Origin of the sequence: Nevskia sp., from assembly GCF_021732705.1 — a bacterium.
Taxonomy (GTDB): domain Bacteria; phylum Pseudomonadota; class Gammaproteobacteria; order Nevskiales; family Nevskiaceae; genus Nevskia.
In genome coordinates this window covers 57,672-112,125 of the sequence record NZ_JAKFUM010000001.1, presented here as the reverse complement: position 1 = coordinate 112,125, position 54,454 = coordinate 57,672, and the positions used below count along the sequence as shown (strand labels likewise).

Annotated in this window: 45 protein-coding genes, 1 tRNA gene and 1 pseudogene (1 of these 47 running past the window's edge); 10 read left to right on the top strand and 37 right to left on the bottom strand. The window is 66.1% G+C overall.

Annotated elements, in window-relative coordinates; genetic code table 11:
* Positions 1-90: 90 nt before the first annotated feature.
* Complete coding sequence (locus QZ951_RS00480) at positions 91-1,575, bottom strand: NAD(P)H-hydrate dehydratase (RefSeq protein ID WP_292997396.1); 1,485 nt, start codon at positions 1,573-1,575, stop codon at positions 91-93.
* Positions 1,576-1,636: 61 nt separating this feature from the next.
* Here QZ951_RS00480 and queG point away from each other — a divergent pair, with 61 nt between their 5' ends.
* Positions 1,637-2,740: a tRNA epoxyqueuosine(34) reductase QueG gene (gene queG / locus QZ951_RS00475; protein ID WP_366943758.1), complete on the top strand. Its 1,104-nt coding sequence runs from the start codon at positions 1,637-1,639 to the stop codon at positions 2,738-2,740.
* Positions 2,741-2,801: 61 nt separating this feature from the next.
* On the opposite strand, the pseudogene QZ951_RS00470 reads toward queG, so the two are convergent.
* From QZ951_RS00470 to panB, 7 genes and pseudogenes are all read right to left on the bottom strand, one after another.
* Positions 2,802-3,644, bottom strand: a pseudogene (locus tag QZ951_RS00470) (PA2778 family cysteine peptidase); the annotation flags it as partial.
* Positions 3,634-5,265 (bottom strand): glucose-6-phosphate isomerase, encoded by a 1,632-nt coding sequence (gene pgi, locus QZ951_RS00465; RefSeq protein ID WP_292997392.1) that lies wholly within the window; start codon positions 5,263-5,265, stop codon positions 3,634-3,636. The pseudogene QZ951_RS00470 and the gene pgi, both read right to left, overlap by 11 nt.
* A 114-nt stretch (positions 5,266-5,379) precedes the next feature.
* Entirely contained in the window at positions 5,380-5,760 is a 381-nt protein-coding gene (gene panD, locus QZ951_RS00460; RefSeq protein ID WP_292997391.1) for an aspartate 1-decarboxylase, read from the bottom strand.
* Between the two features lie 268 nt (positions 5,761-6,028).
* Positions 6,029-6,877 (bottom strand): pantoate--beta-alanine ligase, encoded by an 849-nt coding sequence (gene panC / locus QZ951_RS00455; RefSeq protein WP_292997390.1) that lies wholly within the window; start codon positions 6,875-6,877, stop codon positions 6,029-6,031.
* A gap of 72 nt (positions 6,878-6,949) precedes the next feature.
* Entirely contained in the window at positions 6,950-7,498 is a 549-nt protein-coding gene (locus tag QZ951_RS00450) for a hypothetical protein (RefSeq protein ID WP_292997389.1), read from the bottom strand.
* Positions 7,499-7,606: 108 nt separating this feature from the next.
* Positions 7,607-8,494, bottom strand: a complete 888-nt coding sequence (locus QZ951_RS00445; RefSeq protein WP_292997387.1) for a hypothetical protein — start codon at positions 8,492-8,494, stop codon at positions 7,607-7,609.
* A gap of 1 nt (position 8,495) precedes the next feature.
* The gene (gene panB, locus QZ951_RS00440; protein ID WP_292997385.1) at positions 8,496-9,326 is read right to left on the bottom strand and encodes a 3-methyl-2-oxobutanoate hydroxymethyltransferase; all 831 of its coding nucleotides are present in this window, start codon (positions 9,324-9,326) and stop codon (positions 8,496-8,498) included.
* A 252-nt stretch (positions 9,327-9,578) separates the two neighbouring features.
* Between panB and QZ951_RS00435 the strand changes: the two genes are divergently transcribed.
* Positions 9,579-10,793 carry a transglutaminase domain-containing protein gene (locus tag QZ951_RS00435; RefSeq protein WP_292997383.1) on the top strand — a complete coding sequence of 405 codons (1,215 nt, stop codon included), beginning with the start codon at positions 9,579-9,581 and terminating at the stop codon, positions 10,791-10,793.
* 15 nt (positions 10,794-10,808) lie between these two features.
* Here QZ951_RS00435 and folK read toward each other — a convergent pair whose 3' ends face one another.
* Together folK and pcnB are read right to left on the bottom strand one after the other, a co-directional pair.
* On the bottom strand, positions 10,809-11,288 hold the full coding sequence (folK, locus tag QZ951_RS00430; RefSeq protein WP_292997381.1) for a 2-amino-4-hydroxy-6-hydroxymethyldihydropteridine diphosphokinase: 480 nt from the start codon (positions 11,286-11,288) through the stop codon (positions 10,809-10,811).
* A gap of 64 nt (positions 11,289-11,352) precedes the next feature.
* Positions 11,353-12,579: a polynucleotide adenylyltransferase PcnB gene (gene pcnB / locus QZ951_RS00425; RefSeq protein WP_366943753.1), complete on the bottom strand. Its 1,227-nt coding sequence runs from the start codon at positions 12,577-12,579 to the stop codon at positions 11,353-11,355.
* Between the two features lie 286 nt (positions 12,580-12,865).
* Here pcnB and QZ951_RS00420 point away from each other — a divergent pair.
* The 3 genes from QZ951_RS00420 to QZ951_RS00410 all read left to right on the top strand — a co-directional run bounded on the left by QZ951_RS00420 (position 12,866) and on the right by QZ951_RS00410 (position 15,407).
* Positions 12,866-12,941: transfer RNA gene (locus tag QZ951_RS00420), tRNA-Glu, on the top strand.
* Positions 12,942-13,196: 255 nt separating this feature from the next.
* Positions 13,197-14,597, top strand: coding sequence for a cytochrome P450 (locus QZ951_RS00415; RefSeq protein ID WP_292997379.1), 1,401 nt, complete (start codon positions 13,197-13,199; stop codon positions 14,595-14,597).
* Positions 14,598-14,630: 33 nt separating this feature from the next.
* The gene (locus QZ951_RS00410; protein ID WP_292997377.1) at positions 14,631-15,407 is read left to right on the top strand and encodes a ferredoxin--NADP reductase; all 777 of its coding nucleotides are present in this window, start codon (positions 14,631-14,633) and stop codon (positions 15,405-15,407) included.
* Positions 15,408-15,450: 43 nt separating this feature from the next.
* Here the strand turns inward: QZ951_RS00410 and QZ951_RS00405 are convergent, their stop codons facing one another.
* The 7 genes from QZ951_RS00405 to QZ951_RS00375 all read right to left on the bottom strand — a co-directional run bounded on the left by QZ951_RS00405 (position 15,451) and on the right by QZ951_RS00375 (position 25,904).
* Entirely contained in the window at positions 15,451-16,653 is a 1,203-nt protein-coding gene (locus QZ951_RS00405) for a patatin-like phospholipase family protein (protein ID WP_292997375.1), read from the bottom strand.
* A 44-nt stretch (positions 16,654-16,697) separates the two neighbouring features.
* Complete coding sequence (locus tag QZ951_RS00400; RefSeq protein WP_292997373.1) at positions 16,698-18,014, bottom strand: hypothetical protein; 1,317 nt, start codon at positions 18,012-18,014, stop codon at positions 16,698-16,700.
* A gap of 536 nt (positions 18,015-18,550) precedes the next feature.
* Positions 18,551-18,814 (bottom strand): hypothetical protein, encoded by a 264-nt coding sequence (locus QZ951_RS00395; protein WP_292997372.1) that lies wholly within the window; start codon positions 18,812-18,814, stop codon positions 18,551-18,553.
* A gap of 177 nt (positions 18,815-18,991) precedes the next feature.
* Positions 18,992-19,987, bottom strand: a complete 996-nt coding sequence (locus tag QZ951_RS00390; RefSeq protein ID WP_292997370.1) for a zinc-dependent alcohol dehydrogenase family protein — start codon at positions 19,985-19,987, stop codon at positions 18,992-18,994.
* 105 nt (positions 19,988-20,092) lie between these two features.
* The gene (locus QZ951_RS00385; protein WP_292997368.1) at positions 20,093-21,514 is read right to left on the bottom strand and encodes an efflux transporter outer membrane subunit; all 1,422 of its coding nucleotides are present in this window, start codon (positions 21,512-21,514) and stop codon (positions 20,093-20,095) included.
* Positions 21,511-24,672 carry an efflux RND transporter permease subunit gene (locus QZ951_RS00380; protein ID WP_292997366.1) on the bottom strand — a complete coding sequence of 1,054 codons (3,162 nt, stop codon included), beginning with the start codon at positions 24,670-24,672 and terminating at the stop codon, positions 21,511-21,513. The genes QZ951_RS00385 and QZ951_RS00380 overlap by 4 nt, the downstream gene beginning before the upstream one ends.
* On the bottom strand, positions 24,669-25,904 hold the full coding sequence (locus QZ951_RS00375) for an efflux RND transporter periplasmic adaptor subunit (protein ID WP_292997364.1): 1,236 nt from the start codon (positions 25,902-25,904) through the stop codon (positions 24,669-24,671). Before QZ951_RS00375 ends, QZ951_RS00380 begins: the two co-directional genes overlap by 4 nt.
* Before the next feature lie 117 nt (positions 25,905-26,021).
* On the opposite strand from QZ951_RS00375, the gene QZ951_RS00370 reads away from it, so the two are divergent.
* The 3 genes from QZ951_RS00370 (at position 26,022) to QZ951_RS00360 (ending at position 28,641) form a co-directional block, all read left to right on the top strand.
* Complete coding sequence (locus QZ951_RS00370; protein WP_292997362.1) at positions 26,022-26,519, top strand: MarR family transcriptional regulator; 498 nt, start codon at positions 26,022-26,024, stop codon at positions 26,517-26,519.
* A 96-nt stretch (positions 26,520-26,615) separates the two neighbouring features.
* Complete coding sequence (locus QZ951_RS00365; RefSeq protein WP_366943757.1) at positions 26,616-28,145, top strand: fumarate hydratase; 1,530 nt, start codon at positions 26,616-26,618, stop codon at positions 28,143-28,145.
* Between the two features lie 109 nt (positions 28,146-28,254).
* On the top strand, positions 28,255-28,641 hold the full coding sequence (locus QZ951_RS00360; protein WP_292997358.1) for a hypothetical protein: 387 nt from the start codon (positions 28,255-28,257) through the stop codon (positions 28,639-28,641).
* 102 nt (positions 28,642-28,743) lie between these two features.
* Here the strand turns inward: QZ951_RS00360 and QZ951_RS00355 are convergent, their stop codons facing one another.
* From QZ951_RS00355 to QZ951_RS00260, 20 genes are all read right to left on the bottom strand, one after another.
* The gene (locus QZ951_RS00355) at positions 28,744-30,531 is read right to left on the bottom strand and encodes an acyl-CoA dehydrogenase C-terminal domain-containing protein (RefSeq protein WP_292997356.1); all 1,788 of its coding nucleotides are present in this window, start codon (positions 30,529-30,531) and stop codon (positions 28,744-28,746) included.
* Positions 30,532-30,806: 275 nt separating this feature from the next.
* A complete protein-coding gene (gene tsaB / locus QZ951_RS00350; RefSeq protein ID WP_292997354.1) occupies positions 30,807-31,523 on the bottom strand; it encodes a tRNA (adenosine(37)-N6)-threonylcarbamoyltransferase complex dimerization subunit type 1 TsaB in 717 nt (238 codons plus the stop codon).
* Between the two features lie 52 nt (positions 31,524-31,575).
* Complete coding sequence (locus QZ951_RS00345) at positions 31,576-33,480, bottom strand: ATP-dependent DNA helicase (RefSeq protein WP_292997352.1); 1,905 nt, start codon at positions 33,478-33,480, stop codon at positions 31,576-31,578.
* Complete coding sequence (locus QZ951_RS00340) at positions 33,477-34,142, bottom strand: hypothetical protein (protein ID WP_292997350.1); 666 nt, start codon at positions 34,140-34,142, stop codon at positions 33,477-33,479. The genes QZ951_RS00345 and QZ951_RS00340 overlap by 4 nt, the downstream gene beginning before the upstream one ends.
* Positions 34,139-36,436 (bottom strand): penicillin-binding protein 1B, encoded by a 2,298-nt coding sequence (mrcB, locus tag QZ951_RS00335; RefSeq protein WP_292997348.1) that lies wholly within the window; start codon positions 36,434-36,436, stop codon positions 34,139-34,141. Before mrcB ends, QZ951_RS00340 begins: the two co-directional genes overlap by 4 nt.
* A gap of 132 nt (positions 36,437-36,568) precedes the next feature.
* Entirely contained in the window at positions 36,569-37,285 is a 717-nt protein-coding gene (phoU, locus tag QZ951_RS00330; protein ID WP_292997346.1) for a phosphate signaling complex protein PhoU, read from the bottom strand.
* Positions 37,286-37,445: 160 nt separating this feature from the next.
* Positions 37,446-38,717, bottom strand: coding sequence for a porin (locus QZ951_RS00325; RefSeq protein ID WP_292997344.1), 1,272 nt, complete (start codon positions 38,715-38,717; stop codon positions 37,446-37,448).
* A gap of 198 nt (positions 38,718-38,915) precedes the next feature.
* Entirely contained in the window at positions 38,916-40,265 is a 1,350-nt protein-coding gene (phoR, locus tag QZ951_RS00320; RefSeq protein WP_292997342.1) for a phosphate regulon sensor histidine kinase PhoR, read from the bottom strand.
* Between the two features lie 3 nt (positions 40,266-40,268).
* On the bottom strand, positions 40,269-40,961 hold the full coding sequence (gene phoB, locus QZ951_RS00315) for a phosphate regulon transcriptional regulator PhoB (RefSeq protein WP_292997340.1): 693 nt from the start codon (positions 40,959-40,961) through the stop codon (positions 40,269-40,271).
* Positions 40,962-41,054: 93 nt separating this feature from the next.
* On the bottom strand, positions 41,055-42,176 hold the full coding sequence (locus QZ951_RS00310; protein WP_292997338.1) for a beta-ketoacyl-ACP synthase III: 1,122 nt from the start codon (positions 42,174-42,176) through the stop codon (positions 41,055-41,057).
* 143 nt (positions 42,177-42,319) lie between these two features.
* Positions 42,320-43,747, bottom strand: coding sequence for a prolyl oligopeptidase family serine peptidase (locus QZ951_RS00305; protein WP_292997336.1), 1,428 nt, complete (start codon positions 43,745-43,747; stop codon positions 42,320-42,322).
* Positions 43,744-44,328 (bottom strand): NAD(P)H-dependent oxidoreductase, encoded by a 585-nt coding sequence (locus QZ951_RS00300; protein ID WP_292997334.1) that lies wholly within the window; start codon positions 44,326-44,328, stop codon positions 43,744-43,746. The genes QZ951_RS00305 and QZ951_RS00300 overlap by 4 nt, the downstream gene beginning before the upstream one ends.
* 87 nt (positions 44,329-44,415) lie before the next feature.
* Positions 44,416-44,712, bottom strand: coding sequence for a hypothetical protein (locus QZ951_RS00295; protein ID WP_292997332.1), 297 nt, complete (start codon positions 44,710-44,712; stop codon positions 44,416-44,418).
* Entirely contained in the window at positions 44,709-45,542 is an 834-nt protein-coding gene (locus QZ951_RS00290) for an alpha/beta hydrolase (RefSeq protein WP_292997330.1), read from the bottom strand. Before QZ951_RS00290 ends, QZ951_RS00295 begins: the two co-directional genes overlap by 4 nt.
* Positions 45,539-46,420, bottom strand: coding sequence for a hypothetical protein (locus QZ951_RS00285; protein WP_292997328.1), 882 nt, complete (start codon positions 46,418-46,420; stop codon positions 45,539-45,541). The genes QZ951_RS00290 and QZ951_RS00285 overlap by 4 nt, the downstream gene beginning before the upstream one ends.
* A 50-nt stretch (positions 46,421-46,470) precedes the next feature.
* Positions 46,471-48,651, bottom strand: a complete 2,181-nt coding sequence (locus tag QZ951_RS00280) for a M3 family metallopeptidase (RefSeq protein WP_292997326.1) — start codon at positions 48,649-48,651, stop codon at positions 46,471-46,473.
* Positions 48,652-48,814: 163 nt separating this feature from the next.
* The gene (gene dinB, locus QZ951_RS00275) at positions 48,815-49,894 is read right to left on the bottom strand and encodes a DNA polymerase IV (RefSeq protein ID WP_366943756.1); all 1,080 of its coding nucleotides are present in this window, start codon (positions 49,892-49,894) and stop codon (positions 48,815-48,817) included.
* A gap of 30 nt (positions 49,895-49,924) precedes the next feature.
* On the bottom strand, positions 49,925-50,659 hold the full coding sequence (locus QZ951_RS00270) for a helix-turn-helix domain-containing protein (protein ID WP_292997322.1): 735 nt from the start codon (positions 50,657-50,659) through the stop codon (positions 49,925-49,927).
* Positions 50,587-50,931, bottom strand: coding sequence for a hypothetical protein (locus QZ951_RS00265; RefSeq protein ID WP_292997320.1), 345 nt, complete (start codon positions 50,929-50,931; stop codon positions 50,587-50,589). The genes QZ951_RS00270 and QZ951_RS00265 overlap by 73 nt, the downstream gene beginning before the upstream one ends.
* 342 nt (positions 50,932-51,273) lie before the next feature.
* Entirely contained in the window at positions 51,274-52,788 is a 1,515-nt protein-coding gene (locus QZ951_RS00260) for a leucyl aminopeptidase (RefSeq protein ID WP_292997318.1), read from the bottom strand.
* A gap of 423 nt (positions 52,789-53,211) precedes the next feature.
* Between QZ951_RS00260 and lptF the strand changes: the two genes are divergently transcribed.
* Entirely contained in the window at positions 53,212-54,285 is a 1,074-nt protein-coding gene (gene lptF, locus QZ951_RS00255; RefSeq protein ID WP_292997316.1) for an LPS export ABC transporter permease LptF, read from the top strand.
* Positions 54,282-54,454: the 5' end (the start) of an LPS export ABC transporter permease LptG gene (gene lptG / locus QZ951_RS00250; protein ID WP_292997314.1), read on the top strand. It continues 886 nt past the right edge of the window; only the first 173 of its 1,059 coding nucleotides appear in the window; it begins with the start codon at positions 54,282-54,284; the stop codon falls past the right edge of the window. The genes lptF and lptG overlap by 4 nt, the downstream gene beginning before the upstream one ends.

Genomic DNA, 54,454 nt, shown 5'->3' with positions numbered 1-54,454 from the left:
CACCCGCCCGCCCCTGCAAGGCCAGCGCCAGCGCGGCCCCGAGCGCTTCGGTCGCGGCATCGTCGGCGAGTCGCAGCGTGCGTCGGTCGCTCATGGGTTGACCACCGCGCGCAGGGCCTCGACGACATCCGAAGCGATCAAGCCGCGCTCGCCGTCGCGCGCCACGCGGTCGCCCGCGAGGGCATGGGCCATGACGGCCGCCGCGGCAGCCGCTTCGAGACCGAGGCCAGCAAGCCGACCCTGCGCGATGATTGCCGCCGTGACGCCGGTCAGCACATCGCCCATGCCGCCGACCCCCATGCCGGGATTGCCGAACGGGCACAGCCGCAGCGCGGTGCCTCGAATGAGGCTGCCGGCACCTTTCAGCACCACCGCACCGCCGTAGCGCGCCTGCAGCGCGGTGATCGCGGCGACGCGGTCGCCCTGCACCGCTCGCGTGTCGATGCCCAGCAGGCGGCCGGCTTCGCCCGGATGCGGCGTCAGCACCCAGTCATCGCGACGCTGCGGCGATGTCGCCAGCAGATTCAGGGCGTCAGCATCGACGACCTTCGGCCGTTCGCTGGCCAGCACCGCATCGAACAGCCTGCGGCTCCAGTCGCCGAGCCCGAGCCCGGGGCCGACGGCGATGACATCGGCCTGTTGCAGCAGCGGCTGCAGTTCCGCGATCGATTCGACACTGCGAAACATCACGTCCGGCTGCGCCGCCGTGAGCGCCACGGCATGGGCGGCGCGCGTGGCCACCGTCACCAGCCCGGCGCCGCTGCGGAGCGCTGCGCGCGCCGCCAGCAGGATCGCGCCGGCCATGCCGTGATCGCCGCCCACCAGCAGCACGTGGCCGTGCGTGCCCTTGTGGCCGCTGCGATTGCGTGTCGGCAGTGCGCGCTGGAGATCGGCGTGGTCGGTCAACGTCGCGATCGGCGTCAGGCCGTCGTGTACCGATGCCGGCACCGCCAGATCATCGAGCAGCACCTCGCCGCAGACCGCCGGGCCGCAGGCGGTGTGCAGGCCGAGCTTGGCGGCGATGAAGCTCACGGTCAGATCGGCTTCGACCACCGGGCCGGGAATCGCGCCGGTGTCGGCGACGAGGCCGGATGGGATGTCGAGCGCCAGCACGCCGCTGCCGGCCCGATGCGCGGCGTTGACTGCCGCGATCGCATCGGCCGCATCGCCAACCGGTGCACGGGTCAGGCCGGTGCCGTAGAGCGCGTCGACCAGCAGATCGACCGCGGGCAGCGTCGTCGTGCCGGCCGACCAGCGGGTCACGGCGCCGACCGTCAACCAGTCCTGCCGCGCCAGCCGCGCATCGCCGCGGCGGTCGGCGTCATCGCATTCGAAGACCTGCACGGCAAAACCATCCGCCCGTGCCAGGCCGGCGACGACATAGCCATCGCCGCCGTTGTTGCCGGGCCCGCAAAACACGGCGACCGATCGGGCATTCGGCCAGCGGTAGCGCGCGGCGGTCCACGCCGCGCGCGCGGCGCGCTGCATCAGGGTGTAGCCGGGAATGCCGTGGTCTTCGATCGCGCGCCGGTCGAGTTCGCGCACTTGAGCCGCGGAATACAATCGCGCCGCCATGTTTTCCATCGCGCCAGTATAAGTGCCCGACCCCGCCGATCCGTCACCGAACGACGCTGCGCTGCTCGCCGACTGGGCCGCGCAGATCCGTGCCTGGGCGCGTGAACTCGGCTTCGCCGATGCCGGCATCGCCACGCAATCGCTCGATGACGACAGCGCCCATCTGCAGCGCTGGCTCGACGACGGGCTGCATGGCGGGATGGCGTGGATGGCACAGCATGCGAGCTTGCGCGAAGCGCCGGCCCGGCTGCTGCCGGGCACGGTGACGGTGATCAGCGCGCGGCTCGACTATCGACCGTCCGCCGAGGACGCCGAGGCCGTGCTGGCCGACCCGGAAGCCGCCTACATCTCGCGCTACGCGCTGGGCCGCGACTATCACAAGCTGATGCGGAGCCGGTTGAAGAAGCTGGCCGAGCGGATGGCGGAAGCCATCGCGCCGCATGGCTATCGCGTGTTCGCCGACAGTGCGCCGGTGCTCGAAAAGGCGCTGGCCCGCAACGCCGGGCTCGGCTGGATCGGCAAGCACACCCTGCTGCTGAATCGCGAGGCCGGCTCGTGGTTTTTCCTCGGCGAGATCTACACCGACCTGCCGCTGGCACCGTCGGCCGAGGCCCCGGTCAGCGCCCATTGCGGCTCGTGCAGCGCCTGCATCGACATCTGCCCGACACAGGCAATCATTGCGCCGTACCGGCTCGATGCCCGACGCTGCATCTCGTATCTGACGATCGAGCATCACGGCGACATTCCGGAAGACCTGCGGCCGCTGATCGGCAACCGGATTTTCGGCTGCGACGACTGCCAGCTGGTCTGCCCGTGGAACCGCTACGCGAAGCTCGATGCCACCCCGGACTTTGCGCCACGCCACGGGCTGGACGCTGTCCGCCTCATCGACCTGTTCGCGTGGACGGAGGCCGAGTATCTGCAGCGCACCGAAGGCATGGCGCTGCGCCGCGCCGGGTATCACCGCTGGCTGCGCAACCTCGCCGTGGCGATGGGCAATGCGCTGGCCGATCCGGCGCTCAGTTCTTCGGCTTCGCAGGCGCTTTCGGACGCACTCGCGATGCGCGCGGCTTTTCCGGATTCAACGGTGCAATCTCATATTCGATGGGCGCTTCAGCGTCGTCCGGCGGCGGACAGTAGATCGACGGCCCCTCGTACTGGCTGATCTTCACCCGCGTCGTCTCGTAGATCGCCTTCAGGCCCGCGTCGGTCTCGCTGGCGATGGCTTTCGCCACCTGCTGCTCGGCCAGATCCACGCAGTGACGCTCCAGCAGCACCAGCGCCAGGTTGTTGCGCACCACCGGGTTCTCGGCCTTGAGCTTCAGCGATTCGAGGTAGGCCTCTTGGGCGCCGAGGAAGTTCTTCGCGGCGTAGCGGGCATTGCCCAGCGCCACCCACGGCACGACGGTACCCGGCCAGCGCTTCAGTGCGCCTTCGGCATTGCGTTCGGCCAGATCGGGCCGTTCGGCCTTGGTCATGGCTTCGCCGGCGGCGATCCAGCGCTCCTGCGTGGCGCTCGCGGCAACCCGAACACCGTCGCTGACGACCAGCGCCCAGTTGTCGCTGGCCTTCCAGCCGCGCAGGAATTCCTCGAGCGGCTGATAGACGCGGCCATCCTTGCCCGAGCGCAGGATCACGCGATTGGTGACCGGCTCGACGCCGATGACGACCGAGTAGCGCCAGTTCGCCAGCTTCTGCAGCACCAGCACCGGGGTCCCTGCCTTGACTTCGGCGAACACGGCATCCGGGGTCGGCGCCAGCACATACGGCAGGCGGTCGAAGTGGCGCGCTGCATTCAGCAGTGCCGGGCGCTGGTCGACGGCGGCGAACTTGCGATTGATGAATGGCGCGACCTGCTCCGGGCCGACCATCGACAGGCCGTCGGTGTACAGCAGCGTGGCCAGCGCCGATGCGGCGAAGCTCTGGTCGTCGTTCGGGAAGAACGCGGTCTGCTTCAGCTCGATGCGGTCGTTGCCGGCCCCGAAATCCTGCACCCGCTGCGGTGGCTGGCTGGCGCAGGCGGTCAGCAGCAGCGCTCCGGCCCACAACAGCCAGCGTTCAGCGCGCATGGACCCGCTCCAGCAACTGCTGCGTCGATGCGTCGAGCGCGGCGACACCGCTGCCGTCGCCCATCGCCATCGTCACCTGCTGCGCCAGCTGCTTGCCAAGCTCCACGCCCCACTGGTCGAAAGCATTGATGTTCCACAGCAGGCTCAGCACGAAGGTGCGGTGCTCGTACAGCGCACACAGCGCACCGACATGGAACGCGTCGAGCTGCGGCAGCAGCAGCGTGCTGCTCGGGCGGTTGCCGCTGAACACGCGGTGCGGAATCGCGGCCTCCAGCGTCGCGCCCGACAGGCCCTGCCGGCTCAGTTCGGCGCGCACCTGTTCGGCATCCTTGCCGCGCATCAGCGCCGCACTCTGCGCCAGCCCGTTCGCGACGAGAAGCGGATGCTGTTCCGGCAGGCCGCGCACCGGCTTGACCGGAATGATGAAATCGACCGGATGGAGTGCGGCGCTCTGATGCAGCATCTGGAAGAACGCATGCTGGGCATTGGTGCCGACATCGCCCCACAGCGCCGGCGTCGTCGGGTAATCGAGCGTCTGGCCGTCGCGATTGACGCTCTTGCCGTTCGACTCCATTTCCAGTTGCTGCAGCCACCCGACGAAGCGGCGCAGGCGCTGCGCATACGGGGCGATCACCTGGCTGGAAGCGCCGAGAAAGTTGTAGTTCCAGAACGCGATCAGCGCCATCAGCACGGGCAGGTTCTGCGCCAGCGGCGTGCGCCGGAAATGCTCGTCCATCGCGTGAGCGCCGGCGAGCAGTTCGCGAAAGCGGCCCGGCCCGAGCGCGATCATGTTGGCCAGCCCGACGGCCGACCACAGCGAGTAGCGGCCGCCGACCCAGTCCCAGAACTCGAAGACATTGGCCGGGGCGATGCCGAACGCTTCCACCGTCTGCCGCGCCGTCGAAACACCCGCGAAATGCCGGGCCACGGCCGCTTCGCCGAGCGCTGCCGTCAGCCAGTGCCGCGCCGCGCCCGCGTTGGCCATCGTTTCCTGCGTCGTGAAGGTCTTCGAGGTGACGACGAACAAGGTGCGCGCCGGATCCAGCGCGCCGAGCACCGCGGACAACTGCGCGCCATCGACATTGGCGACGAAATGCGCACGCGGCCGGTTGGTCGGGTCCGACAGCGCATCCCAGACCATGCGCGGACCAAAGTCGGAGCCGCCGATGCCGATGTTGACGATGTCGGTCAGCATCTCGCCGGTCGCGCCGCGCCAGGCACCGCTGCGGATCGCGTCGGCGAACGTCGCCATGCGATCAAGCACGTCATGCACGGCCGGCATCACCGGCGCCCCTGCCATCGTCAGGCCCGCGTCGCGCGGCGCGCGCAGCGCCACGTGACCCACTGCGCGGCCCTCGGTGGCGTTGATCACGTCGCCGGCAAACATCCGGGCGATGCCGGCCGACACCTGTTGCTGATCGGCGTAGGCCAGCAGGGCCGACAGGATCGAATCGTCGACGCGCTGCTTGGAATAGTCCAGATACAGACCGCAGGCTTCGGCGGCGAGGCGCCGGGCACGGTCAGGATCGCTTGCGAAACGCTGGTTCAGGGAGACCGCGGCATCGGCCAGGGCAAGCTGCGTCAGCGCGCGCCAGGCGGCGCTTTCCGTCAATGCGGACATCGGAGCGTAGGGGGACCCAACGAAAAGAGGCCCAAGCTTACTCAGCTTGAGCCTCGTTCTGCCATGATTTCTATCGCCTGTTCGCAGCGTGCGCTGCATCGGGCGATCGAAAGGTCAGGCCGCCTGCACCGGGATCGTGTTCGCGGTACGGGTCACGCGGTTGGCCTCGTCGCAGTACACAAGCTTCGGCTTGTGCATCTTGGCGACATTGGCTTCGACTTCCGCGTACGCGCAGATGATCACGCGATCACCGACGCGCGCCTTGTGCGCAGCCGCCCCGTTCACCGAGATGATGCCGCTGCCATTTTCGGCCCGGATGGCGTACGTCGTGAAGCGTTCGCCGTTGCCGACGTTGTAGATCTGGATCTGCTCGTACTCGTGAATGCCGGCGAGGTCCAGCAAACGACCGTCGATGGCGCAGGAGCCTTCGTAGTCGAGTTCCGCGTGGGTCACACGCGCACGGTGAAGCTTGCACTTGAGCATGGTCAGTTGCATGGCGGATACCTTTTGTATGGCCTGGATGGTTGGCTGATCCGGGTGGCCCAAAAAGACATGCACCGGGGGATCAAGAAGTTCAACGACCGAGGGCGGCCCAAAAAGACATGCGCCCGTTGCGGCACGAACTGAATCGACTGCCACAAGTCGCAAAAGTATAACGAGCTTATGCCGAAACGCCAACCCTGAATCGCCGTTGGCGCCGTGTGACCGACGAACGGAAAGGCCGATTACACCCGGTCGCGAAGGCGCCTTGCGCCTGCGCGGGTCAGTCCAGCGTGACCCGCAGGTTGTCGATCAGCCGGGTCGTGCCGAGCACGGCGGCCACCAGCACGACGAAGTCGCGCGTCGACGCGATCGGCGAATCCAGCGCCGGGGTCCGGACCTCCAGATACTGCGGCACGAAGCCCTGCTGCCGCAGCGCGGCGCACGCTTCGTCGCAGAGCGATTCAAGGTCGCGACGCCCCGCACGCAGACCGGCGGCGACGGCCTGCAGGCTGGCATGCACGGCTGGCGCGCGCGCGCGCTCCTCGGCGTTCAGATACTGGTTGCGCGAGGACATGGCGAGGCCATCGTCATCGCGTGCGGTCGGGTGGCCGACGATGGCGATGCCCATGCGCAGGTCGGCCACCATGCGCGTGACGATCTGAAGCTGCTGCCAGTCCTTTTCGCCGAACACGGCGACATCCGGCTGCACCGAGTCGAACAGGATCGCGACCACCGTCGCCACGCCGGTGAAGAATCCGGGCCGGAAATGGCCTTCGAGCTGCGAGGACAGCGGCGCCACGGTGATCGTCGTGGCCGGCGGGAAGCCGTTGACATAGACCTCCTCGACCGGTGGCGCGTAGACCAGATCGACGCCAAGACCGGCGAGCGCCTTGAGATCCTCCGGCAAGGTGCGCGGATAGCGCCCGAAATCCTCGTTCGGGCCGAACTGCAGCGGGTTGACGAAGATCGTGACGACGACACGCTCGGCCAGTTGCTTCGCGCGCTCGACCAGCGCCAGATGGCCGCGATGCAGGTTGCCCATCGTCGGCACCACCGCCACGCGTTCGCCGCGCGCGCGCCAGTCGGCCCGGAGGGATTGCAGTTCGGCAACGGTGTGCAGGGTTTTCATGACCGACGTGAGGGAGACGTGACAAGGCGCGCAGCTTGCCGCAATCGCGGCGGGAATGGCGTTGTCCGGGATTCAGCGCGCCGCATCCGGCGTGCGCCAGATGCCGGCGTTCATCCGCCAGATTGCCGCCCAGCGCGCTTCGGTGAACAGGGGGCCGCGCGTGATCAGTTGCAGGTTGTCGTACAGCTCGCGCAGGCGCGGCGACGTCAGCTGGTTCTCGCCGCTGCGCAGCGAGGCCAGATAGCCATCCGGAATCACCCGGCCGACATGGCCGATGCGCCACGGCTGTTCGCCCGGCAGGCGCGCCAGGAACGGATCGGCCAGCGCCAGCGGATCGACGATCTGCACCGTCGGCCCTGCGGCGTAGCCGATGAAGCCGATGGTGTTGAACACGAAAAGATGATCGCCGGGGGCTTGGCGCATCCGCACGCCTTCCTGCGCCCACGGATGGTTGAACGGCACATCGCGGTCGCGGCTGTGGAAAATCAGCCCGGTGTGCGCGACATAGAAATTGCGCTCGTTGGCGACGCCATTGGCGCGGATCGGCGGATCGCCGCCTTCCGAGCCGACCAGCCGTGTTCCGGCAGCCAGCAGCACCAGCGCGGCCAGCGCCAGCGGCAACGGCTGCGCAAACGCGGCGGCTGCCGGCAGCGATGGCCTCGCCGTCGATGGCTCCGCCGTCGCCAGCAGGATCGCCGCGACGAAGGCCGGCGCGGTCAGGAACCGCCCCTACATGAAGTCGCCGCCGGCCGACACCACGTAGGCGACATACAGCAGCACGCCGAGCGCCAGCGGACGCCGTGCATGCCCGCGACCGCCGATCACCGCACCGAGCAGCACGGTCATGACCAGGCCCGGGTCGCGCACGGCGGCGTCAAGCAGGTACAGCAGGCCCTGCTCGAGATAGGCGCTGCGCGGAATGCCGGTCGCCAGCTTGGCGTAGTAGGTGTTGGGAAACGGGAAGCCGTAGTAGACGATCGAGAACGCCTCCCAGACCAGCAGCGGCAGCAGACCCAATGCCGCGCGCCGCCAGAGGCCGGCGCCCTTGTCGGTCAGCAGCACCAGCGCCAGCGCAGGCGCCACCAGCACGATCAGATCGAGCCGGTTCAGGGCCATCAGGCCGCCGGTCAGGAACAGCCGGAATACCGGCCGTTCGCCCGACGTCGACGGCAGCCACAGCACGCAGAACGTCGCCGCCAGCAGGAACGACAGCGGGTTTTCGAGGCCGGAGGTCGAGAAGTCCAGAATCGCCTGCGCGCTCAGCAAGACGACGACGAAGGCCAGCGCCTGCGGCAGCGTGCGCGCCAGCCGGGCCAGCACGAGCGCGACCGCCAGCACGGTCACGAGGATCGAGACCGTCATCGCGGTCAGGTACAGCTCGCCGGTGATGCGGAACACGGCGGCGATCAGCAGTACCCACAACGGGTTGCTGAACGCCTGCACCCGCTCGACCGGGTTCCAGGTCAGGCCGTAGCCATGCACCCAGTTCCAGACACTGCGGAAGCTGATGTAGGCGTCGTCCGCCATCCAGCCGAGCCGCACGATCACGAGCAAAAACAGCAGCAGCAAGCCGATCTTCAGCGGCCGCACCGGCCACATGCCGGCCAACGCGGTCATCTCAGAAGCAGTGTTCGGGCGCCGGATAGGCACCGCTCTTCACGGCCTGCACGTAGGCACGCACGGCCGACTCGATGTCCGCCGCACCGTGCATGAAGTTCTGCACGAATCGCGGCTTGCGGCCGATGGTGACCATCGGCGAGATGTTCAGGATGTCGTGCAGCACCAGAATCTGGCCGGACACGTCGGGCCCGGCGCCGATGCCGATCACCGGCACCTGGGCGGCTTCGGTGATGCGCTGGCCGAGGCTCGACGGCACGCATTCGAGCAACAGCATGTCGGCACCGGCTTCTTCGAGAATGCGCGCGTCCTTCAGCATCGCCTCGGCCGCGGCGTCTTCACGACCCTGCACCTTGAACGCGCCGAGCTTGTGGATCAGCTGCGGCTGCAGCCCGAGATGGGCGCAGACCGGCACGCCGCGCACGGCGAGGTACTCGACGATGTCCGCCTGTTCGCGGCCGCCTTCGAGCTTCACCATCTTCGCCCCACCTTCCTGCATCAGCCGCTGCGAGGCGTCGAGCGCCCGGTCGCGCGTCGCGAAGCTCAGGAACGGCAGGTCGGCCACCAGGAAGGCGCGCTTCAGATGCGGCGCCACGGCACGCGAGTGGTACGCGATGTCGGCGACGGTGACGGCCGTGGTCGCGGTCTGGCCCTGAATCACCATGCCGAGCGAGTCGCCGATCAGGACGACATCGACACCGGCGCGATCCTCGATCAGCGCAAAGCTGGCGTCGTAGCAGGTCAGACAGGCGATCTTTTCGCCGGCCTCGCGCATGCGGCGCAGCTCGGACACATGAACGACGGCGCTGGGCGCGGCGGGCTTGGCAGTCATGGAACGTCTGGTTTCTGCGAGGGCGCGAAATATATCACGCGACTTTTCGGGCTCCCGGACGGTGGCTCGCTCCGACCACCCGGTGCGTCTTGAGCGATGCATGCTGCCGTCAACCGCGTGCCGGATCATCCCGTCAACGCGGCTTTCGGCACGCCGGCCGAATCCGGATCAACGGCGCTGGACGGGCCCCAAACCGGGTGTAGCCTGATCACAGCCAGCGGCGCGGCCGCAGAGCCGCCGGGAGGAGAACGGATGAACGCCGAAGGGAAGCCGCGGTCAGCCCTGCCGCAGCATGTCCACCGGGTGCTGTGCCGGTGTGTCGTGAGTTTGACGATGGCGATCGCCGGCTGCGCGACCTTGCCGCCGCCACCAGTGCTGTCATCGACCGATGTCGACTGGGTACTGGCCGGCGCCGATCTGGCGAACGAGCATGATTTCGCCCATGCGGAGCCGATCGAGACGCCGGAATCGCTGCTGGCGTTGACCGAGGACATGCGCGAGTTCGCGTTGCAGGCCACACGGAACAAGCGCGGCATCGCGGCCAAGACGGAAGCCCTCGCCACGGCGCTGAGCGGCGACCATGGCGACCCGGGCCAAATCCTGAGCTATGACGTCGACGCCAGCCTCAGCGCGGAACAGGCGTTTCGCGAGCGTCGCGCGAACTGCCTGAGCTACACGCTGCTGTTCGTCGCGCTGGCGCGCGCGTCGGGAATTCCCGCGCAGTTCAATCAGGTCGACATTCCGCCGACCTGGGATCTCGGCGATGCCCAGACCTTGCTGCTGTATCGGCACATCAATGCGCGGGTCGACCTCATCGCGCCGCTGTTCCAGATCATCGACGTCAGCGGTGAAGAAGCGCGACCGGACGTTGCGCACTGGCTGATCGACGACAAGGCCGCGCTGGCGCAGTACTACAACAACCGGGCGGTCGAACTGCGGCTGCAGCAGCGGTCGACCGATGCCCTGCGCTATCAGTTGCAGGCCCTGCGGCTGCTGCCGGACGCGTCGTATCTCTGGACCAACCTCGCCAGCCTGTATCTGCTGAACGATCGGCTGCGCGCTGCCGGCATCGCGATCACGCAGGCGCTGAGCCTCGATCCGGACAGCCTGCTCAGCTACAACACGGCCGCGCAGATCCATGACGCGCTGGGCAATGCCTCGCTCGCCAGGTTCTACCGCACGCGCGGCAAGCAGTTGCTTGATCGGAATCCGTACTACCACTTCCAGCTGGCCTTGAATGCCTTCGACGAGCATGACGATCGCACCGCCTACGACCACGCCCGGCGCGCCGTGTTGCTGAACCAGAAGGACCCGCGTTTCTTCTTCCTGATGGCGGTCCTGCTGGAACGACAGGGCGAGCAGCGATTGTCGGCGCAGGCGCTGGACGTGGCCCTGAAGCTGACGCCGGACCTCAACCAGCAGGCGCGATATCGCAGCAAGTTCGCCCGGCTCAGCGCGCACGGCTGAGTCCCTCTCCGAACGTCAGTGCCAGAGGCGAAGACCCGCCGTGCCGGCTGCCGCCGCACGGGCGCTGACCGGGCCAAGTCCGGGAATATCGAGTGCCGGAGCGATCTCGGCCAGCGGCACCAGCACCCAGTTGCGTTCGTGCAGGTGCGGATGCGGCACCGTCAGACGCGGCTCGGCCAACGTCATGCCGTCAATGTGCAGGATGTCGAGGTCGAGCAGGCGCGCAGCCCAGCGGATGCCGTCGCGCTGGCGGCCGGCCGCATGTTCGATCGCATGCAGCGCATCGAGCAAATCCAGCGGCGCCAGCGCGGTGTCGATGATGGCGGCGGCGTTGCAATAGTCCGGCTGGCCTTTCGGGCCGACCGGGTCACTGCGATACAGCGAGGATCGCGCCAGCAAGGTCGTGTCCGGCAAGGCCGCTATCCGATCGAACGCGTCGACGATCTGCTGCGCCGGCGTGCCGAGATTGGCCCCGAGGCCGAGGTAGACGCGCATCGGATCGAACCGGGGGCCGGCTGTATCGCGAACGACGGGGCGTCAGCCGAGCGGCCGCAGCCGCTCAGGCCTTGCGGCGGTTGCGGCCACCGCGGCGGCGGCGCTTCTTCGGCGCGCCCTCGCCGGCGGGTTCCGGCGCATCCGCCATCTCGGCCAGTTCTTCCGGCACTTCCGGCACGACGCCGGACTGCGCCTGCGTCCACCAGTTGGCGAGCGCGGCACAACCCGGCTCGCCGGCCTGCGCGCGCAGCAGCAGGAAGTCGTAGGCTGCGCGGAAGCGTGGATGCGTCATCAGGCGCTTGGCACGGCCTGGGCGCAGATCCTCGAAGCGCGGCTGCAGCGACCAGATCTCGCGCATCGGCAGCGAGAAGCGCTTCGGGATGGCGATCCGGTGCTGCTGCTTGGCCAGCACTTCTTCCGCCGCCTGGGTCTGGGCCGACACGCTGTCGTGGCCCTTCTCGAATTCGAGCTCGTAGGCACGATCGGCATACGGCGGCCACAGCAGCGCGCCGTACAGGAACGCCGGCGTCACCGGCAGATCCCGCTTGACTCGTTCGGCGGTCGACGTGAGCGCGATGCGCACCAGTTCCAGATCGCGCTTGGCGGCGTTGATCGAACGTTCGGTGCCCGGAAACAGTTCCGCGAACAGGCCGTGACGGCGCAGGCCCTCGAAATTGGCCAGCGCATCGCGGTTCAGGAAGATCTTGAGGATCTCGTCGAACAGCCGAGCCGGCGGAATCTCGCGCAGCAGCGAGGCCAGGCGCGCGATCGGCTCAGCGCTCAGCGGTTCGATCTCGAAGCCGAGCTTGTTGGCAATGCGCACTGCCCGCAGCATGCGAACCGGGTCTTCGCGATAGCGCAGTTCCGGATCGCCGATCAACCGCAGTTGCCGCGCCTGCAGGTCGTTGACGCCGCCGCAGAAGTCGACGATCGAAAAATCGCGGATGTCGTAATACAGCGCGTTGACGGTGAAATCGCGCCGGAACGCGTCTTCTTCCAGCGTGCCGTAGACGTTGTCCGACAGGATGCGCCCGGTCTCGTCGCGCTCGTGGCTGTCCGTGATCGGGCCGCGGAAGGTCGTGACTTCGAGGATTTCCTCGCCGGCGCGGACGTGGGCGATCATGAACCGGCGGCCGATCAGGCGGCAGCCGCGGAACACGCGCTTGATCTCGTCCGGATGGGCGCTGGTCGCGATGTCGAAATCCTTCGGCTCGATCCCGGCCAGCAGGTCGCGGACACCACCGCCGACCATGTAGGCCTCGTAACCGGCGTCTTTCAGGCCGTAGAGCACCTTCAGGGCGCCCGGAGAAATGTTGGCGCGCGAAATCGGATGCTGGTCGCGCGGGATGCGGTTCGGCTCGCTGATGGCGGGTCTCGGGAGTTCGGATTGCGGAATTCGGTGACGTTCGGGTGGCGGCGCGAACCTGTGTGATCACGCAAAGCCTGCCCTGTCTAGCGAAGTTTACGCGAGGACGCCGCCATTCAGCAGGATCGTCCACGCAATCCTCCCGCAATTCCGAGCGCGGCATACCGTCACGCCCGGAAACTTTGCCCGTATAATCGCTGCCTGCCTCGACGCTCCTATCGTCTAGAGGCCTAGGACGGAGCCCTCTCACGGCTTTAACCCCGGTTCGAATCCGGGTAGGAGCGCCACAGCTGCCGCGAAACGCAGCAGATTCCCGAGGCATGCACCGAACGCCGCCACGACGCGGCGTTTTTTGTGCCCAACGACCTGCGAAGCGACGACCGGTCCACGGCTGGCATTGCCAATCTACCGATTGGTTAATTACGCTGCGGAGCGGCTGGCGACGCGTTCCCGAATCGGCCTGCTGCCGGCAGCGCGACAACATCGTCGCGCGCCGCCATAACCAGAACAACCCGATGATTCGCGAGAGGAGCAGCAGCCGCATGACGGACACTAGTCCGGCGTCGATGGTCGACGCCACAGCCGCAGAGGATGTCGTTGCCGCGCCGCGTGATGCGGTGGCCGGCGCCTCCACAGCAGCGCTGCGCGAAGCGCCGCATCACCGAAGCTGGCCGCTGATCGGCTCCAGCCTCGCCTACATCCGCGACGCGCACACCTTCCTGCGTCGCCTGTACGAGTGCCACGGCACCGTCGCGAAGATCGACGCCTTCGGCACCCAGTGTCATTTCCTGTTCGGCCCGGATGCCAACCAGTTCGTGCTGCAGAACCGCGGCAACCTGTTCGAGAACGCCCGCTGGTCCTACTTCATTGGCCCGTTCTTCAACCGCGGGCTGATGCTGCTCGACTTCGACGAGCACCGCCTGCATCGCCGGATCATGAACACGGCGTTCGCGCACGACGCGCTGCTCGGCTACTTCGACCGCATGCAGGCCACCATCGCCAGCGAGCTGGACGCCTGGCGGCCGGGCCAGTGCCTGCTGTTCAAGCGCCTGAAGTCGATGACCCTGAACATCGGCAGCGAGGTGTTCGTCGGCCAGAAGCCCGGCAGCGATGCCGATGCCATCAACGACGCCTTCCTCGACACCGTGCAGGCGGCGACGTCACTGATCCGGTTCGACCTGCCCGGCGGTCGCTGGCATGCCGGGATCAAGGGCCGTCGCCTGCTGGAACGGCATTTCCGCGCGGCCCTGCCCGCCAAGCGGGCGAATCCGGGGCCGGACCTGTTCTCGCGCCTGTGCGAAGCCCGCACCGAAGACGGCGACCTGTTCAGCGACGACGACGTCGTCAATCACATGATCTTCGTGCTGATGGCCGCGCACGACACGTCGACGATCACCCTCAGCAACCTCCTGTACCAGCTCGCCCGGCAGCCAGCGTGGCAGGAGCGGCTGCGCGATGAATGCCGCGCGATCGGCCCCGGAGCCTTGACCTTCGCCGATCTCGATCGCTTCGAGGACACCAGCCTCGCGATCAAGGAAACGCTGCGGATCGCCGCGCCAGTGCCGATGCTGCCGCGCGGCGTCACCACCGATTGCGCATTCGACGGCGTGCGACTGCCGAAAGGCGCGATGGTGGCGACCAGCGCGTGGATGACGCACCACATGCCGGAATGGTGGACGGCGCCGCACCTGTTCGACCCGGAGCGCTTCGGCCCGGCCCGCGCCGAAGACAAGCGCCACCCGTTCCTGTGGACGCCGTTCGGCGGCGGTGCCCACAAGTGCATCGGCCTGCACTTCGGAATGATGGAAGTGAAGGCGATCCTGCATCAGCTGCTGCTGCGCTTCCGCTTCACCGTGCCCGACGGCTACGTCATGCCGCAGGACTTCACCAGCCTGCCGATTCCGAAGGACCGCCTGCCGATCACGCTCGAACGATTAAACTAGCGCCCCTTTTGCCCGCTTCAGCGCTCGAGACACATGGCCAAGTACCTTTCCGAAACCGTCACCCGCGTCCATCACTGGAACGAAAGTCTGTTCAGTTTCCGCACGACCCGGACGTCCGGCCTGCGTTTCGAGAACGGCCACTTCGTGATGATCGGCCTCGAAGTCAACGGCAAGCCGCTGATGCGCGCGTACTCGATCGCCAGCCCGAACTACGAGGAGGAGCTGGAATTCTTCTCGATCAAGGTCGAGGATGGCCCGCTGACCTCGCGCCTGCAGCACCTGAAGGTCGGCGATCCGATTCTGGTCTCCGACAAGCCGGTCGGCACCCTGATCATCCATGACCTGAAGCCCGGCAAGAACCTCTACCTGTTCGGCACCGGCACCGGCCTCGCACCGTTCATGAGCATCATCCGCGACCCGGCGACCTACGAAGCGTTCGAGAAGGTCGTGCTGATCCATGGCGTGCGTCTGGTCAGTGAACTGGCCTATCAGGACTACCTGACGAAGGACCTGCCGAACGACGAGTTCCTCGGCGAGATGGTGCAAGAGAAGCTCATCTACTACCCGACCGTCACCCGCGAGCCATACAAGAACCGTGGCCGCCTGACGGATCTGATCGAATCCGGGAAGCTGTTCGAAGACATCGGCCTGCCGCCGCTGAACCCGGAAACCGACCGCGGCATGATCTGCGGCAGCCCGTCGATGCTGGCCGACACCCGCGCCATGCTCGACAAGCGCGGCTTCGTCGTCAGCCCCGGCATCGGAGAGCCGGGCGACTACGTGTTCGAGCGGGCGTTCGTCGAGAAGTAGTGTTGGCGAAATGCAAGCAATCTCCGCGATTCGACGGCTCTCGTTAGGGCACCTGCGCTAGCCACGCTTGTCGGGCGGCGGAAAAGCTCGCATGTCCGATTTCGCACTGGGCTGTGTCGGAGTTCTGCCGAATCGGCTGGTTCGGGATGGCGTCCCGCAGCCAGGCGCAAGCGGCTGCGTCAATCAATTCCACTTCATGCTGCCGTACCGCATCCATCGGCATCTCGCACAGCGTCTGAAAGTTTGCCAATGCGGTACGGTTTCCCGCAAGTTGGCCATAAATGTCACTGATCGACCATCTGTCTTCCCATGACATTTCAGGACGGATCACCGGGTTCAATCTTATGATCCGCAATGCGCCGTCAATACCCTCGCTCGTGATTACGTGCGCGTGGAGGGATGCCGCGTCCGGTGGATCACCGAGTATTGCTTTCGCGAGTTTCGCCACATCTCTAAACACGCTGGGTCTGGCCATTTCCCGATAAATCGGACGCTCCGATTTCTGCAGACCAGGACCACAGTATCTAGGACGCCACACGGTTCCTGTTCCGATGCTGAGTGCAAGAATATCGCGCGGCGCCACACCGTTCGCGATTGCATCAACGACTCCGAGCAGAACCGGATTGTTGTAGCCGCCAATACCACCATCCCAGAATCGTCTAGGAGTCTCCTTGCCTCTGGCCGGGGCAATCTCTGCAGGTTCATCGAAAAAACTTACGGGCGCATTGCTCGAAGCATGCACGGCTCCAGCAAGCGTCGGTACAAACTGCGACGCGCCAGTCTGCAGTTTTGAACAGTAAGATCGAAAGAAATAGCCACGGTTTCCATAATAATCAAAGCTGACAATCATCAATCGAAGGTTATCGAGCCCGCACATTGCGGGGATATCGTGCATCGACACATCCGCCACTTTGTTCGGCCCTTCATCCATGATGCTGATCAGGCCAGGCAGCTTCTTTCGCGCATGCCACCGCGGTAAGACCTCGAAGCAACGTGAAAGCCAAGGAAAAGGCCACATCCAACTAACGAACAATCGATTCCGATTGGATTGCTTCAAAAACAAATCTGCGATCTCATCCGGTCTCAAATCCTTGAGCAGCCCTGCCAAAGTGATGCTGCCTCCCGAATTTGCCACCGCAAGATCGAATCGTCTCAGAATCTGTCGACCCGTTTCATTCGGATAAAGCGCTGCAAGTGCCCTTGCCTGAATCAATGCCCAAGGGCCGCCGCCATCAAGCGACAGCACTCGGAAAGGTTTCCTGATTGGCAGCGCTCCCGGGATATCGCAATTCACTGCACGCCGCCGCGCTGGTAAGCGGATTCGGGAACGAGCGATTTCAAACTTGACCATCCTGGGATGCAGTTCGCCTCGTCGAGACCGGCATACGCTGCGAGGCTGTCACAGGCTCGGATCATCGGAGCGTCCCATTCCAGCCACAGTCGCACACCGACGCTCGACCCAAGTTCCTGCTTGGCGAATGCCAACGGCGACACTTTGCAAGCAGCAGACTTTTCTCGTGACTTCGTTGCCCTAGTCTCCGTGCACTTCCGGACATCAATACGATCAGCCTTGGCAAGCGATTCGCTCAGCCTAGGGGCAAACTTCGTCGAGTACTCCTTGACTGCATCGGGTGCCGACATGGCTCTCATTGACGGATTCCTTTCCAGTTCCAGCTTTGACAAATCCTCTTGTGCGCCCGCGAAAAATGCTGACTTGTACAAGTTCAATGTCGACGCCGCTTTAAGGCCATCGACAGCACTGCGCGCAATCTCGCCTACTGCTGTGGGGTTATTCGGAACCGCCACGATTGATCGGAGCACACTGCCGATCCAGTAGTAGTCGTTTCTGATGCCAACCGTCGTCGCCAGCTCAGCGACTTGAAGGCTGCTAAGCACGCGCCGTGTCACAGAAAAGTAGCGGCTAGACTTGAGGTAGAGCTTATCGGCAGATTCAACCTGTTTCACTGCCTGAAGTGCTGCCTCGTCCATCAACATGGTATCGGGCAGGTCAGCAATTGATGACCATTCAATCATCGCGGCCGATCCTGAGCGCAACTGAAGCTCTGCGGCTTCCACCAATTGCAAGGCTTCCCGCGCGTACTGCGCACGCTGCGCCGGAGGAGACTGTCCGATGAGAAAGTCCACGTACTGCGTCAACATCGCAAGCAGCATATGCCCGCGCAGCAGACGGCCTTGGAAATTCACTGGATCAACCTCTCCCGCGTAGCAGTCCAGAAACTGCATGAAAGGAGTCCACTCAATGTTCCGCAACTCTGCGTGACTCAGCACTTCAGGCCGCGGACGACGCGTATCAACCTTCCCGTACTTTGCGGGCGCCGTCAATACCAGCGCATAGCCATCAATCAATGCGCGAGCCAGCCTCGAGTATGCAACGGGAATCGCGGATTCAACCTGGCGTGGATCAAGAACGGGTTCTATCGAGAGCCCCGAATGACTCTCGAACTTTGCTCGTACGAAGTCTTTATCCAGCAAACACCGTGCAAATTCCTGCTCCGATGGTGGCGATGACACTGGCAACACTGAACAACCGCCAGTCAAGATCGAAATCGCAACCAGAACGACCGATAAAAGTACTTTCGTGTCCATCGACGGCTCGCATTTCAGTGTGCCCGTCGACGATTATCCGCATGCACCTGCGCAATAGGCTTGCTTGGGAACATGAAGAACGCATCAGAAGCCGCGCGAATGTGATGCGGATCACATTGCGCCCGTCGGCTGAACACCGCCTCGAGAAGGTGTCGACGTATTGACGAACGTAGCGAGATCGCACCGACAGTTCGTGCCAGATGCGCCGAGACGCGGTGATCGGTGCTCAAGCAACTGCCCCGATCAGCCTGTCGTGGCTTGCAGATCACTCATTTGTTACTCCAGTCGGACGCAGCCGCTCGCAGTTCGGATGCAACGGCGCAGTTCGAGAACGGGACTATGGTCCGGAATCCGATTCAAAAAGAATTCTGCTGCACGGCTTGAGGCGCCGTCATTCACCGCGCCTCAAAGCTCGCGACGCCACCCAGCGATTCACCCAAGGCTGGTTGATCCAAGAAGCGTGACCCAAGCGAACGATTCACTCGACGGTCAAGCCATCCTGAACTTCCGCTTGAACGCGGATGCGACTGCGTTGATCACCGCTCAGAGCTGGGGGTGGAGGGGGATTCTTCCGACAAGCCGAGCATGTTCGTTGCATCGCGGCTCGGGTCGAGTTCCCTGATGTTGCCGCAGATCACGGGCTGCAATTTCAGATTGCGACGGAAGATGGACCTGATTTCTTTTGCAGGAGCCGGGCGGAGTTCGCAAAATGCGACATCGAGAAACGCGCTGTTCGATACACCGCACCGCCGCATTGCATCTGCGTCCAACAGAGCGAGCACACGCTGAAGATTAGTCATCACTATCGCGTTTCGAAGGCTTGCCTACGCTTTGCCGCGGATAGCAAGGGCGGCGGTACCTTTGGCATCACATTCGCCGGCAGTTGCGTGAGCACAGATCGCGCACGCGACCGCGCTTCATCAAAAAAGCCCGCCGGTTCTGGCGAACCGGCGGGCTTTTTCACGTCCGGCGCCGAATCAGGCGTCCGTCGTCACCACGACCTTGCCGAACTGCTGGTTCGATTCGAGATAGCGGTGCGCTTCGGCGATCTGCGACAGCGGGAAGGTCTTCGCGATCACTGGCTTCAGCGTGCCGGCCTTGAGGCCCGCGAGGATGAAGGCTTCGGCGGTGGCCAGACGCTCGGCGGCGCCGTTGAACTCGAACAGCGTGTAGCCGCGAATGGTCAGCGCCTTCAGCAGCGACAGGAACAGCGGATACGGCGTGGCTTCGGTCGACAGCGCGCCGTATTCGATGATGATGCCGCCCGGTGCTGCCGCTTCGGCGAGCTTCATCAGCTGCTGGCCGCCGACCGGGTCGAAGGCGACGCGAGCGCCCTTCCCGCCGGTGATCCGCATCACTTCCGCCGACAGGTCCTGCTCGTCGGTGACGATGACGTGCGCAGCGCCGGCGTCCTTCAGGTCCGCCACCTTGGCACGCGTGCGGGTCACGGCAATCGACGTGGCACCGACGGCATTCGCGGTCTGGATCGAGGCGATGCCGACGCTCGACGACGCGGCGGTGATGATCGCCGCCTCGCCCGCCTTCAGCCCGGCGATCTCGATCAGCGCTCCCCACGACGTCAGGTAGGCCATCCAGACGCCAGCGGCGTCGACCGGGCTCAGTCCTGCCGGCCGCTTGCGCAGGCCATAGACCGGCACGATCGCCTCGTCGGCATAGACACCGTAGGCGTTCATCGAGAACGCCGGGATCACGCTGATCGCTTCGCCGACGGTGTAGCCGGTCACGCCTTCGCCCAGCGCCAGCACGATGGCCGAGGCTTCGTAGCCGATGCGGGCCGGGAGGGTCGGCGCTTCGAGATAGGCGCCGGCGCGGAACATGGCCTCGGCGCGGTTCAGGCCGATGGCCTCGACCTTGACCTTGACCTCGCCCGGGCCGGGCGCGCCAATGCTCAGATCTTCGATCTGCAGTACGTCGGGGCTGCCGGTCTGGTGGAAACGGACGACTCGCGACATCGGGACTCTCCTCTCGTTTTCGTGGGGGCGGCGAGGTTCGAGACCTCGTTCCGGGTGGCGACAATACGGGACAACGCCGGGCGGTCGCCACCGCCCGGATCGAAATCAGCTCGGCACGGGCGCGGCCTCGGCGGCCTGCCAGCCGCCACCGAGCGCGCGATACAGCCGCACCGAGGCAAGACGCGTGTTGCGGCGTGCGGCAGCCAGCGCCAGTTCGGAATCGAACAGGTCACGCTCGGCATTGATCACGTCGAAGTACGACGAGAAGCCGATGCGGTAGCGCGCCAGCGCGATGCCATCGGCACGCTTCAGCGCGGCCACGCGGCTGAGCTGTTCCTGCTCGAACGCGGCGTACTTGCTGCGCTCGGCCAGCGCATCCGCCACTTCGCGGAAGGCATTCTGGATCGTCTGCTGATAGCTCAGGATCGCTTCACGCTTCGCGGCATTGGCCAGATCGATCTGGTACAGATTGCGCTCGGCATCGAGCAGGGGCTGCAGCAGGCTGCCGCCGAACGTGAACGCGTTCGAAGCCGTGGTGAACAGATCGCCGAGCTGCTGGCTCGCGCTGCCGAACGTGCCGGTCAGCGCCAGGCGCGGGAACAGCGCAGCCTTCGCGACACCGACGCGGGCATTGGCCGCCATCATCAGCGCTTCGGCGCGGCGGATGTCCGGTCGCCGTTCGAGCAGGGTCGATGGAATGCCGGCCGGCGGTGCCGGATCGGTCGCACCGAGATCGCCGCTGCGGGCGACGTCGGCCGGATAGCCGCCGAGCAGCACGCCAAGCTGATCCTCGGCCAGCGCGATCTGGCGTTCGATGTCGGGAATGTTGGCGCGCGCAGCCGCCAGCTGCGCTTCGGCCGTGGCGACGTCGAGGCCGCTGACCACGCCGCTGTCATGCCGCGCCTGCGTCAGTTCGACGAACTTCTCGCGTGTGGCCACGGTACGCCGGGTCACCGCCAGCTGTTCGTCGAGCGTCTGCAGGTTGTAGTACACGCCGGCAACATCGCCGATCAGCGCCACGATCACGCCGCGCCGGGCGTAGTCGGCCGCCAGCACGTTCGCCCGCGCCGCTTCGGTGGCGCGGCGCAGGCGACCCCACAGATCGATTTCCCAGGTCGCGGTCAGCGACACGCGGTTGATCGTCAGATCGCGGTTGATGCCGGCAAACGCCACGGCCTGCGCCGATTGCTTGTTGCGCGTGCGATCGGCGCCGGCACTGATCTGCGGCAGCAGCGCCAGCCCGGTGGCACCGGCCGTGGCATTCGCCTGCTCGATCCGCGCAGCGGCGATCTGCACATCCAGATTGCGCTCGAGCGCAGTCGCGATCAGCGTCTGCAGCACCGGATCGCTGTAGACCGCACGCCAGTCGAGATCGCCAAGTCCCTGCGTGTCGCCGGCCGGCTTCCCTTCGCTGCGGAATGCTTCCGGCAGCGGCAGTTCCGGACGCTGGTAGTCCGGGCCCAGCGCGCAGCCAGCGGTGGTGGCAGTCACCGCCAATGCCAGCAGCGTGTGACGCAGCGCGCTCATGGCAGCACCTCCGCTTGCGTCGCGACCCGCGGCTTGCGCTTGCTCGCGAGCCATTCGGCAAAGCCCTGCACCACGACGTACAGCACCGGAATCAGGAAGATGCCGATGATCGTGGCGGCCGTCATGCCGAAGACCACGGCCGTGCCGAGCACGGAGCGCGCGGTGGCACCGGCACCAGTCGCGATCGCCAGCGGCACCGCACCGAGAATGAAGGCGAACGAGGTCATCAGGATCGGCCGCAGGCGCAGCTTCGCGCCTTCGAGGGCGGCCTCGGTGATGCTGGCGCCGCGCTCGCGCGCGAGCTTGGCGAATTCGACGATCAGGATCGCATTCTTCGCCGCCAGACCGATCAGCATGATCAGGCCGACCTGGGCATAGATGTCGTTGGCCATGCCGCGCGAGGCCAGACCAGCAAAGGCACCGAACACCGCGAACGGAATGCTCAGCAGCACCGCGAACGGCACGGCCCAGCTTTCGTACAGCGCGGCGAGCACGAGGAACACGAAGACCATCGCCATCGCGAAGACCACCGGCGCCTGGCCGCCGGACTTCTTTTCCTGGTACGTCGCGCCGGTCCATTCGTAGCTGTAGCCATCCGGCAGCACTTGCGCGGCGATCTCTTCCATCGCCTTCACCGCATCGCCGGAGCTGTAGCCCGCCGCCGGGTTGCCGGTGATGGTGATCGTGCGATAGACGTTGTAGCGGTCGATCGATTCCGGCGCCTGCCGGTGCAGGATGTCGACCATCGTCGACAGCGGCACCATGTCCCCGGTGTCGGAGCGCACGTACAGGTTGTTGACCGATTCCGGCGAGTTGCGCGCTGCGGCATCGGCCTGCGCGGTCACGCGGAAGGTGCGGCCAAACAGGTTGAAATCGTTGATGTAGCTGCCGCCCAGAAAGGCTTGCAGCGAGCTGAAGACGTCCGACAGCGGCACGCCCAGTGTCTTCACCCGTTCGCGGTCGACCTTGTATTCGATCTGCGGCACCTTGGTCGTGTACAGCGTGAAGACCCTGCTCAGCTCCGGCCGCTTGGCCGCTTCGGCAATGATGTCCTGCGAGATCTGGCTGAGTCGCTGGACATCGCCGCCGCGACGATCCTCGAGCTGGAACTCGAAGCCGCCGGTGGCGCTGATGCCTGGAATCGACGGCGGATTGAGCACGATGAAGTTGGCTTCCGGAATCGCGGCCAGTTCCTTGTTCATGCGCTTGACGATCGAGAACGCGTCCGAGCCCGGCGCCTGCCGATCCTTCCACGGCTTCAGGATGATGAAGCCAGTGGCCGAATACGGCGAGTTGATGCGAGTGATCAGACTGAAACCGTTGATCGCAAGGAAGCTTTCGATTTCCGGAAACTTCTCGTCGGCGATCTTGCGGAATTTCTCCATCACCACTTCGCTGCGCTGGATCGATGCGCCCAGCGGCAGCGTGGCGTTGATCAGCAGATAGCCCTGATCCTCTTCCGGGATGAAACCTGCTGGCCGGTGCTGCACAAGATAGGCCGAGGCGCCGATCAGGACGACGAACGCGGCCATCGGCAGCACGCGATGCGTGACCGAGCGCTGCACGACGCTGGCGTAGCGGCGGCTGAAGCCATCGAAGCCGCGGTTGAACAGACCGAAGAAGCGGCCGACCACGCCGGGCCAGCGCGATTCGGCCGTCGGCTTCAGCAGCAGCGCGCACAGCGCCGGAATGAAGGTCAGCGCCACCAGTGCCGAGATCAGCACCGACACCGACAGGGTCAGCGCGAACTGCCGGTAGAACAGGCCGGTCAGGCCGCCGAGGAAGGCCACCGGGACGAACACCGCGGTCAGCACCAGCGCGATCGCGATCACCGGACCGGCGACATCGTGCAGCGCGGCGCGCGTGGCATCGCGGGCATTCATGCCGTGGTGATCCATCTTCTCGATCACCGCCTCGACGACGACGATGGCGTCATCGACGACCAGACCGATCGCCAGCACCATCGCGAACAGGGTCAGCGTGTTGATCGAGAAGCCCAGCGCCTGAAACGCGACGAAGGTGCCGATCAGCGATACCGGCACCGCCAGCATCGGAATCAGGGTGGCGCGCCAGCTTTCGAGGAAGATGAAGACCACCAGCAGCACCAGCAGCGCCGCGATCGCCAAGGTCAGATAGACCTCGTGCAGCGATTCGGACACGAACAGGGTCGTGTCGAACGGCACGGTGTAGGTGATGCCCGGCGGGAAGTTCTTCGACAGCTCCTGCATCGCCGCTTCGACGTTGCGCGCCACATCGAGCGCATTGGCGTTCGGCAGCTGATAGATGCCGATGTTGGCGGCCGGCTGGCCGTTCAGGCGGGTCGATCGGCTGTAGTCGGCGGCGGCGAGTTCGATCCGCGCGATGTCGCGCAGCTTCACCGTGGTGCCGTCCTTGCGCGCGCGCAGCACGATGTTCTCGTACTCCTCGACGCTGGCAAGCCGGCCCTTGACCGTCACCGGATACTGCAGCTGCTGGCCCGGCGGGGCCGGTTCGGCGCCGACGGTACCGGCGGGCGCCACGACGTTCTGCTCGTTCAGCACGCGGGAAATGTCCTGCGTGGTGACGCCGAAGCGCGCCATCTTCTGCGGGTCCATCCAGATCCGCATGCCATAGTCGCGAGCGCCGAACACGGTCACCGTGCCGACGCCGGGAATGCGCGCCAGCGCGTCGTAGATCTGCAGGGTCGCGTAGTTCGACAGCCACAGATAGTCGTAACGCGGATCGACCGCGCGCAGGCTGATGAACAGCAGCGGCTGCGGCTGGCGCTTGGCCACGGTCACGCCCTGACGGACGACTTCCTGCGGCAGCGAGCGTTGGGCAATCGCCACCTGGTTCTGCACGTTGACCGCGGCGATGTCCTGATCGGTGCCGATCTCGAAGCTGACGGTCAGCGTGTAGACGCCATCGTTCGAAGCTTTCGACGACATGTAGATCATGTTCGGCACGCCGTTGACCTGCTGCTCGATCGGCGCGGCAACGGACTGCTCGACCGTCGCGGCGTCGGCGCCGGGGAAGGTCGCGGTGACGACGATGGTCGGCGGCGTGATCTGCGGATAGCGCGCGATCGGCAAGGTGGTCAGCGCGACCGCACCGGCCAGCGTGATCAGGATCGCGATGACCGTCGCGAAGATCGGTCGATCGATGAAGTAGTTGATCATGGCTTGGCCGGCGCCTTGTCAGCCGCGGGTTCAGCCGGCGCAGCAGGTGAAGCCGCTGGTGCTGCGGGCGCTTCCGCCGGCTTTGCGGCCACGGCCGCGCCGGCCTTCAGCTTCTGCATGCCGTCGACCACGACGACATCGCCCGGCTTGAGGCCACTGCTGATGATCGTTTCCTGATCGACGCGAGCGCCGACCACGACATCGCGCTGCACGGCCTTGCCGTCGGCATCGACCAGCCACAGGAAGTTCTTGCCCTGGAATTCCTGCACGGCGCGGATCGGCACCACCAGCGCATCGCTCAGGCGCTGGGTCGTGACGCGGACTCGGGCGAACTGGTTGGTCAGCAGCAGGCGATCCGGGTTCGGCAGTTCCAGCCGCACCGGCAGCGTGCCGGTCGATGGATCGACCGCGGCATCGATGAAGTTCAGCCGGCCCGGGTACGGATATTCCGAGCCATCGCCGAGCAGCACCTGGAACGTGCGCGTGCTCTTGGCCGACTGGTTCAGCGCCCGGCCCAGCTCGTGCTGGATTTCGAGCATGCGTTTCTCGCTGAGCGAGAACGTGACGTAGATCGGATCGGTGGAATAGACCGTGGTCAGCAGGCTCGAATACGCCGTGACCAGCCCTCCGACCTTGAGCTGCGCGCGACCGATGACGCCGTCGATCGGCGACGAGACGCGGGTGTAGCCGAGGTTCAGCTCGGCGGTCTTCATCGCGGCCGCAGCCGCTTCGACCTGCGCCTGGGCCGAGTCGTGGCGGGCGACCGCGGCATCGAGCTCCTGCTGGCTGACGGCGTCGATGGTCGACAGCGGCCGCACGCGGGCGAGATCGCGATCAGCCTGATCGAGTGCCGCCTGCGCCAGCGCCAGCGCCGCCTTGGCCTGCGCCCTCGCCGCTTCGTACGGCTGGCTGTCGATGACGAACAGCAGTTGGCCCTTGCGCACTCTTGCGCCTTCCGGCGACGCCTGCATCTCCAGCAGGCCGCCGACCCGCGGGCGGATCTCGACCTCGTTCTGCGCTTCGGTACGGGCGACGTAGTCCTCGGTCACCGTGATCGCGCGCGGCTCGATCGCTTGCGTCACGACCGCAATCGGGGCCGGTGGCGGCGGGGCTTTCGCGTCGGAACAGGCCGACAGTGCCGCAGTGAGGGTCATCGAGGACAGCACCGACAGCAGCGCCGCCCGATTCGACAACGGCTTCGCTGCCCGGCGCGCAATGCGTTCCATCTTCATGTACCACTCCAGAGTTCGGTAATTCCGCGCACCGTCTGGCGCACGTTTCGATGACATCAGCATACTTGCATAGCCGACTATATGCTAGCGTGCTAACTATTCGTTACACTGCGCCGCATGAATGACGTTCAGGACTTCGTGATGCTGCTGCGGACGGTGCCGCGCGACTGGCGGGCGGCGATCGATCGCCGTCTGGCGCCGATGGGGCTGACCCAGTCGAAATGGCTGGCGCTGCTGTATCTGTCGCGTGCGGAAGGCCCGCCCACCCAGACCGAACTCGCGAAGTATCTGGACATCGAATCGCCGACGCTGGTTCGCCTGCTCGATCGCCTGGCCGACGATGGCTGGCTGGTGCGGAAGGCCTGCCCCGGCGACCGCCGTGCCCGGCATGTCCATCTGACCGATCGCGCCAAGGCGATCTGCGGCGAAATCGAGCAGATCGTGTCCGACGTTCGCGAACAATTGCTGGCCGGGATCGACGTCGACGAATTGCGGCGCTGCGCCGAACTGTTGCGCCGCATCCACCGCGCGGCCGCCGATCTGGAACTGCGCGACGCGGCGAACCCGATGCCGTCGAGTCCGCAGCCGCCGGAGCCGGTCGAGCGACAGGACTAGAGCGGTTTTCGGCGCCATCGTCGATCCGTCGCCGAGCGACGACGGTTAAAATCGCGGCCCACCCGCCGCGCCCATCGCGAAGCCATGACCGCCAACTTGACCACGATTAAGCAGGACGACCTGATCCAGAGCGTCGCCGACGCGCTGCAGTACATCTCGTACTACCACCCGGTCGACTACATCAAGAACCTCGCGGCCGCGTACGAGCGCGAGGAATCGCCGGCCGCCAAGGACGCGATCGCCCAGATCCTGATCAATTCCCGGCTCTGCGCCGAAGGCCACCGGCCGATCTGCCAGGACACCGGCATCGTCACGGTGTTTCTGAAGATCGGCATGAACGTGACCTGGCCGGACGCGACGATGGGTGTCGAGGACATGTGCAACGAAGGCGTGCGCCGCGCCTACAACCACCCGGACAACAAGTTGCGCGCCTCGGTGCTCGCCGACCCGGCGTTCGGCCGCCGCAACACCAAGGACAACACGCCGGCAGTGATCAATGTGTCGATCGTGCCGGGCAATGAAGTCGAAGTGATCGTCGCCGCCAAGGGCGGCGGCTCGGAAGCGAAGTCGAAGTTCGCGATGCTGAATCCGTCCGATTCGATCGTCGACTGGGTGCTGAAGACCGTGCCGACGATGGGCGCCGGCTGGTGCCCGCCGGGCATGCTCGGCATCGGCATCGGCGGCACCGCCGAAAAGGCGATGCTGCTGGCCAAGGAATCGCTGATGGACGCGATCGACATGCCGGAGCTGAAGGCCCGCAAGGCCGCTGGTGAAGCGCTGAGCAAGATCGAGGAATTGCGCATCGAGCTGTACGACAAGGTCAACGCGCTCGGCATCGGCGCGCAGGGTCTGGGCGGTCTGACCACCGTGCTCGACGTGAAGATCTACGACTACCCGACCCACGCGGCGAACCTGCCGGTGGCGATCATTCCGAACTGCGCTGCGACCCGCCACGCGCATTTCGTGCTCGACGGCTCCGGCCCGGTCGCGCTCGATCCGCCGAGTCTCGAAGACTGGCCGAAGCTGACCTACTCGCCGGCCGGCGCCCGCCGCGTCAATCTGGACACCGTCACGCGCGAAGAAGTCGCCAGCTGGAAGCCGGGCGAAGTGATCCTGCTGAACGGCAAGCTGCTGACCGGCCGCGACGCCGCCCACAAGCGGATGACCGACATGCTGTCGAAGGGCGAAAAGCTGCCGGTCGACTTCACCAACCGCTTCATCTACTACGTCGGCCCGGTCGACCCGGTCCGTGACGAGGTCGTCGGCCCGGCGGGCCCGACCACCGCGACGCGCATGGACAAGTTCACCCGCCAGATGCTGGAAACCACCGGCCTGCTCGGCATGGTCGGCAAGTCCGAGCGCGGCCAGATCGCCATCGACGCGATCAAGGACAACAAGGCCGTCTATCTGATGGCGGTCGGCGGCGCGGCGTATCTGGTTTCGAAGGCCATCAAGGCCTCGAAGGTCGTCGCCTTCGAAGACCTCGGCATGGAAGCGATCTACGAGTTCACCGTCACCGACATGCCGGTGACCGTGGCCGTCGACTCGGCCGGCACCTCGGTGCACGAAACTGGCCCGAAGCTCTGGAAGAGCAAGATCGCCGGGATTCCGGTGGTCAGCGCTTAGTCGCCTAGCGCACGGAGCGATTCCCGGTTCGGGGCCAGAGTGGGCAGCGACGATCGGTTCAGCACCCTGATCCGACGTCGCAGCAGCCTCACTTCACGGAGTTCCGAACATGAGAGTTTTCCCGATCATCGTCGCCGGTGCGCTCGTCGCCGGCAGCGCCATCGCCGCCGACAAGTCTGGCGCCAAGCCCAAGGACGTGCCGACCGGCAACATGGCGCAGGCGGTCAGCACCATGGACAGCAACGGCGACGGCCGCATCGTCCGTGATGAATACCTCGCCTACGCCGGCAGTCAGTACGACCATGACGCGGCGCGCGTTCCGACCGGCGACATGACCGAAGCGGTGCGGGTCACCGAAGCCAGCAAGCGGGCCGCCTACATGGATCAGCGCGCGGCCTATTTCGGCAAGGCGAAGGGCAAGTCCAAGGACGGCCTCAGCAGCGACGAGATGCTGGACTACCTCAAGAGCCCGTCGAGCGAGCCGGTTTCGCGCTGAAGCCAGCGAGCGGCGCAGGCAACAAAAAAGCGGCGGCACCGTTTCCGGTGCCGCCGCTTTTTGCATGGGGCTGGCCGGTGATCCGGCCAGCCACGATCAGCCTCAGAACATCGCTTCGGCCAGATCCATCAGCGGCGCCGCGCCGGCGCGGATCTGCTTCAGGTTGGTCGCCGTTTCCGGCAGCAGCTTCTGGTAGTAGAAGCGGGCCGTGATCAGCTTGGCCTTGTAGAAGTCGTCCTGCTCCTGCTTCTCGATCGCGATCTTGGCCATCCGCGCCCAGAAGTAGGCGTAGACGAAGTGACCGATCAGGTGCAGGTACGGTACCGATGCCGCACCGACCTCATCCGGGTTCTTCATCGCCTTCTGGCCGATTTCCATCGTGACCTTCTGGACTTCCTGACCCAGCTCGGCGAGCGGCTTGATGAACTCGGCCATCGCCTCGTTGCCAGCCTCGGCCTTGCAGAGATCGGTGACCATCTTGCCGAACTTCATCAACTTGGCACCCATGTCCGACAGGACCTTGCGGCCGAGCAGGTCGAGCGCCTGAATGCCGTTGGTGCCCTCGTAGATCATGTTGATGCGGGCGTCACGGACGTACTGCTCCATGCCCCACTCCTTCACGTAGCCGTGGCCACCGAAGACCTGCATGCCGTAGGTCGTCGACACCCAGCTCTGCTCGGTGATGAAGCCCTTGACCACCGGCGTCAACAGCGCCATCAGGTCGGCGGCTTCCTTGCGGACCTTCTCGTCCGGGTGGAAGTGTTCCTTGTCGATCATCAGGCCGGACCAGTACGCAAAGGCGCGCGCGCCTTCGACGTGGGCCTTCTGGGTCAGCAGCATGCGGCGCACGTCCGGGTGGACGATGATCGGGTCGGCCGGCTTGTCCTTCGCCTTCGGGCCGGTCAGCGAACGCATCTGGATGCGGTCCTTCGCGTAGGCCAGCGAGTTCTGGTACGCGACTTCCGCGAGACCGAGCGACTGCATGCCGACGCCGAGGCGCGCGCCGTTCATCATCACGAACATCGCGTTCAGGCCCTTGTGCGGTTCGCCGACCAGCCAGCCGGTGGCGCCGTCGAGGTTCATCACGCAGGTGGCATTGCCGTGGATGCCCATCTTGTGCTCGAGCGAGCCGCACTTGATGCCGTTGCGGGCGCCGAGCGAGCCGTCGGCGTTCGGAATGAACTTCGGCACGATGAACAGCGAGATGCCCTTGGTGCCGACCGGCGCATCCGGCAGACGCGCGAGCACCAGATGGATGATGTTCTCGGCGAGGTCATGCTCGCCCGAGGAAATGAAGATCTTCTGGCCGCTCAGCGCGAAGGAGCCGTCGCCGTTCGGCTCGGCCTTGGTGCGCAGCATGCCGAGGTCGGTACCGCAGTGCGATTCGGTCAGGCACATGGTGCCGGTCCAGTGGCCCGAGACCAGCTTCGGCAGGTACGTCGCCTTCTGTTCGGCGGTGCCGTGCTGACGGAGCGCCGCGTAGGCGCCGTGGGTCAAGCCCGGGTACATGGTCCAGGCCTGGTTGGCCGAGTTCAGCATCTCGTACAGCACGTTGTTGACCACTTCCGGCAGGCCCTGGCCGCCGAATTCCGGGTCGCAGGCCAGTGCCGGCCAGCCGGCGTCGACGTACGCCGCATAGGCTTCCTTGAAGCCCTTCGGCGCATTGACCACGCCGGTCGCCTTGTCGAGCGTGCAGCCTTCCTCGTCACCGCTCTGGTTCAGCGGGAAGGTGATCTCGCTGGCGAACTTGCCCGCTTCCTCGGCGATCGAGTTGATCGTGTCGGCATCGAGTTCGGCATGCTGCGGCATCGTCTTCAGTTCCGCTTCGACGCCGAGCAGCTCATGAAGGACGAACTGCATGTCGCGCAACGGGGCGTTGTACTGACCCATGAGGGTTCTCCGGTGAAAGATGAAGTGACGGTTGTTGCACCGCAACCATACGGCGCAGTACGGAATTGACGGGGCGGATTATGGCAAGGTCGCGGCCAATCGGCTAGCCCATGCGATGAACGGATGTTTACTCATCGGCGAATGCCGCGGCGCGGGTCCGCGCGGGCTCCGCCTGCAGTGCGTGCAAGCACGCGCTCTTGGACCCGATCTTCGAATCAAGTCCCTGAAAAGATTGATTTCATTCGACGTGGCAGAACGCGTCTGCCGGCCGCGGATCAGCGCCCGCGACTGTCGCGCAGGGCCTGCTGCTCGCGCTGGGTCAAGGCCACACGGTTGCGCAGATAGGCCGGGACCAGCTGCGCCGCATCGCCGGCCTCCCCCCGCTCGAAGCGCTGCACGGCGGTCCGGAAGGCGGCAGCGGCATGCGGCAGCGCTGTGTCGTCGACGACCACTGGCGTCTGCGGGAGCCGTGCCAGCAAGGCTTCGCGATGCGCCGACCAGCCGGTACCGGCCGCGCGAATCGGCCCGGCCAGCGCCGCCGGCAGCTCGATCGTCCCCGCAGGACCCACCGCATCGTCCTGCACGGCGACGATCGCGCCGTCCCGCGATCGATAGGCGCCGAGATAGACCTCGTCCATTCGGGCATCAATGGCCGGCAGCGCCAGCGCATCCGGGTTCTCGGCGAGCTGGGCCGCTGCGAGCATCGCCAGCGAGGTGACCCCCACCACCGGCCGGTCCAGACCGAGCGCCAGCCCCTTGACGAAGCTGACACCGATCCGCACCCCGGCGAAGCTGCCGGGACCGATGCCGCAGACCAGGCCATCGAGCTGCGCGAGCTTGATCCCCGCTTCCGCCAGCAAGGCAGGGAGCATCAGCGGCAACTGAACCGAATGCGTGCGGCCCAGCACCTCGAAGGTCTCGAGAATCGCGCCGTCCTGCCAGAGCGCGACGGAGCAGGCTTCGGTGGCGGTATCGATGGCCAGAAGCTTCATGCGTCCAGATCACCCATGTTCGGGAACGTTTGACTAGCAGATCCAAAAATGATCACGCCGCCACCTCGTCGCGCAACCACTCGCAGACCAGCGCCGGATTGGTGAGCACCGGCATCTTCGGCAGGCTGTTGAGCACGCGCTTGCCGTAGGCCTTGCTGCGCAGGCGCGGGTCGCACAGCACGATCAGGCCGCGGTCGCTCGGGTCACGGATCAGGCGGCCGACGCCTTGGCGCAGGGTCGTGATTGCGCGCGGCAGTTGCAGTTCGACGAACGGATTGCCGCCGCGTTCACGGATCAGCGACAGGCGCGCTTCGAACACCGGATCACCCGGCTGGCCGAACGGCAGCTTGTCGATCGCGACCATCCGCAGCGCGGAGCCTTTGACGTCGACCCCTTCCCAGAAGCTCGACGTCGCCACCAGCACGCCATTGCCGGCCTTGGCGAACTGCTCGATCAGCGTGCTCTTGCCGGCCTCGCCCTGCACGAACAGCGGATAGGGCAAGGCTTCGCGCAGCTGTGCGGCGATGCGGTCCATCGCGCGGTAGCTGGTGCACAGCACGAAGGCACCGCCGCGGCTGGCGTCGATCAGCGGTGCCAATGCCGCTGCGACAGCATCCGGATAATCAGGATCATTCGGGTCCGGCAGGCCGGGCGGCAAGTACAGCCGGGCCTGATCGGCGTAGTCGAACGGGCTGTCGAGACGAAGGGTTTCGGCGTCATCGAGCCCGAGCGTGGCGGTGAAATGCGAGAAGTCCTGGTTCGCCGCCAGCGTCGCCGAGGTGAAGATCCAGGCACCGGGATAGGTCGCCATGAAGCGCTTGAAGCCTTCGATCGGCTCGATCGGCGCCGCGTGCAGGGCCCCGCCCCGCCCGACTGCTTCGGCCCAGCGCACCAGGCCCTGCTGCAGGCTGCCGGCAACCTTGTCGAGTGTCGCGAACATCGTCGTCGCCCGACCCGCGCAGTGCGCGAGGCCGGTGCTGCGCTCGGCCACGCTCTGCAGCACGTCGCGGCAGTCCTCCAGCGCCGTTCGGGCCGCGCCGAGCGCCGAGGCAACGCCGGTACGCTCGGCAAAATCCTCCAGCGCGAGCCGTCCGCCGAGTTCGCTGAACGGCCGTTCCAGCTCGATCGTTGCCAGCGCCAGCTGGTCGAGCGCTTCGTTCAGCAGCGGCATGTCGCGAAACGCCTGCACCTCGACCGCGACATCGCGCGCGAGGTCCGACAGCTGCCGCGTCGACACCCGTTCGCCGAAGAACTGCGTCGCCAGCTCCGGCAGCTGATGGGCTTCGTCGATGACGATGGCATCGGCCCCCGGCAGCACGCCGAACCCTTCTTCCTTGAGACGAAAATCGGCGAACAGCAGATGGTGGTTGACGACGACGATGTCGGCCGCCTGCGCCGCCCGCCGCGCCTTGACCACATGGCATTCGGCGAAATCCGGGCATTTGCCGCCCAGGCAGTTGTCGGCGGTCGAGGTCACCAGCGGCAGCAGTTGATCGTCGGCGATGCCGGCCGGCAGCTCCGAGACTTCACCGCTGACGGTCTTGATCGCCCAGTCGTCGACCACGGTCAGCTTGGTTCGCGACACCCGCGAGCGGGGATCGATCACGGCCTTGCGCAGCCGGTAGATGCACAGATAGTTGGCGCGGCCCTTCAGCAGGCTGATCCGCGCCGGCAGGCCCAGCGCATCGCGCACCTTCGGCAGATCGCGGAAGAACAGTTGGTCCTGCAGATTCTTGGTGCCGGTGGAAACGACGACCCGTCGGCCGGACGCCAGCGCCGGCACCAGATAGGCGTAGGTCTTGCCGGTGCCGGTACCGGCCTCGACCACCAGCCGGCTGCGGTCGGCGATGGTCCGTTCGACGGCGGCGGCCATCGACTGCTGCTGCTCGCGCGGCGCGAAACCCGGGACTTCCTGCGCGAACGGGCCGCTGCTGCCGAGCAGCTCCGCCGCAGTCACGGGCTGGGCGAGGCCGCCGTCGCCGCAGCCGACGACGCAGCGGCTGCTGCTGCCGCCTGCGCCTGCTGCGCGGCATTGATCGCCGCGACGAGCGCTTCGGCACGGCTTGCCGCCTGCTGGGCCCCGGCCGAATCGCCGCGCGCAGTGCGGGCGGCGGCGATCAGGCGCCAGTTCGCGGATTCGACCCACGGGTTGCCACGACCCAGGCTGTTCGACTTCTGCGCCGCGCTCTCGGCCTGCTCGGAATTCTTCAGAAACAGCTGGGTTTCGGCGATCGACTGCCAGATGAATGCGTTGCGCGGCTCGATCCTCAACGCGCGTTCCCACTGACCTAGTGCGGCGTCGTAGCGGCCGGCGCTGCGTGATTCCTGCGCCTGACGCGCCAGCGCGAGCACGGCCGGACCGGCGCCGGATGCCGCGAGCGACTTCGGATATCCCGCGAGCGGCGCCAGCGGCTTCACCGACGGTGGCGGCGGCTGCAGCGGCGGCTGCACCTCCGGCGCTCTCGGCGGCGGCACTGCCGGTGCGGCGGGTGTCACCGGCTCCTGCACCGGCGGGCGGCTGACGCTTGGCTGCTCGACGCAGGCGGCCAGCGCCAGCACCGCCAGCAGCGCGGCGACGCGACGAACGACGGCAGGGGTGATGCGCTCAGCCAGACTCATCGAAAGATGTCTTTCAGCCATTCCAGTGGCGACGATTGTCCTGCATTCGCGCACGAGGCGTAATCGCTGGGGGCAGCGCCTTCGAGGAACGGCACCAGCACGACGCCGGCGCAGCCTTCGTCGCCGCGCAGCCCGGTTTGGGGATCGATCGACACTTCCTCGATGCCGGCGGGCGGCGCCAGATCGATGCCGCGCGCGTCGAGATCGCGCATCAGCCGGCCCCAGATGCGCAGCGCACCGGCCGCCCCATCGAGTCCGACCGGCTTGTTGTCATCGCGTCCGACCCAAATCACGGCCACGCGATCGGCACCGTAGCCGGCGAACCAGGAATCGCGGGCGTCATCGGTGGTGCCGGTCTTGCCGGCGAACTTCTGGCCGGCCGGCAGCACCGACACCGCCCAGCGCGCGGTGCCGAATTCGATCACCTTCTGCATCGCCCAGGTCGTCAGGTAGACCGGGCCTTCCGGCAAGGTCTGCTTCAGCTTGAAGCTGTAGCGCGACAGCGGCTTGCCGTCCTTGGTCATCACTTCGCGGATCGCCAGCAGCGGCGTCAGATAGCCGCTGGCGGCCAGCGTCGAATACATCTGCGCGACATCGAGCGGCGAGGCATTGATTGCGCCGAGGAACATCGACGGCAGGCGCGGCGGATTTTCCAGCCCGGCGGCCTGCATCAGGTCATGCACGCGGTCGACGCCGATATCGAGCCCGACCTTGACCGTCGGCAGGTTGTAGCTCTTGGCCAGCGCGGCGAAGAGCGGCACGGTGCCATGCAGTTGCCGGTCATAGTTCTTCGGTGCCCACAATTGGCCGTTCGGCTGCCGCAGTTCGACCGGTTCGTCGAGAATCTGGCTGTACAAGTTGTAGCGGCCGGGATCGGCCAGTGCCGCGAGAAAGACGAACGGCTTGGCCAGCGATCCGATCGGGCGCTGGGAATCCAGCGCGCGGTTGAAGCCCGGATAGCGGACGTTGCGATCACCGACGATCGCCAGCACGTCCCCGCCTTCGACGCTGGTCACGACGCCGGCCGCCTGCAGCGAATCGGCCTTCATCTTGCGGCTGGCTTCGAGGCCCGGCAGATCGGCGATGATTCGGGCCTCCAGCATCTCCTGCGCGCGCGGATCCAGCGTGGTGAAGATGCGCAGGCCTTCGCTGCCGAGGTCTTCCTCGCGATACAGGCCCTTGACCTGCCGGCGCACCAGATCGATGAAGGCGGGATAACGCTCGACACCGCCGGCGACGTTGTTCAGCACGCCGAGCGACGACAGCGCTTCGGCTTCGCGCTCGTCCTCGCGGATCAGGCCGCCATCGGTCATCAGGCGCAGCACCAGATCGCGCCGTTCCTTGACCCGCTCCGGGTACTTGCGCGGGTTGTAGACGGTCGGACCCTTGGCGATGCCGACCAGCAAGGCGATCTCGGCCGGACGCAGCTCGTTCAGCGGCTTGTTGAAGTAGAACTGACTGGCCAGCCCGAAACCATGGATCGCGCGCGAGCCGTCCTGGCCAAGCCAGACCTCGTTCAGATAGGCCTCGAGAATCTCGTCCTTCGAGACATGCCGTTCGAGCAGGATCGCCATCAGCGCTTCGCGGATCTTGCGGCCGTAGCTCTGTTCGTTGGTCAGGAACAGGTTGCGGATCAGCTGCTGGGTCAGGGTCGAGCCGCCCTGCTTCTTGCCGCTGTGCAGCTGGTTGTTGATCAGCGCCCGCAGGATGCCGATCGGGCTGACGCCGAAGTGATGCTCGAAATTGCGATCCTCGACCCGGATCAAGGTCGCCGGCAGCAGCGGCGGCACGTCGGCGAGCTTGACCAGCACGCGGTCTTCGCCGCTGTGGCTCGGGTAGATGCTGCCGATCAGCATCGGATCGAGCCGAAGCAGATCGACCGACTGGTCGCTGCCCATCGCTCTGATCGCGCTGACGGCGCTGTCGTCACAGCGGATGGCAACGCGGGATTCGGCCTGCACGCCGTCCCAGAACGCAAAGCCGCGCGTGTCGATGCGGATTTCGTCCGCCGCGAGCACGTAGGTGCCGGGGCCGGTCAGTTCGTCACTGGCGCGGTAGCCGAGACGATCGAGCTCGCGCTTGAGTTCCGGCAGCTTGATCCGCGCCCCGGGATACAGCTCCAGCGGTGCGGCGTAGACCTGCGCCGGCAGCACCCAGCGAACGCCGGCGTACAGCGTGCGGACTTCGCGGTCGAGCCGGACCAGCCAGAACGACAGCACGACCAGACCGATGCTGATCGACAGCGCAAGGCCGATCAGCAGCCAGCGCAGCAGCGGAGATTGAATGCGAATCATGGATGCCGAATGGTAGCGGCTTTTAACCGTCCATTCGCTGAACGGCCGCTGTCAGCGCGCCGGCCGGGCCGCGCGGCAATCGATGCCGCCAGTGGCCGGAAATCCGGCGATCGCCGCGCCTGAAACCGCGGCTCAGTGGCCGCGAACCTCGCGTTCCATCGCTTCCAGACCGATATGACGGACATCCTTGCCCTTGACGAAATAGATGACGTATTCCGAGATGTTACGGGCATGGTCACCGATGCGCTCGAGCGCGCGCACCGACCAGATGACATCCATCACCCGGCGGATCGTGCGCGGGTCTTCCATCATGAAGGTGATGCACTGGCGCATCAGCGCTTCGTACTCGCGATCGACGATCAGGTCCTCGCGCGCCACGGCGAGTGCGGCGTCGACATCCATGCGGGCGAACGCATCGAGCGCATCGCGCACCATCTGCGAGACGTGCCGCGACAGGTGATTGACCTCGACCAGCGGCGCGCCGCCGCGTTCCTGCGACGCGAGATCCACCGCCATCCGCGCGATCTTCTCGGCCTCGTCGCCGATGCGTTCGAGATCGGTGATGGTCTTGACGATGGCGTAGACCAGACGCAGGTCGCCGGCGGTTGGCTGGCGGCGCGCGAGAATGCCGCTGCATTCCTCGTCGATCTGAACCTCGGCCTGATTGACGCGGATGTCGTTGCGCGACACTTCCTCGCCCAGCTGGCCATCGGCCTCGATCAGCGCACGGGTCGCATCGACGATCTGCTGCTCGACCAGCCCGCCCATCGCGAGCACGCGCTGACGCACGTCCTCGAGCTCCGAGTTGTACTGGCTGGAGATGTGCGACCGATAGGAAAGCGTGCTCATTTGCGCGTGCAGCCCTCGACAGTGAAGTCTCGAAAACGATGATGACGCCCGTCAGTGTACCGAGCAAACGCGCCGACCGACGCTGGATCGTCCGCCGAAGGGTGCCAGTCGACCGTTGCAACTCGTCGCCGGCACCGAACCCTCGCGCGAAAGCGCGGGCTCAGAACGCGATCTGGGTGCGCAGGTTGTACGACTGCGTGTGGTCGTCGGTGACCTTGTCGTAGCCGTTGACCAGATTGAACATCACGCGAATCAACGGGTTGAAGTAATAGTTGATGCCGACGGTATACGAATGCGCCTCGCACTCGGCCCCGACCACTGCCACCGCGGCGTTGGCAAGGCAGACGCCGCTGCCGACGCCGGCCCGATGATCCAGGTTCTCGATCGAGTCGTAACGCGCCGTCAGTTCCACCGCACCCCAGCCATGGCGCAGCGCGTGCGGCGTGCCGAAGCGGGCCTTGGCCGTCTGGTATTCCTTGCGCTCGCCGGTGACGAAGTAGCTGGCTTGCCCGTAATACGACAGCACCTGATCCGCCTTGCCGGGGCCGGCGGCATCTTCGTACGACGACAGCACGACTTCGCTCTGCAGGTGCAGCGATCCGGTGCCGACAGCGGCTTCGACACCGCCATAGGCCTGACCGGCGTCCTCGCCGATGTTGATGATGCGCTGCGACGGACCGATGACGTTGCCGCCGGCGCTGCTGCGACCGGCATAGCTGACCGACCTCGTGCCCGGCGCCTTGTCGGTGAAGTAGTCGTAGCCGACCGAGCCGCCGAGGTAGACCAGCTGGTTCTTGGTGTTGACCGGAATCCAGCTCAGGCGATTCGCGGTGCCGATGCCACGGCCGACTTCCGTGCCCAGCCCGTGATCGGCGTTGTAGGTCGACAGCTGCAGCAGCAAGGTCTTCGACAGCGGACGGCGCCAGAAGATGCCGGGCTGGAACTGGCGCTCGGCGTTGGCCCCGAAGATCGTCGTGGCGAAGAACGGACGCTCCAGCAGCGACAGCTCGTTGGAACTCGACAGTTCCTCGAGGCCGCGAAACGGCTTGTGCTGACCGAACAGGATCTCGCCGCCGGCGAACGGGTGGCTGATCCAGAACTCGCGGACCGCCTTCAGCGAAATGTCGATCGCGAAATCGTTCTCGAACCGGGCCGACCACTTGCCCCACTTGCCGTTGAACGTGACATAGCCGCGGCGGAAGTAGCTGCCGTCCTGCGAATCGAAGCTGGTCCGGTCGTTGGTGCGGCCATCGTCGAAGCGCACCGCGTCGTACTGCAGGCGGGCGTTGAACTGATAGGAAAACTGGCCGTCGTCAGACTTGTACGCGGTGCCGTAACGCGAAAAATCGGCAGCGGCATCGGGGGCAACGGCGGCGGAAAGGCAGAATGACAGCGCGGTGACCGCCTGTCGCAGCGAGATATTCAGTGTCATGTCCTGGTATGGGCTGGCGTCGCCCGGCGGCTGCGACTTTCACGAAGTCGTCACAAGCCTCCCGAGCGCGGCGCACAATATGACAGGAAGGTTAAGTATTTATGACAGCCAAGAATGACTGTCACGTTCCGAAGCGGACGTTGCAACGAACCCGCCGATCGATCCGAAAACCTATCCGGCTCAATCATTTAGCGCGTGTCACCCGATTGATGTGCGCAGTTCGTTGCGTTGGCTGCCCGAATGCACGCGATGGATCGGGAAACTGCATGTGAAAGTCGTTCCCACACCGATTTCACTTTCTATTGACAGTTTGCCATCGAGATGTTCGAGCGCATGCTTGACGATCGACAGGCCGAGCCCGGTGCCGCCGGTCGAGCGCGAGCGCCCGGCATCGACGCGGTAGAAGCGTTCGGTCAGACGCGGCAGGTCTTTTTCGGAAATGCCGATGCCGGTGTCGGCGACGCTGAAATGCGCGCCACTGTCATCGCCCCACCAGCGCACGTTGATCACGCCGCCCGCCGGCGTGTACTGCACCGCATTGCTGACCAGATTGGTGAACACGCTCTGGGTTTCGCTGTCGCGGCCGTACAGTCGCAAATCCGCTTCGATGTCGAAATCGATGCGGTGCTGCCCGCGCGACATCGCCTTTGCCTGCTCCTGCGTCCTCGCCAGCATCTTCGGCACGTCCAGCAGGTCCTGCCGCGTGTTGATGATGTTGGCTTCCAGCCGCGCCAGTTTCAGCAGATCGTTGATCAGCGACTCCATGCGCGCCGCCTGCGCGCGCATTTCCGACATCGGCGCGCTCCACTCTTCCAGCGAGCCGCCCCGCCGCGCTTCGGGTTCCATCACGTCGAGATAGCCGCGCAGCACGGTCAGCGGCGTGCGCAGTTCATGCGACGCGTTGGCCACGAAATCACGCCGCGCCGTTTCCAGACGTGACAGCTCGGACACGTCGCGAACGATCAGCAGCCGCTGGCCGTTGCCATACGGAATGATCCGGAACGCCAGCATCACCTCGCTGTTGACCGGCGAGCCGCACTCGACCTCGCCGCTGTAGTCGTCGCGGGAGAAGTAGTCGGTGAATGCCGGCTTGCGCACCAGGTTGGCGATGCGCAAGCCCAGATCCTGCGGCAGCCGCAGACCGAGCAGCGCCTGCGCGGCCGGGTTGAACCAGATGATCTCGCCATTCGGGCCGAGCACGACGGCGCCATCCGGCAGGGCCTCGGTCGACGACTGGAACTCCGACAGCATCGCCGCCAGCTTGCGCTTGCGCTTGCGGTTGCGTTTCTGCAGGTTCAGCAGGCCATCGAAGACCTCGCCCCAGATGCCGCCGGCGATCGGCAGCATCACCAGCTTCGGCTGATCGAACCAGCGACGCAGGCGCGTCAGGTAGCGCAGGTGCAGGATGAGGATCAGCGACAGCGCGAGGATCGTCGCCGTGAACGGGTAGCCGATCCACAGGCCCACGACTGCCGCCAGCGCCACCTTCAGCGCGGTACCGATCACCTCGCGGGTCAGTTCCGGGCTCGGGACCCAAGCCCGTGCCATCCGCTAGATCTTCTCGGAGAACCGGTAGCCGGTTCCGCGGACGGTCTGGATCATGTTGTGGTACCCGTACGGCTCCAGCGCCTTGCGCAGCCGGCGGATGTGGACATCGACCGTCCGCTCCTCGACATAGACGTTCTGGCCCCAGACGCGGTCCAGCACCTGCTCGCGCGTGTAGACGCGCTCCGGGTGGCTGATGAAGAAATGCAGCAGGCGGTATTCGGTCGGACCGAGGCGCACCGGCTCGCCCTTGGCCGTCACCCGCTGGCTCGCGGCATCGACCTGCAGGCCGGCCACGGCCATCCGCTCGTCCTCGCCACCCGGCATGCTCCGGCGCAGCACGGCCTGGATGCGCGCGATCAGTTCCGGAAACGAGAACGGCTTGGACACGTAATCGTCACAGCCGATGTTCAGGCCGCGAATCTTGTCCTCTTCCTCGGCCCGCGCGGTGACCATGATCACCGGGATGTCCTTGGTCTGCGGCGTCGACTTCAGCTCGCGCGCGTACTCGACACCCGATACGCCAGGCATCATCCAGTCGAGCAGGATCAGGTCGGGCCGTTCCTCGGCGATGCGGAGACGGCCGTTTGGCACGTCCTGGGCGAGGCTGACACGGAATTCGGCACGCTCCAGCGCAAACCGAAGCATGTCCCGGATCGAGGCTTCGTCCTCGATCACCAGAATCTTCTTGTTTTGCATCCCCATCCGTCGATTAAACGCCAGACGTCATGCTGGAAGCAATATATGACAAGCGTTTTACAACGGACGATTTCCTGAGCGAAAACCGGGGCTTCAGAGCTTGCGAACGACGACGCTGCCGGCCGAATACCCGGCGCCGAACGCGCACAGCACGCCGACATCACCAGGCTTCAGGTCATCGTGATACTTGTGGAACGCGATCACCGAACCGGCCGACGAGGTGTTCGCGTATTCGTCGAGGATGATCGGCGCTTCCTCGATGCTCGGCTCGCGGCCCAGCACCTTCTTCGCGATCAGTTGGTTCATGCTGAGATTGGCCTGATGCAGCCAGAAGCGCTTGACCGAGTTCGGCTCGATGCCGAGATCGGTCAGATGCGACACCAGCAGTTCCGACACCATCGGCACCACTTCCTTGAACACCTTGCGGCCTTCCTGCGCGAACAGCACGTCGTTCCACGGGCGCTGCGGCGCTTCCGAACGGTTCAGGAAGCCGAAGTTGTTGCGGATATTGTTCGAGAACTGCGTCTGCAGCCGCGTGCCGAGCACCTCGAAGCGATGATCGCCGGTCGCCGTTTCGAGCGGCTCGACCAGCAGCGCGGTGGCGGCATCGCCGAAGATGAAGTGGCAGTCGCGATTGCGGAAATTCAGATGGCCCGTGCAGATTTCCGGGCTGACCACGAGCGCAGCGCGGGCCGAGCCGCGGCTGACGGCATCCACCGCCGTCTGCACGCCGAACGCCGCCGAGGCGCAGGCCACGTTCATGTCGTAGCCGTAACCGCCGGCGCCGAGGAAGTGCTGCAGTTCCACGGCCATGGCCGGATACGGCCGCTGCATGTTCGAGCACGCGACCAGCACGGCATCGACATCCGACGCCGAGCGCCCGGCGTTCAGCAGCGCCTGCTTCGCGGCGACGAGGCCCATCTCGACCATCAGCGACGGCTCGTCGTTGGCGCACACCCGGATCTGCGGATGCATGATCGCCGGATCGATGACGCCGGCCTTGTCGACCGTGTAGCGCGCCTTGATGCCGGAGGCCTTGACGATGAACTCGCTCGACGACGGCGCCAGCGCGGTTACGGTACCGGCGGCGATCGCCTCGGCGTGCTCGGCGTTGAACGACTCGACATAGGTATTGAACGCGACGACGAGTTCGTCGTTGGACACCGACTCGGCCGGCGTGAACAGGCCGCTGCCGCTGATACAGACTTTCTTCATCGACTCGCTGCCCCTCCGGGCGTGCCAAGCGTGCTTCTCGGGCGCGCAGTTTAACGCTTGTTCGATTCGCTGACGGCGCGGTCAGGGAGACTTTTCCGGCGCGCTTTCCGGCGTTTCGCCGCGGCATGCGCGGCTTTTTTCGTTCAGGACGGCTGCTTCCAGCCGGCACCGGTCATCGCATCGTCGATGCAGCGCACCACGGCGCGCTCGCCGCGGAATGTCAGGTGAGCGCCGGGAAACCAGTGCACCGGCCGCTGCCAGTGCGTCGACAGCTTCAGCGGCTGCACCGGCGGCACGACGCGATCGGCACTGCCGGCGAACAGGTGCAGGCGTTCGGCCGGCAGCTTCGGCGGCAGCGCCAGCGGCGACACCACGTGCAGCAGCTTCTGGTAGCGCTCGCGCGTCAGTCCCTCGGATTCAAAGTAGCGACGCAGCGGAATCGGCACGTGCTGCCAGAGCACCGTGGCGAAATCGGTCACCGGAATGCCGGAAATGACGAAATCCAGCCCCGGCTCGTGGGTTGCGAGCAGGGCCGCGTTGTAACCGCCGAGGCTGTAGCCGAGCACGCCGATGCGCGCGTCCGGCTCCTGCGCGCGGATCCACGCGATGGTGCGGCGCAGGTCCCACAGCGCCTGCGTCTGCGCGTGCAGCAGGTCGAGCGGATCGCCATCGAGATACTGATCGCCGCTCTGACGGCCGATGCGGCGCGGACCGTGCAGCGGCAAGGTCGGCATCACCACGTTCAGGCCGAGGCGGCGATGCAGGATGTGCGGCGCGAACAGCCGCAGATCGAAGTACTTCGTGCCCATGCGGTAGCCGTGGATGCACAGCAGCCATGGTCGGCCACCGGTCGGCTGGCGGAAGACGCTGGCCACGCACTCGCGGTTCGGCACGTAGCTGGCCCACAACGCGGCGCCCGGCACTTCCGGATGCGGCTGGAAACCGCTGGTGAAGCGCAGTCGCTGGTAGTCGAAATCGCGAAATCGGGCCGGCTTGACGCGGGCATCGTCCGGCGCCGTCGGCCGTCCATGAAAAGAGGCCGGGTCGTCGAGCCAGCCGCGCTGCACCAGCACGGCTTCCATCACGGCGGCATCGCGGGTCAGCTTTTCGGCTTCGGCACCGGACGGCAGCTTGGCCAGGCTGAGGAAGTAACCGATCAACGCTTCGTCGAGCGCGGCCTTGGCCCAGGTGCGGAAATCGGCCGGCGGCTCCGGCGCACCGACCGCAGGCTCCGCCAGCAGGAGCGCGGTGCGCCCGGCATGGATGAACGCCGCCAGCGACATCGCCACGGCCAGCACGCCGCCGAGCATCGACAGGAACAGCACCGCCGGCAGCGCCAGCAGCAATCCGAGGGCCGAGGCCAGCGCCTGATAGTTCGTGATGCGGCTTTCGCCCGGCCACAGCAGCGCCGAGACGCCGGTCGCGATCAGCAGGCAGCCCGGCACCAGCGCGATCAGAACCCAGGCCAGCCCGCTGCCGGTGGCGAGCCAGACCAAGCCCGCCGCGATCGGGATCAGGCTCGACCAGTCCCGGGGCTTCGGCGGGGTCAGGCCCAGACCGCCGCCGCTCACGCGTGGGCGTCCGGCCAGTGCTTCAGCACCGTGGCGGCACGGGCGCCGATCGATTCGGCAATCGCCTTCTGTTTCGGATCCCGCAGGTCGCCGTTCTCGTCGAACAGCTTGCCGGCCTCGCCCACCGGGTACTGCTCCGGCAGCACGAAAGCCCCGAGCCGGCTCAGGATCGCGCGCAGATGCACGAGACCGGTGACGCCGCCGAACACGCCCGGCGACGTCGACAGCAGGCCGATCACCTTGTGCTTGAAGCAGGCCATCGAGGCTTCACCCGCGACTGGACGTGTGGCCCAGTCGATCGCGTTCTTCAGGATCGGTGTCAGCGAGCCGTTGTATTCCGGCGACGCGATCAGAAAGCCGTGATGCGATTTCAGCAGTTCCTTGAAGCGCAGCACGGCGTCGGGAATGCCTTCGGCCTTCTCGACATCCGGGTCGTACAGCGGCATCGCGTAGTCGGCCCAGTTCAGCGTGGTGATCGTGGCGCCGCTTGCGGCAGCGCCGTTGGCAGCGGCACGCACCAGCAGGGCGTTCACGGAAGCAGCACGCTGGCTGCCGGACAAAGCGAGGATCTTGATCGTCATGACGGGGGTTTCGAGAGAAATTCGTTCGCAAGTTCAGTGACTTGCGCAAAAGGATCGACCGCGGACCGCGGCCGGGCGGCTCAAGGATCAGCCGCGCAGGTTGGCGTAGACGATCTGCCAGAGCACCGGCAGGCTCAGGGCAAGCACGGCCTGTGCCGCCCAGTGGCTCGGCTTTTTCGCACGCAGCAGCCAGCCGGCCACGCCCGCCAGTACGGTCAGCGCGACGAAGCAGGCGGTCAGGGTCAGCACGCTCGGCAGGCCGGCGGCCATCTTGGCCGAGGTGTCGCGATAGACGACGAACACCAGGGCGACGAAGCCGACGGCAATGGTGAACGCGGCGCCGAGTGCAGCCAGGGTCAGGTCGACGATCAGCAGGTATCTCATTCTTCGGTCCAGAAACGGGCAACTTCATCGATGAACAGCCGCGGCGCCGAATCCATCGCGCCGTGGGCCTGCCCGGGCAGTTCGACGATCGTGCTGTGCGGTGCAGCATTGTGCGCTGCAAACGAGGCGGCGCGCAGCCACGCCGGGCTGATTTCGCCGACGAGGATGCGCAGCGGCATCGGCAAGGCCGCGATTCGCGCCGGTTTCCAGACATTGGCCGCCGCGCCTTCGCGAGCCAGCGTGTGCACGGCGGCGCGGCGCTGGTCCCAGCCCGGCATCTGCTTCATCGCCGCGACCACCGCCGGGTCGACCCCGATGATGGTGACGAAGAAGTAGTCGAGCGCGGCGTCGGCATCGCCGGCATCGACCCGCTCGACCAGCGTTTTCAGCGCCTCCGGGCCGATCACCGGATAGCCCGGCGTGGCGAACGCCGGTTCGTAGACCAGCAGCTTCGCAACCTTCGCCGCGGTGCCCGCATCGCCGGCCACGGCATCGAGCACGCACAGGCCGCCGTAGGAATGCCCGAACAGGTAAATCGGCGCACCGCCCTGCAGTCTGGCGGCGGCCGCGATCACGGCGCGCACGTCGGCCGCTTCGCGTTCGATGTCGTACGGGCCGGGCGCTTCGGCGGCGCTGAGGCCGCGTCCGCGCCGATCCATCATCACCAAGGTGAATCGCGCGGCCAGCTGCGCTTCGACCGTGGCCCAGCGCGTGTGGTCGGCCGTGGCACCGTGCACCAGCACCATCACCGGCCCCTGCCCGCGCTGCACCCAGCCGATGGCAGTGCCATCGGACCCGGTCACCGTGTGCGTCTGCCGCAGGTCGCTCATGCGTCGGACTTGGGCTTGGCGGTGGCCATGCGTAGCTGGATTTCGCGACCGGATTCGACCGCCGAGCGCGTCATCGCCTTGTCGAGCGCGGCGATCATCGCCTTCGAGTACTCGATGCCGCTCTTCGATTCGGAAAACGCCAGGTACTGATCCAGTTCGTTTTCCGGCAGCCCCTGATAGGCCGAGCCGAACAGCACGAGGAACTGCGAGTTGATCGACTCGATCATCTGCGGCCGGTTCTCGTTGAGCTGCTTGCGCACCTCGTCGAGATTCGGCAGCGGCTTGCCGGGCGCTCCGGCCGCCGCAGCGCCGACGATGGTGCCGAGCGTGACGTTGATGATCAGATTGGCGGAGCCATCAGCCACATGCGTTGCCTGGATCAGCCGCACGTAGCGATCGACGCGGCGCGGCGGCAGGCGTTCGAACAGCTTCTGCGCTTCGGCGAACACCTCGCTGTCGCCCGCGGTCTTCGCCGCCGCGTCTTCCAGCGCGGTGATCTTCTTGCCGACGTCGGACTGCAGCCAGGCCAGTGCATCCTTCGCCGCCACCGGGCCAATCAGCGCCGGCAGCTCGGTGATCAGGCTCGCCGTCAGCTTCGCCGGCGAATACGACTCCGCCAGAATGCCGCGCAGCGTTTCGAGCTGGGCCTCGGTGAGCTGGGCCGCCGCTTCCGGCTTGACATTGAGTCCGGCCTCGATTCCTGCCGGTATCGTCGGCAGCTGATCCCCCAGGCCGGATTCCTGCACCAGCGCCGCGGCCGTCTTCTCGCTGATCTTGTCGGCCGCAGCGGCCGGGCCGGACAGCCCCACCGCCAGCATCAGCGGCAGCGCAGCGTGCAGCAACCTCGTCGCAAGGTGCGACGTCGTGAGTCGGTTCATCGTGATCTCCTCCAGCTCGTTCTCGTGATGTAACGGAAATCCTTCGGCGCCTATCGCGACGTGGCGGCGGCCTTGGCCGGCTTCGCCTTCGGCAGTTCGAGGCCGCGATGCTCGAGCAGCGGCGCGATGTCCGGCTCGGTTCCGTAGAACGCGCGGAACAGCGTCAGCACATCGGCGCTGCGGCCACGGCTCAGCACCTTGGCGCGCAGGAAATCGCCATTGGCGCGGTCCAGCCCGCCGTGGCGCTTCATCCAGCTTTCGGTATCGCGGGCCAGCACGTCGCTCCAGATGTAGGCGTAGTAGCCGGCCGCGTAGCCGCCGGAAAACACGTGCGAGAAATACTGCGTGTGGTAGCGCGGATCGACCGTCGGCAGCGCCACGCCGGCCGATTTCAGCGCTGCCGCTTCGAACGCCAGCACGCCGTCGGCGTCCGGCGTCTTGCCGGCCTCGAGCTGGTGCCAGCGCTGATCGAGGATCGCGGACGCCAGATACTCGGTGGTCTTGAAGCCCTGATTGAAGCGCGCGGCAGCCAGCACCTTGTCGAGCAGCGCCTGCGGCAGCGGCTGGCCGGTCTGGTAGTGGCGAGCGAAGTTCGCCAGCACCGCCGGATCACGGCCCCACATCTCGTTGTACTGGCTCGGGTACTCGACGAAATCGCGCGGCACGGCAGTGCCGGACAGCGACGGATACTTCGCATTCGCGAACAGGCCATGCGCGGCATGGCCGAACTCGTGGAATATCGTCGTCACTTCGTCGAAGCTCAGCAGGGTCGGCTGGTCGCCGCTCGGCTTCGGCACGTTCAGATGATTGGCGACGACCGGCTTCAGGCCGGTCAGGCTCGACTGGACGACATAGGAATTCATCCACGCCCCGCCCTGCTTGGAATCGCGGGCGTAGTTGTCGGCGGTGAACAGGCCGAGCTGCGTGCCGTCACGGTCGAACACGTCGTAGACCCGGGTATCCGGGTGGTACAGCGGCAGGTCGGTGCGGCGCTTGAAGGTGATGCCGTACAGTTTTTCGGCAGCGAAGAAGACCCCCTTTTCGAGCACGTTGGTGATCTCGAAATACGGCCGCACGTCGTCATCGCTGAAGTCGTAGGTCGCGGCGCGAACCTGTTCGGCATAGAACGGCCAGTCCCACGGCGCCAGCTTGAATGGCTTGCGGCCGGCAGCCTTTTCCTGGGTGTCGATCAGCTTCTGGATTTCGGCCGCCTCGCGTGCGGCGTTGGCCGTGGCCGCCGGCGCCAGTTCGGCCAGCATGCGATTGACCGCCTCGACCGAGCCGGCGGTCTCGTCTTCCAGCACCCACGCGGCGTGATTCGGATAGCCGAGCAGTTTCGCGCGCTCGGCGCGCAGCTTGACGATCTCCGCCACCACCGGCCGGTTGTCGTTCGGACCGGACGTGCTGCGGGCGACCGAGGCGCGATAGAGCCGCTCGCGCAGCGCCCGGTTCTTGAGCTGCTGCAGGCCCGGCTGCAGGGTCGTGTTCTGCAAGGTGATCAGGTACTTGCCGTCGAGCCCGCGGGTCTTCGCGGCTTCCGCCGCAGCCGCGATCTGGGAGCCGGAGAAGCCGGCCAGCTCGGTCGCATCGTTGACCACGACCGCGCCGTCCTTGGTCGAGGCGCGCACGTTCTGCTGGAACTGGGTGGTCAGCTTCGACAGCTGCCCGTTGAGCTCGCGCAGCCGCGTCTTCTGTGCCTCGTCGAGCCCGGCGCCGGCGCGCGTGAACTGCGCCAGCGTGCGCGCCAGAAGCTGCGCCGATTCGCCATCGAGCACTTTCGCCGCCGGCGACTCGGCCACCGCCTTCACCCGCGCGAACAGCTTGGGATTCAGGAAGATGGCGTCTCGATGCGCGGCCAGCTTCGGCGCGATCGCCTGCTGGATCTTCTGCATCTCCGGGTTGGTGTTGGTCGCGTTCAGGTTCGAGAACACGGTCAGCGCACGTTCGAACAGATCGCCGGACTGCTCCAGCGCCAGCACCGTGTTGCCGAAGCTCGGCGCGTCCGGGTTCGCCGTGATCGCGTCGATCTCGACCAGCTGTTCGGCCATGCCGGCTTCGATCGCCGGCTGGAAATGCTCGTTGCGAATCTGGTCGAACGGTGGATATTGCAGCGGCAGCGTGCTCGGGCGGGCCAGCGGATTGGCAGGGTCCAGCGCTTCGGCATGGGCCAGCGGCACGCTGGCCGCGATCAGCAGACTGGTGACGACCGGCAGCAGACGACGGTTTTTCATGGGCGGCGGATGAGATTCGATAGGCGATGGCAATGCCGCGCGCCGGCATCGGCAGGCGGGGCGTCGCGACAGGGGTCAGCCCGCAGTATGACCGCAGGATTGATGCTTTTGCTGCGGCCCCGCCGCCGAATTCGCGGCCGTTCCGGCGGCAGCGTGTCGACTGTCAGGTCGCGCCGACGAACAGGTCGGGCTGTACCGGGCTGGCAACGCCGGACGCGGACTCGTCGAAGTTCGACAGGCCGACGCCGACCAGCCGGTAGCGCGTCGCCGGGTCGTCCGTCACCCGATCGCGCAGGCTCAGCGCGATCTCGGTCAGCTCCGCGACGCTGGCCGGCGGCCGGGCCGGCGTGTGGCTGCGGGTCAGGATGCGGAACTCGCGGGTCTTGAGCTTCAGCACCACGGTGCGGGCGATGCGCGGCGTCTTCATCGACGCCGCCCAGGTCTTTTCGGCGAGGCTGCGGATCATCGGTTCGGTATCGGCCAGCAGCACGTCGTCGCGGAACGTGTCTTCGGCGGAGACCGACATCACCGGCCGGTCGGGCACCACCGGATGATCGTCGATGCCGCGCGCCAGTTCGAACAGGCGCCGGCCATAGCGGCCGAAGCGTGCCTCGAGCGCCGGCAGTTCCAGCGCCCGCAGGTCGGCCACGGTGACCACACCGAGTTCCGCGAGCTTGCCGTTCATGACCTTGCCGACGCCGGGAATCTTCGCGACCGGCAGCGGCGCGAGGAAGGCATCGACCTGTTCCGGCCGGACCACGAACTGGCCGTCCGGCTTGCGCCAGTCGGACGCGATCTTGGCCAGGAACTTGTTCGGTGCGATGCCGGCCGACGCGGTCAGGTTCAGCTCGTTGCGGATCGCGTCGCGAATCGCGCTTGCCACGGCCGTCGCGCTCGGGCTGCCGCTGAGGTTCTCGGTGACGTCGAGATAGGCCTCGTCGAGCGACAGCGGCTCGATCAGCGCCGTGTGCCGGGCGAAGATCTCGCGCGTGGCCCGCGAGACCGCGCGGTAGCGGACGAAATCCGGAGGCACGAACACGGCGTCTGGACACAGGCGCTCGGCGCGCAGCGCCGGCATCGCCGAGCGGATGCCGAAGGTCCGTGCCTCGTACGAGGCGGCGCAGACGACGGAGCGCGCGCCCTTCCAGGCCACCACCACCGGCCGGCCGCGCAGGCTCGGATCATCGCGCTGCTCGACCGAAGCGTAGAACGCGTCCATGTCGACATGGACGATCTTGCGCAGCGCGGCCATCGCGCCCGGCCTTGCCTCGGCTCAGGCCTTGGCCGTGCCGCGGCGCTGGCTGGACCATTCGCGGTACGCGCTTGGCGTCATCCCGGCATGTCGACGGAACGCGCGCCGGAAGCTGCCTTCATCGCGATAGCCGGATTCCAGCGCGATCTGCTTGATCGCGTTCGGCGCCGTGTCGAGCAAGGTGCGCGCCGTCTCGAAGCGGATGCGCTCGATGAACGCGCGCGGCGCCTCGCCGGTCGCCCGGGTCAGGCGCCGATGCAGGGTGCGCTCGGAGGTCGACAGCTTCTTGGCCAGCTGGGCAGCGCTCAGCGAGGCCCCGCGCGCCGAGCGCACGGCCTGCTCGGCGGTGACCAGGAACGGATCGCTGGCCGCGAGGTGGGCCGGCGGCACGTAGACCGACTGCGACATCGGCGTGGTGTCGATCACCGCGAAATCGGCCGCCAGCCGGGCCGCATCCGGCCCGACCAGCGTGCGGATCACGTGCAGCGACAGGTCGGCCCACGACAGCGGGCCGCCGGCGGTGACGATGCGGCCATCCTCGATCATCGAGGCCCCCCAGGCGGCGTCGGCCCGCGGGAAGCGGCGCCGCATCTCGTCGTGCAGCCACCAGGTCGTGGTGCAGCGGCGGCCATCGAGCAGCCCGGCCACACCGATCACGAACGGCCCGCAGCAGGAGCCGCAGATCATCGCGCCACCGGCATGGCGATCGCGCAGCCAGCCGGCCACGCCGGCGAAAGCTTCGTCGTCCGGCGGCATGCGCGCTCGTTCGGGAAGAAGCCGGCGATCAGCACGGCGTCGGCGTGGTCGATGTCCTCGCAAGCCCTGTCCGGCTTGACCTTGCGGCCGTGGCCGTCACTGAACGGCTGGCCGTTCGGGGTCGCGACAATGATCTCGAACGACGGCAGCGACGCCGACATCGGGCTGCGCCGGAACGCCATGCCGGCGAGCACGAACAGGTCGACATAGCCGCTGATGCCGGACGGCAGCGCGTTTTCGAAGCCAAGAATGACGATGCGGAGCGATTTCATCGGATCACGAAGCGGGAGTCAGGAAAATGGTCCGCAGCGGCACGTTGTCACCGGCAAAGTGACAACCCATGCGTGCGAATGGCGGAATATTGCCCTGTCGTAGCTGTTCCGGCCACTGGTTTGACAAAGCCGATTGACAGCCCGGGCGCCGCCGCCTGTCGAGCGTCGTTGACGATCGCAGTCGGACATCCATCGCTCTGCCCGTCGCGACGGGAATGGGAGGCGCAGCGCGCCGTCAGCGTGGCAACGCCGGAAACGATTCGCCGCCCGGCGAGTGCATCGACGGGCGGCGAATGGCGGCGCGTGGCCGCAGACGGCGAAGGGGGCCGCAGACCGCGGCGATCAGTCGTCGCCGCGCTTGGCCACCTGATTGATCAGGAACTGCGTCAGCAGCGGCACCGGACGTCCGGTGGCGGTCTTGCCGTGCCAGGCGGTGCCGGCGATGTCGAGATGCGCCCACTTCATCTTCTTGGTGAACCGGTGCAGGAAGATCGCGCCGATGATCGCCCCGGCCTCGCCCGCGCCAACCGTCGCGATGTTCGCGATATCCGCGAATTCGCTCTTGATCTGGCCGTCGTACTCGTTCCACATCGGCAGTTCCCACGCCCGATCGCCGATGTGCTCGCCGGCCGCCAGCAGCTGCCGCGCCAGCCCGGACTGGTTCGAGAACAGCCCCGAGGCATGCGAGCCGAGCGCGACGACGCAGGCGCCGGTCAGGGTCGCCATGTCGATGCACAGGCGCGGCTCGTAGGTGCGCTCGGTGTAGGTCAGCGCGTCGCACAGGATCAGCCGGCCTTCGGCATCGGTGTTCAGCACCTCGATGGTGATGCCGGCCATGCTGGTGACGATGTCGCCCGGCTTGCTGGCCGCGCCATCCGGGAGGTTCTCGCTGGCGGCGATGACGCCGACGACATTGATCGGCAACTGCAGCTCGGCCATCGCGGTGAACGCGCCGATGACGCTGGCGCCGCCGCACATGTCGAACTTCATCTCGTCCATCTTCGCGGCCGGCTTGATCGAGATGCCGCCGGCGTCGAAGGTCAGGCCCTTGCCGACCAGAGCGATCGGCGCCTCGCCCGGCGTGCCGCGCAGGTATTCCATGACGATCAGCTTGGCCGGCTGGCGGCTGCCCTTCGACACCGACAGCAGCGCGCCCATGCCGAGCGTTTCCATGTCCGATTCTTCGAGAATCTTCGTGGTGAAACCGTACTTCTTGCCGAGATCGATCGCCGACTGGGCGAGGAACGTCGGCGTGCAGATGTTGCCCGGCAGGTTGGCCAGACGCTTGGTCAGCGCCACGCCCTTGGCGATCGCCTGCGCTTCCTGCAGGCCCTTCTCGCCGGCCGGCAGGTCGCTGCGGCGCGGCACGTCGAAGGTCAGCCGCTCCAGCTTCGGCGGCACGATTTCCTCGCGCGACTTCTCGCCCTTCATCTCGTCGAAGCGGTAGAACTCGGCTTCGGTCGCCAGGGCCGCCTGCAGCACGTTCCACTGGAAATCGCGGCCCTTGACCGGCAGATGCGACAGATAGCTGACGGCGTCGATGGCGCCGGTATTGCGCAGCGCGCGCGCGGCCGCGGCATTGACCTTGCGGAAAGCCGCTTCATCGAAATCGCGTTCCTTGCCCAGCCCCATCAGCAGCACGCGGTCGCAGAACACGCCCGGAACGTTGTGCAGGATCAGCGATCGGCCGAGCTTGCCGTCCATGTCGCCGCGCCGCATGATGCTACCGACCAGGCCGTCGCTGGCCTTGTCGATGGTTTCAGCCGCCTCGGTAGGATTTCTGCGGTCGAAAACACCGACGACGACGCAGGCAACACGCTGCTTTTCCGGGTTGCCGCTTTTTACGAAATATTCCATGTCGGTTTTAAGGTCTTTGATGATCGATTCTGGTGCAAGCCATGATTCACGGCTGGAAATTCGGGTGTGCGCCGGTAGCTTTTATCGGTTATCCCGTGCAGATGGCACTGGGTTCAAGCCCGACAAGTTCGATTTATACGCTGCTTTTGCCGAAACGCCTTGCTAGCACTGAATTCTAATGAATTCTTGAAAGCTTTCCAGCATTTTAGCCTGTGATCGAATGTGACTCAGTTCCTTGACAACTAGTCAGGCCCACCGCGGCCAGGGACGACGTCCTTCATCCAATGCCGGTGGCCAGTGCCGTCAACGTCGAATGCAAGCGCTCGCCAGAATCCTTCACACTGACGGCCTGCAACGCGCGGGGCTGCCGGATGGCCGAACCTGCCGGGCGATTAACCGGAATACCCACCTCACTCCCTGCCCGTGAATCGACAGATCCTGGATCGCTACCTGCTGCGCGAGGTGCTGGCGTCGTGGGCCGCGGTCACTTTCATCCTGCTTTCGATCATGATCGCGACCCGTTTCGCGAGCGTGCTCGGGGTTGCCGCCAAGGGCGAGCTGCCGCGCGAGCTGCTGCTGAACGTCGCGCTGCTGTCGAGCCTGCGCTATCTGGTGATCCTGATCCCGGTGTCGCTGCTGCTCGGCATCATGCTGTCGCTGGGACGGCTCTACAGCGACAACGAGATCGCCGCTATGACCGCCGGCGGCTCCGGCCTGGGCCGGCTGTATCGGCCGTTTCTCGGGCTGGCCGTGGCGCTGACCGCGCTGACCGCGGCGCTGAGCTTCTCGATCGGCCCGTGGGCCGGCAGGCAGGCCGATTTTCTGGTCAAGGACGCGAAGCGCCTGATCCAGTTCACGCCGTTCGAGGCCGGCCAGTTCAAGACCGTGTCCGGCGGTCGGGCGGTGTTCTACACCGACTCGATCAGCGCTGACGGCAGCCAGCTCGGCCGCGTGTTCGCGCAGATCGAGGAATCGACCGGCGCCAGTGTCGTCGTCTCCGACCACGGCACGCAGGTGATCGATCCGGCGACCGGCGAGCGCGTGATCACGCTCGATCAGGGCTATCGCTACTTCGGCACGCCGGGCACGTCGAACTACGATCAGGTGCAGTTCCGCAGCCTGAGCCTGCGGGTGTCCCCGCCGCCGTTCAGCTACGTCAACAACCAGCGCAAGCTGACACCGACATCGAATCTCTGGGGCAGCGCCGACCGTCAGGATCAGGCCGAGCTGCACTTCCGCATCGCCGCCCCGGTGTCGGTGCTGATCCTGGCGCTGCTGGCGGTGCCGCTGTCGCACCTGAAGCCGCGACAGGGCCGCTACAGCAAGATCGTGTTCGGGATCCTGGTCTATCTGGTCTACGCCAACCTGCTCGGCGTCGGTCAGGCCTGGATCGGCAAGGGCCAGATTCCGGCTGGCGTCGGCCTGTGGTGGGCGCATGCGCTGGTGCTCGCGGCGGCGCTGTGGATGATCCGCCGTCGCCAGCAGGGCGTGGCATGAACCGGCTCGATCGCTACATCATCGGCACGGTGCTGGCGCTGACCGGGCTGGTGGCGCTGGCGCTGGTGACGATCTACACGCTGGTCGTGTTCATCTCCGACATCGGCGAGACCGGCAAGGGTCAGTACGGCGTGCTGCAGGTGCTTGAGTACAGCCTGCTGATGGTGCC

Bases quoted from the DNA above. Each gene is read 5' to 3' on its own strand.
- QZ951_RS00270 (WP_292997322.1), bottom strand. From the start codon at position 50,659: ATGCCGCCGGACGACGAAGCTTTCGCCGGCGTGGCCGGCTGGCTGCGC.
- phoU (WP_292997346.1), bottom strand. From the start codon at position 37,285: ATGAGCACGCTTTCCTATCGGTCGCACATCTCCAGCCAGTACAACTCG.
- QZ951_RS00445 (WP_292997387.1), bottom strand. From the start codon at position 8,494: ATGACCGCGTTGGCCGGCATGTGGCCGGTGCGGCCGCTGAAGATCGGC.
- QZ951_RS00310 (WP_292997338.1), bottom strand. From the start codon at position 42,176: ATGAAGAAAGTCTGTATCAGCGGCAGCGGCCTGTTCACGCCGGCCGAG.
- QZ951_RS00260 (WP_292997318.1), bottom strand. From the start codon at position 52,788: ATGGAATATTTCGTAAAAAGCGGCAACCCGGAAAAGCAGCGTGTTGCC.
- QZ951_RS00400 (WP_292997373.1), bottom strand. From the start codon at position 18,014: ATGGACACGAAAGTACTTTTATCGGTCGTTCTGGTTGCGATTTCGATC.
- QZ951_RS00410 (WP_292997377.1), top strand. From the start codon at position 14,631: ATGGCCAAGTACCTTTCCGAAACCGTCACCCGCGTCCATCACTGGAAC.
- panD (WP_292997391.1), bottom strand. From the start codon at position 5,760: ATGCAACTGACCATGCTCAAGTGCAAGCTTCACCGTGCGCGTGTGACC.
- tsaB (WP_292997354.1), bottom strand. From the start codon at position 31,523: ATGAAGCTTCTGGCCATCGATACCGCCACCGAAGCCTGCTCCGTCGCG.
- QZ951_RS00290 (WP_292997330.1), bottom strand. From the start codon at position 45,542: ATGAGCGACCTGCGGCAGACGCACACGGTGACCGGGTCCGATGGCACT.
- QZ951_RS00285 (WP_292997328.1), bottom strand. From the start codon at position 46,420: ATGAACCGACTCACGACGTCGCACCTTGCGACGAGGTTGCTGCACGCT.
- QZ951_RS00435 (WP_292997383.1), top strand. From the start codon at position 9,579: ATGAACGCCGAAGGGAAGCCGCGGTCAGCCCTGCCGCAGCATGTCCAC.
- QZ951_RS00370 (WP_292997362.1), top strand. From the start codon at position 26,022: ATGAATGACGTTCAGGACTTCGTGATGCTGCTGCGGACGGTGCCGCGC.
- QZ951_RS00300 (WP_292997334.1), bottom strand. From the start codon at position 44,328: ATGACGATCAAGATCCTCGCTTTGTCCGGCAGCCAGCGTGCTGCTTCC.
- QZ951_RS00360 (WP_292997358.1), top strand. From the start codon at position 28,255: ATGAGAGTTTTCCCGATCATCGTCGCCGGTGCGCTCGTCGCCGGCAGC.
- QZ951_RS00325 (WP_292997344.1), bottom strand. From the start codon at position 38,717: ATGACACTGAATATCTCGCTGCGACAGGCGGTCACCGCGCTGTCATTC.
- QZ951_RS00380 (WP_292997366.1), bottom strand. From the start codon at position 24,672: ATGATCAACTACTTCATCGATCGACCGATCTTCGCGACGGTCATCGCG.
- panC (WP_292997390.1), bottom strand. From the start codon at position 6,877: ATGAAAACCCTGCACACCGTTGCCGAACTGCAATCCCTCCGGGCCGAC.
- mrcB (WP_292997348.1), bottom strand. From the start codon at position 36,436: ATGATTCGCATTCAATCTCCGCTGCTGCGCTGGCTGCTGATCGGCCTT.
- QZ951_RS00355 (WP_292997356.1), bottom strand. From the start codon at position 30,531: ATGGGTCAGTACAACGCCCCGTTGCGCGACATGCAGTTCGTCCTTCAT.
- QZ951_RS00395 (WP_292997372.1), bottom strand. From the start codon at position 18,814: ATGACTAATCTTCAGCGTGTGCTCGCTCTGTTGGACGCAGATGCAATG.
- phoB (WP_292997340.1), bottom strand. From the start codon at position 40,961: ATGCAAAACAAGAAGATTCTGGTGATCGAGGACGAAGCCTCGATCCGG.
- QZ951_RS00295 (WP_292997332.1), bottom strand. From the start codon at position 44,712: ATGAGATACCTGCTGATCGTCGACCTGACCCTGGCTGCACTCGGCGCC.
- QZ951_RS00415 (WP_292997379.1), top strand. From the start codon at position 13,197: ATGACGGACACTAGTCCGGCGTCGATGGTCGACGCCACAGCCGCAGAG.
- QZ951_RS00340 (WP_292997350.1), bottom strand. From the start codon at position 34,142: ATGAGTCTGGCTGAGCGCATCACCCCTGCCGTCGTTCGTCGCGTCGCC.
- QZ951_RS00390 (WP_292997370.1), bottom strand. From the start codon at position 19,987: ATGTCGCGAGTCGTCCGTTTCCACCAGACCGGCAGCCCCGACGTACTG.
- panB (WP_292997385.1), bottom strand. From the start codon at position 9,326: ATGACTGCCAAGCCCGCCGCGCCCAGCGCCGTCGTTCATGTGTCCGAG.
- phoR (WP_292997342.1), bottom strand. From the start codon at position 40,265: ATGGCACGGGCTTGGGTCCCGAGCCCGGAACTGACCCGCGAGGTGATC.
- QZ951_RS00375 (WP_292997364.1), bottom strand. From the start codon at position 25,904: ATGAAGATGGAACGCATTGCGCGCCGGGCAGCGAAGCCGTTGTCGAAT.
- pgi (WP_292997392.1), bottom strand. From the start codon at position 5,265: ATGTCCGCATTGACGGAAAGCGCCGCCTGGCGCGCGCTGACGCAGCTT.
- folK (WP_292997381.1), bottom strand. From the start codon at position 11,288: ATGCGCGTCTACCTCGGCCTCGGGGCCAATCTCGGCACGCCGGCGCAG.
- QZ951_RS00280 (WP_292997326.1), bottom strand. From the start codon at position 48,651: ATGAAAAACCGTCGTCTGCTGCCGGTCGTCACCAGTCTGCTGATCGCG.
- QZ951_RS00265 (WP_292997320.1), bottom strand. From the start codon at position 50,931: ATGAAATCGCTCCGCATCGTCATTCTTGGCTTCGAAAACGCGCTGCCG.
- QZ951_RS00385 (WP_292997368.1), bottom strand. From the start codon at position 21,514: ATGAGCGCGCTGCGTCACACGCTGCTGGCATTGGCGGTGACTGCCACC.
- QZ951_RS00480 (WP_292997396.1), bottom strand. From the start codon at position 1,575: ATGGCGGCGCGATTGTATTCCGCGGCTCAAGTGCGCGAACTCGACCGG.